We start from the raw sequence: 51,066 nt of genomic DNA on the forward strand, positions 1-51,066 counted from the left end.
GTTACGCACCACCCCGTCAGTAGCTGAACAGGAGGGACAGCTGATAGAAACAGAAGCCACTGGAGCACCTCAAAAACACCATCATACACTAAATCAGTAAGTTGGCAGCATCACCTGGCAGCTGAAAGTATGAATAATAACGCCCTGACAGGATATTTTATTGCACCCTGTCAAAAGTCATACATTCTTTCCCGGTTTTTGCTTGTAAGCGTCGTCTGAGTACCGTCTGGTCCCGAATCCAGGATCCTGTAACTTAAGCACCCACTTATTTTGCAGGTGGACACCTCATGCGCGCTAAAGAAAGACTTCCCCGGAAACACTATTCCCCTGAATTCAAAATGGAACTGGTCAGGCTGGCTCTTGAAGAAGAAGGCAGTATTGCCGCACTGGCCCGGAAACATGACGTCAATGATAACCTGCTCTTTAAATGGATAAGGCTCTGGCAGCGTGAAGGGCGGGTCTGTCGGCCCCGAAAAAACTCATCGTCGCTTCCTGCCCTGATACCCGTGCAGCTTCAGGCGGGCTCTTCTCTCCCAACCTTCGAACTACCATCCTGCTCTCCTCCCGCTACCTGCCACATAAAATGTCGGGGAGGAGAAATAACACTGACTCATCCCTCTGCTGAACTCATGAGCACTGTCCTGCGCGAACTGATGCGGGGGCCGGTATGATAAATCTTCCCGCAGGCACAAAAATCTGGCTGGTTGCCGGTATCACCGATATGCGCAACGGCTTCAATGGCCTCGCCGCAAAGGTGCAGACCGCGCTGAAAGATGACCCGATGTCCGGCCACGTCTTCATCTTCCGGGGACGCAGCGGCAGTCAGGTAAAACTGCTCTGGTCCACCGGCGATGGTCTGTGCCTGCTGACAAAGCGACTGGAACGTGGTCGCTTCGCCTGGCCCTCAGCCCGCGATGGCAAAGTGTTCCTGACGCCGGCGCAACTGGCGATGCTGATGGAAGGTATCGACTGGCGACAGCCAAAGCGGTTACTGACATCCCTGACCATGTTGTAGCGCTCTTTATCCTGGTTGTCGCAGAATAAGCCTGGTAAAATACAGGCTTATGAACGATACCTCTTCTGACGACATCCTTCTGCTGAAACAGCGCCTGGCCGAACAGGAAGCGTTGATCCACGCCCTGCAGGAAAAGCTGAGCAACCGGGAACGCGAAATAGACCATCTGCAGGCGCAACTGGATAAGCTGCGCCGGATGAACTTCGGCAGTCGTTCCGAAAAGGTATCCCGCCGTATCGCGCAAATGGAAGCTGACCTGAACCTGCTGCAGCAGGAAAGCGATACGCTGACCGGCCGGGTGGATGACCCGGCAGTGCAGCGCCCGCTGCGTCAGACCCGCACCCGCAAACCGTTCCCTGAGTCACTCCCACGGGATGAGAAGCGGCTGCTGCCGACTGAGCCGTGTTGCCCGGAGTGCGGTGGTTCGCTGAGTTACCTGGGTGAGGATGCCGCCGAACAGCTGGAGCTGATGCGCAGCGCCTTCCGGGTTATCCGGACAGTCCGTGAAAAGCATGCCTGCCGTCGGTGCGATCGCATCGTTCAGGCCCCGGCTCCTTCGCGCCCCATCGAACGGGGGATCGCCGGACCGGGGCTGCTGGCCCGAGTGCTGACCTCAAAGTATGCAGAGCACACACCGCTGTATCGCCAGTCGGAGATCTATGCCCGCCAGGGTGTAGTGTTGAGTCGTTCTGTACTGTCGGGCTGGGTGGATGCGTGTTGTCGTCTGCTGGCACCGCTGGATGAAGCCCTTCAGCACTATGTCCTGACCGACGGCAAACTCCATGCTGACGATACGCCTGTCCCGGTGCTGTTGCCGGGCAATAAGAAGACGAAGACCGGGCGCTTATGGACGTACGTTCGAGACGACCGCAACGCCGGATCAGCGCTGGCCCCCGCAGTGTGGTTCGCTTACAGCCCGGACAGAAAAGGTATCCACCCTCAGACCCATCTTGCAGGCTTCAGTGGCGTACTGCAGGCTGATGCCTACGCCGGGTTCAACGAGCTCTACCGCGACGGCCATATAAAGGAAGCCGCGTGCTGGGCCCATGCCCGCCGAAAAATCCACGATGTTCACGTCCGTACCCCGTCAGTCCTGACGGAGGAGGCGCTGAAACGGATCGGCGAGCTGTATGCCATCGAGTCGGAGATCAGAGGTAAAAGAGCAGAGGAACGGCAGGCAGTCCGGCACCAAAAAGTGCTGCCGCTGCTGGCGTCACTGGAGGGGTGGCTGCGGGAGAAACAGAAAACCCTCTCAAGGCACTCAGAACTGGCGAAGGCGTTCGGGTATGCGCTGAACCAGTGGCCGGCGCTGATCCGCTATGCAGAAGATGGCTGGGTGGAGGTGGATAATAACATTGCCGAAAACGCCCTACGACGGGTCAGTCTGGGGAGAAAAAACTGGCTGTTCTTCGGCTCGGATCATGGTGGTGAGCGCGGTGCGTCACTGTACAGTCTTATCGGGACGTGCAAATTAAACGGCGTGGATCCGGAACGCTATCTGCATTATGTACTTGATGTCATCGCCGACTGGCCTGTGAACCGGGTGGGTGCTCTGCTCCCGTGGCGGGTTACTCTGCCTGCCTGACCAGCTTCACTTCGTCAATACGGTTCTCACTGCACGCTTACGGCCTGTCTAAGGAGGCTGTGGAAACAATACAAGCATGACCATGCAATTCCCTCTTCTTCAACGGTGACAACCAGTGTTTATCAGTTCGCAATTTGCGAGGAAACAGGAAATATCGTTTCGTTCGCCTATCGCTCAGTCCATGATTTCGAATCAGAGCAATTACAATACGGAACAGGAGTAAAACCTGAGTGCCAAATCTTGGATGGGGATTTGTTGCAGACAATTCCTGTAATGATGAATGAACAAAGGGCTATACAGGCGACATACCCACACCCGGAACGGATCCATATTGGCGGTGAGATGATTGCGCATTATCTGACATCATCTATGTATCAATGCTTTAAGATTGGGGAATTTGAGGATTTCAGAACTCAGGGAGAGTATATATTGAGCAGGATTTAGGCAAAACGCGGTTCAGATAAAGTGCTTTTAACAGGCTTGCTGAACATTAAAAGGATATCTCTCAATTACGATGAATAGCTTGAATTCTAAAAATAGAAAAGTAGAGTTTAACTCTAAATACATAAAAACAAGAGTAAGGTAACAGCCAAATCGTGAACCACAGGCGCTTTTTGCTTTTTCAGAACCCGTCCAGACACATTCGCCCGTAGCCTCTTTGTAGAGCTCAGCAGTTTCATTATTGTTAGGCAGGTAACTGGGTAACGCAAAACGAGCCTCATCCCCGGACGATAGCAGGAATTCCCATACGTTCCCCTGATGCCAGTGACGGATCGGATAGAGCTCACCGCCCTCTTTTGTCTGTTTAACGTCTTCAGCGCTCCCGCCTTTTTTTTCGATGTTCATGGCACGGGTTGTGCTCTCTGCATCACGGGAACCCAGCAGCAGACAAACGCGCTGACGAACGGCTTTAGGCAGTCCTCGCATGTACTCGGCACGGGCCCGACGTGCAGGATCGACCTTCAAGTCGATCGAGCACTGTCTGGCGGAACTATTTGAAAATGTTGGCAATCCTCGCCCTGAAAGGATGCGGCCAGTCCACCCAGATGTCAGTCCAGGCTTACCAATTACAATGCTCAGCGGTAACTGGTGCTTTTCAACGAATGCCTCAAGTTCGGCGAGTTTTGTGTCTGCCAGCCAGCGGACGGCTGGATTCTCGATGCCCGTGTCGGTGTGGATCACATAGTGATGCTGGCTGATGTTTGTGCCATTGCGGGTAGCCCTTACCAGCGCCATCAGGAAGAGGTGCAGAACGCACTCAGAGTCCTTTCCTGATGAATACGCCAGGCTCATAGTCCAGCCGTCAGTAAGCGCTTTATAAATGGCGTTTGTGCCGGTGGTGATAAGATTGGCCATGCTCGTGCCAGTGCTGGCATCGACATAATTCAGGTCTTCGTCATTAGCCAGTGTTTGCCAAACCGTATCCCATTTATCCCCGGTAAGGATTGGGGCAAGGGTCGGTTCTGATGTGCCAAAGTCGATTACCTGTTGCATGGTTCACCTGTTTATTTATTCGTTTTGTATATTTATTTAAACACGGGCGTACCAGCTGACGAATAAGGCCAGCGGTATTATTTAATGATTTATTTAGTAATCGGGGATGGAAATAATTGATCAAGACAACTCATTGGTTTGCCAATGGCATTTGTGAGCTTTAGAATTTCTCCCGGCGTAACTGCCTTAAGCATTTCAGAGCGCCCTTCACGGATATATTCATCTACAGACATATTCCGCCATCCTGCTTTTGGTCGATTACTGCAACCTTGCCAGTTTGAATCAGCATTATCCCGACGAAGAACATATACATCGATAGAGCGAGTTAACCCTGCACCGAACGCAGCCTGAGCAGTAATTTTCACTTCAGATCCATCCTTGCGTTTAATGACCTGCGATATACGCGTGATTAACTCTTCAGGTGCGGATGCGTTGTTCTGAGTTTCATTTGTCATAAAACACCTCGTGAATATTGTCCGGTTTGTTTACTTATTAAATCACGAGGCATTCGGGTGACGAAGTGATGTTCAGAAAGATACTTTTCTTTGCTGGAGCAGGCTTAACCGTTGGTTGTCTGGATGCTACCATTCATAAGAAATGACGGTTAGCGTATCACTCACCTGTTCTTTGGTGATCTTTGGTTTTACCGGTTCGGGTAAAATTGTAATCGAAATTTGAATAGTTGCCGTTGCCTGTTGCTTTTTATCACCACTATTTCCCTCATCCTGTGCCAGTGCATTCCATGAAACAACGAATAATAAAGCTGAGAGTATCGTTTTCATTTTACACCTATATAAAAGATTGCTGTCCGTAGAACCATTATCTATCGGGCCAATCAGCTGGCGAAATTAAACAGTCGAAAACCTTTAATTAAATATCAGGATAAGGTCAGTAGCTTTTATGGTCAGTCGTCATCATGATACTCAGGGCCACCATAATTATCAAATCGAGACCATTGACCATTAAATGTGAGACGTACTGTCCCTATAGGCCCGTTGCGCTGTTTACCTATGATAATTTCGGCTATACCTTTCATATCGCTATTTTCGTGATAGACCTCATCACGGTAAATAAACATGATCAGGTCAGCATCCTGCTCAATGGAGCCTGACTCTCGCAAATCTGAGTTTACCGGACGTTTATCGGCACGTTGTTCAAGCGAGCGGTTTAGTTGCGATAAAGCGATTACCGGTACATTCAGCTCTTTTGCCAGTGCTTTCAGAGATCGGGAGATTTCAGCAATTTCCAGAGTTCTGTTGTCAGATAACGACGGTACACGCATCAACTGAAGGTAGTCGATCATAATGAGGCTAAGCCCACCGTGTTCGCGGGACAATCGACGCGCCCGGGAGCGAACGTCCATAGGTGTTAGGCCAGAGCTGTCATCAATGTAAATGTTCTTTTTTTCCAGCAGCAGTCCCATTGTGCCGGATAACCGGGCCCAGTCCTCGTCATCGAGCTGTCCGGTTCGGATGCTGGTCTGGTTGACGCGTGATAGCGATGCCAGTGAGCGCATCATGAGCTGTTCCGTAGGCATTTCCAGGCTGAAAATCATGACGGGCTTATCGTTTGTCAGCGATACATTCTCGCAGATGTTCATTGCAAACGTAGTTTTCCCCATTGAGGGTCTGGCAGCGATAATAATCAAATCCGAGGGCTGTAGACCGGCTGTCTTCTTGTTCACGTCCACGTAGCCGGTATCAACTCCAGTGACCCCGTCATGGGGACGCTGGAACAAGGCTTCAATCTTGGTAACGGTTCTGTCCAGAATGCTGCTGATATTTTCCGGCCCACCGCTTTTATTTCCCCTTTGCTCTGCAATCTGGAAAATCCGGCTTTCTGCAAGATCAAGCAATTCGTCACTTGTCCTACCTTCCGGGTTGTAACCGGCCTCGGTTATTTCGTTGGCAACTTTTATCATTTCCCTGATTACGGCACGTTCCCTGACGATCTGCGCGTAGGCAATTATATTTGCCGCACTGGGCGTATTTTTTGACAGTTCTGCCAGATAGGCGAAACCGCCGAGACTATCCAGCTTACCTTCTCCCTCGTTTTCGATGTGCTCAGCGAGGGTTATCAAATCAATCGGGAATTGATTCGCAACGAGCGATCTCATTGCAGAGAAAATTGAGCGATGCGGTCGAGAACTAAAATCCTGCTCACTAACGATTTCTGCCACATCATCCCATCTCTGGTTTTCAAGCATTAACCCGCCCAGCACGGACTGTTCCGCTTCTATCGATTGCGGAGGGGTTTTTAAGCTGTATTCAGCTGTTTGCTTTGTCTCACCTGTTTCGGTAAACGAGATGTCCACCATAGTCATAAGTGGCCTCAGAGGTTCTGGAATAGCTTTTGTTTTTGTAATTGTCGTGCGCATTCCGATACCAACTCCGGGTAACTGGATGCTATTGCCTTTAGAATTGCTTCAGAGAGCTCATTCGCTTCATCAGAGCGGCCCACCAGCCTCAGCTCGGCTACTGTACCGGGGTCGCAGTTTGTCAGGTTGGCGCGGGCGTAATTGACTTTCAGCCGCGCCAGAAATTCCACCCCGGGCTTGCGCTTCACCGCGTGGACAGAAAGTGTTTTTCGGCAAAATCGACCAGCTGTACGGCGTTCGTGATGCTCCAGAGCTTTTGCTTCCAGCTCCTGCCCGGCGATAACGGTCACATAGAGGCTACTAATCAACGCCGATACATTCATGCAGCAATCCCCCGCTTATTAGCCAGCGCAACGGTATCCAGAAGTACGAAGTCATCAAGCAGGTTCAGTCCTGCGGGCGTCTTCTGATCACGCCATAGCGCATCCAGTACATCGGTGTCTGGCATTCCCGTTGGGATTAGGCTTAGAAGTTCGGATAACGTATCTACCTGTAGCATGTGGCAGATAGAAGCCAGCATTATTCCCTCTGACGCTTTATCCATAAGACCACCGATCAGAATCTGAATTTCCGGGGTCATAACAAAATGCTCATAATTGGATTTATTGAATCGGCACTGAATGAGTTTATAACCCTTGAACTCAGTAATTAACTCCTGAAGGAATACATGCAGCATATCTGGTTTTGTTTTTCTAATAGCCGCTACCTGCATTGCAATTTTTAAAATGCCATCATCAACTCTTTCGTGCGGGCATCCTGCGGAGGAATAAATACTTTTTGCCTTTTCGAGCCAATTTTGCAGCTCGATATAATTAGTCTGAATATTCAACGCGACCCCCATTGCTATCCAAAAAAGTCTATAACCCTGATATTTTAATGCGCTCCTGTCTATCATCGAAAAATTTAAGACAGCAAAATGCGGCCATTTATATGTGCAAAAATATGAGCCGGTTTATCCGGCCCATCAGAATGAAAAGGAATTTTATGCAGGTCTGTTAAAGACCTGCTGGGAGGTTAGTACACCGGGTGCAGCTGAGTCTCTTCAGTTTCACCATTCTGCTGGTTAGCGCCATCGGTATCGGCATCAGTCGCATCGTCAGCACCGCCGTTGTTTTCAGCACTATCACCGTCGTTGTCACCATTAGCTTCAGCATCTTCTGCCTGTTTTGCTGATTCCAGTTCAGCCAGGGTAGCCATCAGAGTACGGGCCATTTCAGGAGTCAGGCGTAAGACGACTTCTTCCGGCACGGTTTCCGTAATTTCGATCTGATTTTCATGCTCACCTTCCGGCTGCGGCGGGATCTGGTCGCGCAGCTGGCTCAGGGTTGGCAACAGGCTGTCGAAGGTTTTACGGATAACTTTCGGTTTCAGGCCAGTCTTTTTCTTGGAACTCACGAATTTGGCAGTGACGCGGGTTTTCCCAGCTCCTTCTGCCTTTTTCAGGGATTCCATCAGGACTTCATACGGGTCGCGGTCAGTACCCTGACATTCGTTAATAACGTCAACGGCAACGTCACCAGATACCTTATCTTCTTTCACCAGCATCTTGATGCTGAAGTCAGCGTTTGCCAGCACGATACTGCGGCGAACGGTGACCAGAGAGACACCCAGACGCTGAGCAATCGACTCAATGGTGTGACCCCAGCCAATCAGGCGCTTGAAGCCTTCAGCGCGTTCCACCATCTTCAACTGAAGGGAGTTGGCGCTCTCGATCATGTTGTAGACTTCTTCGTCCTTGCCGCCTTCAAATTCCTCGACGGTGATTTTCTGGAAGCTCGCGCCCTCAGCAATCGCCATCATCAGGCCAGCAAAACGGTGGTGGCCATCAATGATTTTCAGGCGGGTTACGCCTTCCACTACTACTGGTTTAACGCGGATGACAGGCACTGACTGAGGACGTTCCAGATAAGCGTGTTTGAACATTACCGCACGGTCATAATTTACGTCGCGGAGGTTCAGTCCCTCTTCCACAAACAACCAGTACGGGCTCACCGCAAAGACGTTGTTACGCCCGATATCGGCTTCTTCGAACTGTTCCGTATTGCCGCTTTTACGCGCTTTGGTTACGAAATCGCTCAGTGCTCGGAGTGATGATGGCGCTTTGTCTAAGCTGCGCATCAGTACCGCAGCGCCTTCCAGATTTTCCAGGGTACGGCTTTGTTCGAAGATAGCTTTAACGTCGGTGTTCATGGTGTTTCTCCGCTTTAGTTATTGTGTCGCGAGGTTCGTTGCTTGCTGTAAATCCAGTTAAACACACACCAAACAGGTGACGAAGCGTATTTGGGGACAAAATGTCTCTTTTTTTTCGGGTACATAAAAAAGCCCTGTAATCCAGTGATTACAAGGCCTTAGCTCGTAATGATGACATCAAGATGGCGACGTTTTTCGATTTTGACCGCATTTTTCATCAAAATTGTCATCACTTCATTTAGTTTTGAACTCTCCCCTTCCTCATATGAACCCCAAGGTAGGAATGGAGTAGGACTATTGATATTGAATGCAACGCCCGTAGGGCATCGCCATGCAGTTGGCTTCTTTGAGTCAGGTTCCCATTTCACCAGGAGTATTGGCGCGTTACAGTCGATGTCATCGATGGCTGGTATAGCCTCATATAAAAACACTCCCGCATCATCCCCACTGAAGAAAGCTAGATGCTTATACGCGCTGGCAAAAGAGACTACGCCCGCGAAAAGGCCCACAACGATGAGGTTAAGGTTCGATGTTTTGTGACGGATACGTTTTTGCTTCAGGCGAACCATTGTCAGGGCTGACAAGAAGATAGCCACCAGCCCCCCGGCTCCTGCGAACCAAACGGAATTGATTTGCAGGAAGGAAATCAAATCACGATGCTCTCTCTGGTTTTCTTCAAGCATCAACGACACAAAAGTTGTTGTTACTGGCATTGATATCAGGAATATCGTGATCATCACTATTGCAAAAGTCTGTATGGAATAGCGGTCTCTATTTTCCTCTATAACAGAATTAAAGGATAACAGATAAACAAATGTAAATAATAAAATGGAAAGAAGGTACATTGGTTATGCCTTTTTTTGGGTTATCGCTGAATTCTTTTATTTAATTCTGTTCTGAAAAATGCATACAAGAACTGCCACCCATCACCATGAGCCGTTCTGAAATCTTTTTCAGGGAGTACCGGAAAACCAAATTTAAAATTATCTTTTCCAGTGTGGCGCTGGCAAAAGTGCGCAAGCTCATGTGCCACTACGCCTTTGATATGATCCAGTTGATTGATTGAATAAAATGCTCCGATGTCCTTACGCTGCTCTATATGTGCGTACTCATGGTAGCGATAGCGCGGTGTATCACTGTCAGGATAAATGGACGATGGTGAAATAGTGATTGAGCTCCTGCCGCCCCATGAATGTTTGGCACTCCAGTTGACCCGAACTTCAGGCGCAGGGCCGGTGAAACCATATGCCTGTCTATAGAGGTGCAGAAGATACCCTGAATACAGAAAAACAACTTTCTCCGCCGTCATAACGCGAGAAACGCCATAGCGAGCAACTGCCCTATCTCTGGCTGTCAGAACGGGGGTTTTTACCCGTGGGGAGAATAATTTTGTTGGGCTGAATAGCCAGACTTCTGAATCGTCATCAGGCATATCCAGTATCACCTGAATTTCTTCAGGCGACCCAACTCGTTGATGCCACCTTTCAAGATTATCGCCCACTTCATTCAGGCTGATTAAATCATCGGCATTCTCGTAGAATAACCAGATCAGCGTTCCTCGTGGGAGTGCTTTCTCAGCTGTAATATGTGAGAGGATAATTTGACGTGGTGTCATCTTATTCGCCACAGTTCCCGGATGCTTCTATCAGTTTTATTTTTGTTGCTTCTGCCGCCTGCATTTTTTGTTTCATCTTCTCAATGCTAGCGGTCACACGGCGGGCGCACCATTGATACGCTGCCTGACGTGATTCGAAAAACTCATAATCCGCGTGCAGGTAAACTGATGTGCCGTAGGAGACGGACATACGGTAACCCTTCGGCGTTTCATTGATGACTTCCCGTTCTTCTACACAGTTTTCAAACTCAGGGACATAATCCACGAATCGACGACGCAGAATGCAAAACAGCACCTTTATTTGGTTTTCATCAGTCATTTGTTATCCTCGTTATTCTTCTTATTTATCATCAACCTTTCTTAATTGTCGATGCTGAATACGGCGGAGCGGATTTCACGCTTGGCCTGCTGACGGGCGCGGTGTTTGCTTACACGAAGAGATCTATCGTATGCATTGTTTTTACGATAGCCACGCGAGCGGCACAGTGAACAAGTGCAGCCTTCTACTGAATAGAAAATCCCAAACGGTTTCATAAGTATCACCTTTAAGCTTGATAATAATGTTTATCATAGCTGGAGTTATTCAGGTGACGAATAGTTAAGGGGCGCGTTTTGCTTGGGTTTTTACACTATCGTTTATTGAGTCGATGAGGTCGGAAATAGAAAGGAGTTTTCTGCCAAAGAATAGTTTTCGTCTGGCTTCTATTTCGTAGCGGAAGGGTTCAATAATTTCATCTTCATGCATGATTACGAAACGATAGCCGTTATTAAGGAGTTTATGCAGCTTGTTTGTTTTTTTTCTTATGGGACTTAGCTTAAACATTGTTATCAACTTCTCATCATGATCACCTGAATTGTTATAACACAGTTATTTCCGACACGCTGCTGCTTTTGCTGAAGAACTCGGATTGCTTTGGGCTGGGCCAGCAGGTTGTATGCCGGGCGAACCCGGCATCGTTATCACAGGGCTTTTTCTTTTCCCTTTCGTTCTATCCCACGAAACATCGCGCATTTCCGCACAATATCCAGTGTCGGGATGCTACCACTCCCCTGCTCTTTCACGCTCATTCGCAACGTGAGCCGTAGCAACATCTTGATGTCACGTGGTGGAAGTTCTGGGTAAGTGTTTACAAGTGATCTGACCAGTTCATCAGGAATGTTCACGCCAAAGTTCTCACCCATAATCTTCCAGATCTTTTGGGCATCTGATTTCTCCGGCACATCATAGTGAATGATTGCAGCGCATCTTGGTATGATAGCCTCATCGATGTCACTACCCCGGTTGCTTGTCATGAACATCAACCCATCGAAATACTCCAGTGTACGGAGGAACTCCGCAACGATGGCATTTTGAGTCAGTGATGCTCCACGCTGCATGACAAACACATCGGCTTCGTCCAGAAGCAGGACACAGTTCCAGCGTTTAGCCCGGGTCAGAATCGTCCGCAGATTTTTCTCAATGTCATCGGCGTTGGTTCCCAGTGCGCCAGCATGAATTGAGTACAGGGGCCGTTCAATGACCTCTGCATACACTTCAGCAGTTAATGTCTTCCCAAGTCCGGGTGAGCCCACGCACATGATGATGTTACCCGCGCTTTTCCCTTCAACAATATCGCTGGTGAAAGCGCTGATATCCGTGGTCAGTATATCGAGTAAATCACGGTGGTCTTCCGGCAAAACCATCTTTTTTGGCAGTTCTTTATCATACTTGTATGGTTCTACGTTATTGGCATGTATCCAGATAAAGTCTTGCAGCGAGAGATCAAAATAACGCTGCACAGGAATTTCGGGTAAAAGGCCAAACTGGTCATCTTCAAAAAGAGGCGACTCCACTTCTGCACCGTAGGCATCGCACTCACTATCAGGCAAATCGTGTATCAGTTTATGCCCTGCTATTTCCAGATTCCGGTCGCTGTAGCTATACGATTCCATTCTGACAGCCCTGCCGGTTGCTTTAAACTGATTGCCAAATTGCCCGTCGACCACTTCCTTAAACCGCGTTAGTTGTTCCAGGTACTCTTGTTTCAGCTCATGCGTTTCATGGTAGATATCACGGTCGGCCAGTGTCTTAGCGACACTGCGCCGCGCCACCTCATTAGGCTCGAAATTCAGGGCGGTAAGCTGGGTTCCGTAAACCTTTTTGGAGTGCGAATATTCGCCGAACCCATACCAGCTGATTTGTAACAATAGTGATGGGGGACGGTCAGAGTTTTTTTCTGATTTTACTTCTTTTATTGCTGTAACAAGACCGGGGTACAGGTTGCCGTCATGACCGCGTCGGTATATCCAGCCATCAATTCGATTTGACTTCAGATACTGTAGTAACACACGACCGAATGCCGGAAAACTGCTCACAGGCTTATCGAAATCACCTTCCAGTGCAGTGATGATCGATTCAAGAGCTCGTCGATTTTTTGACTCTCCATCACCACGACATGCCTGTAAAAGTTCATTCAGATCATCCCGAGATAAACATAGCGGATCGACGGCAATCTCATCGTCAGAACTACGGTGGCTATAACGATTACGTAAAGCCTCAAATGTTGGGCTTGTGGTAGCTTTTAGTGTTTCTGTTTTTATCGTGAGTGCCATAGCCGTCCTCGTCAGTAATTTACTTTGATATGCCTTAAGTTCACATGGAAGGGGCAACTTCGAACGCATTAGGAACTCTGATCCGCGAGCCTATTTCCAGTTTAATGGTTGCCTTTACGTATTCACCCTCCTTCAGATAGGTGATGTCTTGGTTATGAAATGTTGACTTTTCATGTGTAGCCCACCATTCCATAGAGCTTGGGATTTTTAACGTTAGCCCAAGATGTTCAGTGAGATAGCATACTCCCATGTTTGAGTAGGTCTTAACGGGGTTCGGGTAGAATTGAAAGTTACCCTCTACGAGACAATCAGTACGAGGATCGATGAACGAAAGGAAAACGCTAAAAGTACCCTGACGTTTTAGCTCGGCGTAAGCCTCAAGAATCGTGAAACGCTTTAATGCGTCATTTGAAAACAGGGTTACAATTTTTTCCGAAAGCATAGCCACCTCATGAGCTGTTTTTTTCCTATTATCAACCGGTGTCTCCTCCTGACGAATAGGTTTGCGGCCAAAAAAAAACTGCACCAGGAGGTGCAGTTTCGATAATCAAGCAATGGCGAATTGTTATTTTTCGCTACTCAGTTTATCCGTAATAAATGCTTCAATTTCTGCCATGAGCTCGGTACTCATTCGGTTAAATTCAAAGCGAACTTTACGGCCTGATGCATTTTTGCTGATACGGGCGTATTTGTCCTTATTAGCAAAATTAGCCAGATCACGGGTTTCCCAACTTTTTGCAGGTGGCTTTTGATCGAGTAATTCAACCGCCTTTGTGATCTGCGCCATGACAATTTTCTGCGCTTCCGGGATGTCACTGATGTCCAGATTAGCAATTTCTTCTTTCACCCTATCAACTACATCTGCAAGAATGAAAAGGTTGCTCTCTACGTATTTCTGAAGTTTGGACAACCGGCTGTAGAAGGAGTTTGGTATACCTTCATAATCCGGGAACAGAGCTATCAACGAACCGTCAATACGCGCCGCCTGAATACGTTTAAAGACTGACACATGGCTTATGCCAAGAAAGAGGGCAAGCTCTTCATTTTTGGTGAATCCTTTTTCCTGCATTAGTTCCAGATACTGAAGCCCAACCTCTCGGTATGAGAATCGGCGTGATGTTTGTGCAGCGGTAATAATCGCCTTGATGTCCTCAGCTGATAGATCATCTGGTAGCACCCATAAAGGCAGATCTTTTTGAGCCGCAATACAGCAAAAACGTCTGCGGCTACCTTCAATAAGCAGGTACACGCCATCACGTTTAACGGCAACACCTTCAGTATCAACACCCCTTGACTCAATTTGTTGCAGGATATCTCGTACTGCGTTTGTGGTAAGCGCTTCCTGATTTCGCGGGTTCATTGGGTGAACGGCGGTCTCAGTAGCGACATTTTCAGCTGCTACAGTGACGTGCTCAGCTTCAAGTTTTCGCCCGTTATGAAGGGTAAAGAGTTTCTTAATGCGAGGGGGACTCTTAAGGTTAGCTAACCCGGAACGGTGGCCTACATCGGTTCGCTTTGGCGTATTTAGATAACGCGATTTATCGTTTCCGATATGCTGTTCATCACTCATGCGTTAACTCCTTCCTTCGCTGAAAAACTCTTTATCTCATTAATAAACTGTTGATATACGGACATTACGGATTCTTCGGCAATATCCAGCTGCTTTGGTGAACATAACTCTTCAGATTTCTTAATATCGAGAACCGACCTACCCCGTGACGCAGCTGCTTTGAATGCTTCAGAGTTTTTGATATTGGTTGCCATAAACAGGTCTTGAACGGTTCGAATTAACTTATCGAGGACTATTTTTTCGTATGGGCTTTTATCATCGACGTTAACGGCCAGTACTTTAAACCATTTAATATTTTCACCTTTATTGGGAGACTGACGGAATCGCTCACTGATCGTCAGCATAAAATCAGTTGTGGATGCATAGTCGTATTCTCGCGGAGAAACTGCGACAAGAATACCGTCAGCGGCCTCATCAGCGGCCCAGATAATTGGCGAGTCTTCTGGAGGGGTATCGAAGATAATAAGGTCATACTTAGCTTTCAGGACTGGCATTATCACTTCTTTGAATCGTAGCAACAACTGAGTGCGCTCTTCTTTACTGCACTGCCAGTATTTATCTTTGAATCTCGCATCGGTTGGGAACGCAGTAATTACATCAAGATTTGGCAGATGGGTTGAGAACGGCATATTCTCAATGATTTCAGCCTCAGAGTAACCCATGTCGAGGTATTTTTTATATTCAGAACCTTCTTCATACACGCCCAGGATTGCGTCGATTGCAGTCAGGAATACGTCGTCTTCAGATACGCTTTGAATCATACCGCTACCAATAGAGCCTTGCGGATCCCATTCAATTACTAAAACTCTGGCATTCAACTGGAGATCAAGTGCTGCTGCTACAGCCAGAGCCACTGAGGTCGTGCTTTTTCCTGTCCCACCTTTATGATTCTGAACAATGATTGTTCGGCTCTGGTAGTAATCTCTATAGCGCGGATAACCCAGGGCATCCATAATATTCTGGACATCCCAGCGGGTATAAAGGTGGTTTTTGTTCTGATAAATAGGTTGACCCACCAGCCTTTTTTCTTCGAGATCAGCGAGAATTTTATTGAAGGTAACTCGAGATTTTCCAAAGAAGTCGGAGAGATTTTTTTTATTCAGGCAGTGGTTATAGATAAGGCGATCTACCCCCTCCACACTGTCATCTGATACAGATACCCGGGAAGAAGCCAGTAACGATTCTTTCAATGAAATTTGTTCGGACTTCATGCGTTGCCCGACAAGGGCAATTTTATCTATTAGATTCATTCTCGTCATACCCTCAAACCTGAATTATGAATTTAAACGCATATGCGTATACTTTACGTATAATGCGTAAAATGACGCTCTATGCGTATAATTGTAACGGCAATAAGATTGAGACGCTAACATTCTATTTTGTTTTTTCTTCATTTTGCGATCTCGAAATGCAGTTCAATGACACATCATCTTTCTCTTCTGGCGATTAAGGGGGTTAAGTAATCCACGGGGCGGGCAGAACCCGGAGAGACTGACTGGCGATTAAGGGGGTTAAGTAACCCACGGGTCGGGCAGAACCCGGAGATGCTGGCTGGCGATTAAGGGGGTTAAGTGACCCACTGTACGGGCAGAAACCGGAGAGGCTGGCTGGCGATTAAGGGGGTTAAGTGACCCACTGTACGGGCAGAAACCGGAGAGGCTGGCTGGCGATTAAGGGGGTTAAGTGACCCACGGTACGGGCAGAACCCGGAGAGGCTGACTGGCGATTAAGGGTGTTAAGTAATCCACGGGTCGGGCAGAACCCGGAGATGCTGGCTGGCGATTAAGGGGGTTAAGTGACTTAGCGCTGGAGGATACGCCCTGCAACTATTGGTAAATGAATGACAAGGTTTCCCGTAAGACCCATCAAATAAAAAAGCCTCTGAAGTAGAGGCTCTTGGGTATTCGATATAGTTAGGCTAATTCGTCCGGGTCGTTGATGGCACTAACGAAGAACTCCGTGCGGTAATCATTCCCCCATCCCAACCAGACAGAAGGTGAACCCTCCTTTGCCAACGAACGGTCACCCGTCATGCTGTCCGCTTGGACAGGAACTGTCACGCATTCTTTAATAGTATCGGCCTCGGCAACCAGTCCAGTACTCTGGGTTTCAAATCCGGCAATTACGACAACAGCATCAGGGTCGTGTAGCTGAAGCTGGGCGATAAGCTCTTTAACTTTCATAGTGATCCTCTGCGCTAGAATTATCCAATTCTACCACGCTTGATGGTCAGGCGTATAAGTGCTTACTGTACAGCTCGAAAGCTTCATCATGTTCCAAATCGTCCAGGATAACGATATCAGGGCCATGTTCTTTTTTGATTTGTGCGATGTATGAAGCGTATTGAGCCTGGCTTTTGTAGCCCACTGTCCAAAGTCTACCTTCGCGTAAGACGCAGATTTTCTTGCGGTAAACCTTCTTGAAACTTGATTTAGTTTTCCGGTTACGCTCCTCGTCACTGACAAGCTGGTCGATTACTTCAATCAGGTTTGAGTCTATGAGAAATGGCTTGCCATTGTGTTCGCCAAGGCAGATTGGCAGAAGACCCTTCGCATATGATTCGGCCTGGCGGAACAGCTCTTTTTTTCCTGGTTCGAACAGTACGCGAGTTTCGCCACCATGCCCATCATTATCAGCTGTACCTATGCTCAGCCCGTCGAAGAGGACAGTAGCGTTAAAGCAGACTGTTTCCTGGCTCATGCCAGTATAGATTTTGAGGCCTTTCAATTTGATTCTTGTCTGAGTGTTCATTGTGTGTTCCCCGCTTTCTAATTGTGATTCTATTTTCAATCACCTTGAGCAGGTGACGAAGTGATACGGAGAAATAATTGTTGGGTCGCCTGATAGCCGGGCTGGTGGCAGCCGCAACCCTTAGTCAGTACTTCGGGATCGTAGTTCCGAAAAGCCACAACAGTCTCCACAGCGTTTTGGGGGTGTTAACCCCCATACGCTTTGAGACTTTGCCCTAGCGGGCCGCGAATTCGCCTAATCGCCCCGTGAGGGCTCTATTCGAATTTACATGTCGTGCCTGCTTCGCTTGAGAGCGAAGCTTTTGGACGGCGATTGCCCGCGTGGCGGGCAGACATTTTTACGTGCGCATTGCGCACGATTTTCTTCGGTTACATTACAGGGCTGGCTGGGGATTGGCTTATTGCAATATTCTACAACGAAGCTGGGAACGGCTGGCTGGAACGCGAAGATTTAAATCATACTCTATATCGACTGATATCAACGACGGTATCAGCGGGGTCTGTTGCCAGCTTACAGGTCACTTGACCTTCCTGATCCAGCATCAGTGTCGCGGTTAACGGTTCATTTTGAGCATCGATTACAGTGACATTCACGCGTAACCGTGTTGGAAGCATCATCAGAATTCGCGTAGGGCTCTCTGATAATGACACGTTTCTGGCTTGCAGAACCGCTAAAACACTCTTCATTAACTCTGCTTGGTCGATCATATAGTCACATGCCACTGGATGTATTGGGATGAAATCGTGCCTACCGCAGGGCTACACGAAAGATATAAATCAGTATGACATGCGGGCCGGACTCAAACCATCAATTACTGGAACCAGTCCGAAGATAGCGCTCTGGTTTTTATGCTGTTGAATTTACATAGTTGTTATTTAGTGAATTATTCGTACCTTATCATTCACTGATATCACTTAAATTCAAAGTGAACAGGAGAGGATTGGATTAAAAGTCCATAAAATGTGAATTAAAAGTGCGCTAGGAAATGCGATAAACTGATTGATTTGTTTTGATATGGTTTTTATGTGAATTATCGGTGAGTTACTTGTGTGCTACTTATCTCCATGCTGCTATGCCTTTCCAATAAATAGATTGGATAGGGCAGGGAGATGGAAGAGGGGAGAGGGCTTACTCCGCAGGTGATTTCACTTTAAATTCAAGCCATCTTGCCCCGAGCCTGTTTTTATCCAGATTGTAGAACAACGGTTTTATACAGACCCCTTCATACTCAGGGAACTCTATACCGCTGGCGAAGTGAATCTGTAGTGTATCAGGATCAATACCCATCATGTTTGTGTCAAACAGCCTGTGGAATGTTGGTGATAGCAAAATGCCGTTACTGGCGTTATAGCAGCCTGCTACGGATGTTGGTTCAATATGTGCTGCCTCCAGCACACCGTTGAGGTGTTTGCCCGATACCGCGCACAGGCTTCCGAAATTCTTATCCACCAACTCACGGAACTGAGACTGGACATGCACATCGCGAACGCTAACCTCTCGGCGGAAGCTCGGGGAGCGCATACGGATATCTGCATGGGGGAGGTGACCGCGTGGTAATGGCAATACAGCCGGTTGCTCATCCATTACTGGATTCTGCTCCTCGCAGTAGGTGTCCACGGACTCAATCAAACGGGATGTGTCATTACCAAATCGGCGAGTGAACCAGAGCCTGAAGTGAGCCAACCGTGATGCCGGAATTTTGTTACGTGCGTACTCCTGAGCATTCTCCTTTTCGATTTCAGTATTTAGTAAAGCCAGACGGGCCTGAGAAGCACGAATTTCTTCCTGGACTCTGAGATATCCTGCCAGTAGACAAACTTTGGATTCCTGATGTTCAGGCCGTCGCGGATAACCAGATCCTGTTTCAACCACGCCAAAGGCTTTGTACCGGAACATTCGGGGAAAAAGCGTTAATGCCACCCGGTTGTTACGACGAACGAGGGAACGAATCAGATTGGTTATCTTCCTCATGTTCTGAATAGTGCGGGGAGAAAAGAACGCGGCGTATTACCTCTGCTCTATCTATTCCCGACATTATCCCTCTGCGAATGACACCACGGAGGTGAGCATTATGTCTTGCCCCGCTTACTAGGCCGAACTCACGGGACAAACTGACATACTCTTTCAGGAGGTGATGCTTAGGGTCGGTAAACGCCTCTGGAGGAATCACCTGATATGCAACTGACGAAAGTATACGGAAAGTCAGTTCAGATGCTGTCCAGCCCTCACGCCGAAGCCGAATAATTGTTATAACGAGATCATCGATACCAGGCATATCCGGTTCGATATATAGGGACATCAGAGTGTCGTTCATTCCGGGAGGAAGGCTAGCAGAGTGTGACGGGTTGCTCATAGGGTAAGGTACTGATCGGACGTAGAAGAAGCGCTTATGTTACGGAATTCGCTCTGGTGGGTTTTAGCTCCAGTGGCGAACGCTGGAACTACGGGTAAAAAAATCCCCGGTTTACCGGGGAAGTTAACAACTACCTCCAGAAGGGTTGGAGGCAAAGCCGGTTGGGCGACCGGCCACAGGGAATGCTACGGCTTAATGCCGAGTACTACACCGCCATAGACCAGGTACATCACGATGGCGAACAGCATGAAGAAATGGGTTACCGGGTGCGCCAGCGCGGCTGCTGCCGCATTGCTTGCGCTGAGCTTCAGTGAGCCAAAAGAGTGATTACGAACAGCTTGTGCTTTCATGGGTCGCTCCTGATAACGGGTTACATGTTGTGGCTTCTGTATCCAGTATCTGGTGAGTGACTCAGGTGACGAAGAAAACCAGGGCATAAAAAGCCCTGTATTTTCAGAAAGATAATATCGGTTTCGTTTTGTGTTGTGCTTGCTATTCCGGGCATAAAAAAACCGCCTGGTGAACCAGACGGCTTTGGGATAAACAGGCTTTACACAGACAGGTCAGTGGATCATTTAAGTCACTTAACCCCCTTAATCGCCAGTGTATTGCCACCAGCAGTACGTGGTCTAACGCTTAAATATCGTAGCGACCTTCTTTGATTTGCTGGAGCTGTTCAGCCAGCACCTTCGCCAGTGGTTCGGCTTCTTCTTCATCATCAAGATTGTCGATGAGCGTCAGATTCGACTCACCCGCACGGCGGGCATAAACCCCATACGCTCGCTGGCCGGAGATATCGGTGACCGAAGTCTGAGAGTGATCGCAGATGATATTGCCGTGACGGTCTACCGGCCCGAAGCTGATGGCTTCATAATCCGCATCGTGGCCCAATGGTAAATCGCGCAAAACAAACAGGCGTAATGGGAGAACGTCGTACTCAGCACCACATTTTGCTGCCACATCCAGATCGTTAATTTCACGGAGAAAATCTTTCGCTACCACCGAGTCAGAATGCATCCGGTAAATGGTCGATGCGGCCCAGATTGCACCAGCATAAAATTGTGATTCTTCTTTTGTCATTTAGCACCTGCTCTTATTGTCATGGGTATGCCGGTCGAACGGTATCCCCGTGCAGACCGTCAGTAAACGGTTATTTCCTTTGCGCAGCAGTCGCATTGGTATTCGTTGATACCACCAGTTGCGACCCAGTTTATTGCGCCGCAGCGGCAACTCAACAGCTGGCGCATACCAGGAGCAAGTGCCCGCTCTGAAAACGACTCAACCGGGACTTCGCCCGGGTAGTAGTAACCTTTTATCAGCTTGCTGCGTGAATGCCCGTCAGTGTCGGTGTAATGCAGATACACCTTCCGGGTATAAATCATACCCGAGTCAGTGCCGAACTGCGTTTTCAGAAGCATACATATCCTCCAGACGCTGAATACATTGTTGTGCGGCCTTATCAAGTAGTTCAGCCGTGGGTTCATCATAGATGCCACGTACCAGCAGACCAAATATTTCCGGGTCTACAGACAAATCGTACATGCATACGCGAACGCCAAGCGCTGTACGTAGCGCATAGACATGGCGGTTAGGCTTTCCGCCGATACCGGTGACTGACGCGACATTTTCAAAATTACCAGGGTTAACCAGGTTAATCACGGGGCACGATATACACTCAGGGATCCGCTTCAGAGCCACAGCATCCAGATACAGGCTGTGGCCCACTTTCAGGTTTTTTGGCAACGCTTGCAACGGCATGGCTTCGAGGGCCAGATTTTCTTCAAGATGCAGGTTATCCGGCAAAGTGGTAATACGGGTGTTTGACAGCATCATACTGCCAGCTACTTTCAGCGTATCCGGCAGATAGGCGATATCAGTACACATGATGTCCAGAACGCGGCCCACCGTCAGATTTTCCGGCAGATACTTAAGACGTGAAGAATTCGCCATGAGCGTACCGGTAATGGTCAGGTTGTCAGGGAGAGATTCCAGCTCAGAGTAGCTGATAAACAGATTGCGGGCCACCAGCCCGGCAGGGATGCTATGAATGCCCGACAGAATGGTCAGGGTGTTCGTCACGGTCAGATTCGCGGGAATATAGTCGCAGGGAATTGCCGGATCTTCTGGCTCAAGCGTAAACCCGACACGAAGATCGCCTTCAACGATGATTCGTCCGTCCTGAAGGGTAAAGGCCACACCATTCGCTGCCAGTTTATCAATGAAGTCTGTCATATCGGTTTCCTTTTAATGGCCCGACGAGCCGGGCCGGAGGTTCAGAGTTTGCTGACAAAGTTCTGCTGCGTGAACAGGTACATATCGCCCTGCTCATTGAACATGCACAGATTTTCGAGGATGCGCTTTTCAATCCAGACGACCGGCTTTTCACGCATATCCTTCGCGAGCGAAAAGGTGTTTCGCAGCCGGGTAATGCGGTGCTGATCATTGATTGCCTGGTGAATTGCGGCCTTTGACGCTGCCGCCTGCTTTTTTACGTTGTTGCGGGCACACCATAATTCGCCACTAGCGGCTGATGCCCGCGCTGCTGGCTGACGTGAGGAGTCCAGTTGGTCATAACGTAAGAGATTCGGCATGATGCCCCCTGTCATAGTTTTGTCGTTATTGACCTATTATCTGGCAGGTGGGGCTGGTGACGAAGGGCGCTGAGGTTGTCTGATGGTTAAAAGATTGCCGTTAGTGTTCCATATGGTATAATTGAATTACCAAATGGGAGGGCTAGTTATGACGATGAAAGTTTTTTCTCCAGACGTTACCAAAACGAATCAGCACTGCTTATGGCAGGTTGCTGGGCTGGATAATGACGGTATCGCGCTGATGGATAAAATCAATCACGGTCTCGATGGCACAGTAGCTAAGCACATTTCTGAATGGGCTAACATCACGCCGTCTGAGCTGCGCAAAATGTCGGGTATACCTAATACGACGTTTAATCGTAGCATCAAAGACCGTTTCACTGCCGATCAGAGCGAACGTCTGGTGCGCATTATCCGCGTAATTGAACGCGCTGTAGAGCTGTTTGAAGGTGACAAAGAAGCGGCGCACAAATGGCTGAACGAAGCGAACCGTGGTCTGAGCTGGAAATCACCGGCAGAGCTTGTTTCTTCTGAGACAGGTGCGCTTGAAGTGATGCGCCTGATTACGCGTATTGAGCACGGGGTATACTCGTGATCCTTTACCGACTGACCAAGACCCGTTATCTGATGACTGCGTGGTCTGGTCTGGGTGCGAAAGAAGCGGGGGGCCGCTGGAACAGCGTAGGCACTGCAATGGTCTACCTGTCTGAAACGGCCAGCCTTACCATGCTTGAAACGCTGGTACACATTCACGCGCCGCAGTTACTGGACGACTTTACACTGCTGAGTCTTGATGTACCGGATGATCAGATCCAGACCTTCGACATGAGCCGTCTCCCTGATAACTGGGCGAGTGAGGATGCTCCTGCTGAGCTGGCGCTCTACGGTGATAACTGGGCTGAAAGCGGTTCTTCTATCGCGCTGCGTATTCCAAGTGCGTTGTCTCCGGTTGAATTTAACTACTTGCTGAATCCGGCACACCCTGAACTCTTTGACCTGATGGCTACGGTTAAGAAAATTCCGTTCCGGTTTGATTCCCGCCTGAAATAACACACAGGCAACTCCCCGGCATTGACGAACTGAGGTGTCTCTGATGATTCAGAAAGCGAAAGTCGCTAAAGCGTTTATCTCTGTAATTGCCTTGTTCGCCTTTGTCTACTGGGGACTTGATCCCGATTCAATTTGTCAGGCAGTTGGTGACGCATCTCAAACCTGCGGTTACTCCGGCAAGAATGGCGATGCGAGTCTGGTTGGTTCCGTGTTTGCTCTGATGCTGACGGTGTTGGCGGGTGCGATGCTTTGGGCGTGGGTCAGGAAAGGCTAATCAGAACTCTTGCAACTCCCTCCGTGATGCCGGGTGACGCTCCTCACTGAGCGCCACCAGTCAGTCATTACAAACGGGTTGATGATTCAATCGCGGGCGGAAGGCTACTATTCAGCGCGTCGAACCCGCCAAATGCCCGGCCCTCTTTTGTCAGCACCAGATGCATCGGCGTTTCGTTGATATTACGGGCGATGTAATCGTTGATGAATGCCCGCGCCTGATCGGCATTTTTAACCTCTGCTGTTTCCGGCATGGAGTTATGGGAACGATTAAAGACGACAGAGACATAATTCCCTTCAATTCTTACCGGGCGAGTCGATACGGTGAGTTTCATGGTCATTTTCCTGTAGTGAGTGTTGTGTGTATTGGTGTTCTGCCACTATCTACTGCAACGTTGCGGCCACAGGGCGAAGAATTGCTATCGCCTTTGATAACGCCTGCCGCTCACCACCATCAAGGATTCTGACTGCTTCTACGCAAGCCGCTTCTGCTGTATCAGCACGTTCTACCAACGTCCTGACGGTATTTTCATATGATCCGCAATCAGGCTCCTGATTGCTGTCTTCGCTCAGCGTGTTCCATGACTCAGTGAGGTTAACTGCAACAGCGACCAATTGGTCAGTGCTGATATCACCTTTTACGCAACGGCAGGCCACTTCAGCGCCCAGACGTTCAGCAATGTCGTAGTACCAGACTCCCGGTTCTTCAGATGCCTGATACGCAGGTTCGCAGGCTTTACAGATCTGCTCTGCGGCATCCAACATCCAGTGAGCACATTCAATTTCGCCACCAGCCAGCGTTTCACAGATCATTGTCTGTACGCTGTCACAGTTGAAGGTGAGGGGGATAGGATTAGCCACTGATAATGCGGTCAGACGGGAGACTTCATGCTGGAAGCCCTGAAACATGAACATGGCGCAGATAGCTGGATTTAACATGGTAGACCCCTGTAGTTATGTGTGTTGTTCGTTTTGTTTACATAACCAGTTAACCACGCTCCCCGCAGGTGACGAAGGCTTTCGGGGCAGAAAATTCACAAAAAAAACCGACCATTAAGGCCGGTTATGATCTGGAGTATATGGGGCTGAAAACCGCGTTATGCCTTCACTTTCGCCATAAACAGCTGCATGGTTTCTTCAGCAAGCGGAGTGCCAACCTGCTCAAGAACATACTCCGCGACATGCGGGGTGAGAATGAAGTCGATAAACTCCGGCAAGGACATGCTGTTCAGGCTCGGTAGCTGTCTGGACAGTGCATTCTGGTAATTTTCCACTTCACCCAGTTTGCGCTCGGGCCAGCCCACCAGCTCAGGGTGCTTTTCCTTAAGTGCGAGGCCGCGCTCCGGGAAACTGTTACTGATGGGGTGTCTGGCGAGGGTGGGGATCAGGAGATTCGCCAGAAAATCCACTTTCTCGTAATCAAGACAGACAGAATTCATATAGGTTTACCTCTTGCCACTGGCTATGATGTTCGCTTGCTATCTGGAAAACTCTACCAAAGCGGCTGGCGATATCTCATTGAAAACGCCAGCAGAATGCGGTCATTTCCAGCAGGAGTTACCCCATCTGATAACTGTCATAAGATGCCCCGCAGGCTTCCACCAGCGCATCCAGATCACCGGTAAACTCTCTGGCCCGCTTCATCAATGCACGGTGTAATTCCGCTGGTGGAATGTCATCGCTACTCTTCGCCGGGTATTCAACACTGAACGCGATGGTAAACGCATGGCTATACCACGGCCCGGCATTCTGGTTTTCAAAGCGGGCCATCAGCTGGCTTTCGGTTGTATCGGTAGCAAATGTATCGAGGTGGACGACATCGACCGGCACGTTGAGTGCCCCGGCAGTGGTTGATGCCAGCTGCCGGGCTTCGTCTCCTCGCTCTGGTGGTGCGCAGTAGAGACATTTCCCGTTCAGTACCACCAGCGTCTGACCGTAGGTCGTACTGACGATACTCACGGTGTTAGCCGGTTGCGGGTGTGTGGTTGCAGTGTGCTGCATGGTGTTCTCCATTAGGTCACTCACATGGCAACCAGCTTACCCGGCACAATTCAGCTGACGAAATCAGGACGGACTGGTGTATATCGTTCGCAAAATAAAGATATTTTTTATCATCAGCACCGGTAGTTACGGGGCAAATTGCAGGTATCCGGTACAATGGTGATATGAAGGGCATTACATGCAGAATCGTGTGGCCCGGCAGACGGATACCGAATATCAGCAGAAGGAACCAGGACAATGCAGGAACTCGACTTTGACCATATCCAGATAAACCTGAACCCGCGAGCGTGTGCTGTCACACCTATCCCGGAAGACCTGAAAAGGGAGCTGGCTTATCTGGGCGCTATCGCAGAGAGAAAGAAATTCGCGGCAAGCCTGATTGTTAATCTCTACAACCCGGACGTTTGCGGGGCGAATATGTACAAACTCACGGCCTATTGCCGTAACGAGTCATGCGATACCCTTCGCGATGGCATGATGACCCTGATACAGCTTTGTGCATACATGGAGTCACATGAGATCTATGGCGAGACGTTTGTCAAAAAGCTGATTAAACAATGGGAGTTTCGTAAGTAGTCTGCTGCTTCAAAATACCTTTCTGACAGGGCGCTATGTGCGCCCTTTTATTTTAAAAAAACGGGAAGGTCTTGCCCGGGTATTACCTGCTATTTTCAACTACCAAACCACAACGGCAGAAGAAAATTGACCAGTCGAAGCAATTCGACCAGGAGTTCGACATACAGGAAATGGAAGTCTTTCATAACAGTCTCTTCATATAATTGGCTCGACAAAATCGTTGCATCACGACGATCGCAGGTGTGAGGTTTGTTTTCTTCGTGGGGGTTGTCAGCTATCACGACATTGAGGCAGGCAAGCGCAGGTGTCACAGTTTCGGGTATATTTTATGCTGGTGGGGTGACCACCAGCTGCGGGTATAGTTACTTAATGGTTTTCAGGAGGGTGAACTTGGTTTTGCACCGGGTGCATTGCGCTTTCAGAGACCCGGAGCGCACCTGTTTCAGTTTCCCGGCGCACTGGGTACAGGCTACGTCCTTCACACGTTGTGCCATTCGCTCATCCACAGCGAGTGTTTTGGTCGGGTTATGCTTACGCTTGGGAGCCTTCAAAAGCCCCAGCGCCCGCAACGTGGCTTTGTACTCCCGGGTGATCCATTGACCGTCGCGCTCATAGTGCAGGCCATCCCCCATCATATCGCCAAGCTGTATCAGCCGCTGATGCAGCACTTTTTCTTCTTCAGGACTCATATACCGTGCTCTCTTTAAATTATTGAGACGGAACCGAGCCGATTGATACCTCATATGAGGCCACCAGCGTCTTTACTGGCGTTTCAACGAAGCTGACGCTCTGCTGAGTAGAGTCGAATGAGAATCGCGTCCAGCGCCCCACAGAGCGCGATCCTGAAGCTTTCGCTATGACCGTCCCGTTCGCGCATCTCCAGAAGGGCATCCAGCTCGTTATCGTCAATCGGCAGTGGCCCGGAACAGAAGGTTTTCACCATGTCAGAGGTGTCAGGGTTTATACCTGCAATGCGCAGGATATCGGGAACCTCAGACCGGTAGATCACCGGTCGGCCTGATGGCGGTGTCCACGTTATCGGCTCTATCTTCAGTTGCGGTAAGCCAGCACCGGCGAGGGCGTTATTCAGATCGTCTATAAGCACGACATCCGCTCCTGAAGGAGGATGTACGCCGAGGGCCGCAGGGATTTCGACAGAGATATTGTGCATGGCGTTTACCTCAGTGAAGGACGTGATTAACCAGCGACGGGGGGATATCGAGTGACCCGACACTCCAGCCATTGGCAGTTGTCGCAATAAGATCTGGCCGGAACCCACCCCAACCCGTCACACGGCCCGAATCGTTGACCACCACCACCAGCGGCGCACCGGTATTTTGTGTCAGGCGAACGAGATCTGCGTTGTCCACCAGCGGGATCTCATTCACGTCCACCCCAGCCAGAGAAAAGCGGGTAAGCGTCATGCGACATTTCGGACAATCAGGGGCAGTAAACACAGTAATTTTCATTGGGATAGCCTGGTGTATACGGGATATATTCATTATCCCAGCTTTCCGCTTCTGACGAAGCGTTGCGCGGGTAATCAGAGCGTAAGCAGGTAAGATATTGTTGGGGCCATCCTGCAACATCAGTTGCGCCAGTTGCCTGGCTATTCGTCGCTCTCTCCATTAGAGAAAATAAACCAAATAAGCAGAACGCCTCCGACCCACATTCCAACAAAGAGGCAAATACCGATCAGGTCATAGACGTATTGTGGGATTTCATTCATAACGCATCCTCATTAATAATTTGTATTCAGCCTTAAACCGGTCATTTCATTAACCGAATCCGGTCTATCAAAGCGCTACCCTGCGTTGCATTCAGCCCCTCGTGCCGGTGAGTCAGGAACAGGGCAGGGCAGTCAGTTGGAAAGAGTCGAGCGGTATCGTCCACGAAGGTGTAATGCTGTAGGCCGAACCGTTTAACGACCGCCATGCATTCGTGATAACGCACGTGGTTATTCACCAGCCCATCCAGATCGGGATTGAGTCCAGCAATCCGATCGCGTATACCCGCAGGGAAATGACTCAGCACCATCTCCCGGGGTACGCCGGTACGCCAGTTTGTGGAAAGGATAATTCCCGTCTGCGGGCATTGCGTCAGCACGTGATCCAGCACAGGCATAAACTCCAGTGACCCGTTTTCCGCCCGGTGGAGTACACCGTCGATGTCCAGGAAAATCCAGTGACGACGGGCATCTATTTCCAGCCAGAACTCGCCCGCAGAGCGCCGGGTCGACATACAATCTATATCGTCCTGACAGGTAAACCTGACTAACCACTTCTGTAATAATCGGAACATAGAGGCCTCTCGCGGTAGTTGACTATATGCAGAACCGGCAACCATCAAAATCATACGGATTCTGTTGCCATGAAATACGGCCACACCCGGGGCAATTCCAGCGAGTCAGCCCCTTTGACTGTCGGCGATTTTGGCGTTTCAGCCAGGCAGGCATCAGCAGACCGGCCCCCTGCGTCATTTTACGGCGGTCTATCCGCTCAACACTGAAGGTAGGGCGCTTTGCAGCGTCAGGGATGTGATGGGGTAACCAGACGACATCAGGTCTATCTGCCTGTGGTGAGTCAAAAACTCTGGCAAGGGAAAAATCCGTGGTAGTACCCGCATCAGCCAGCCAGAACAGATCGTTTCCGTCCCATTGGCCATTAACGAAGCCGACATATTTGGTGGCGCTTTCGGAGAGAATGGTTTTTCCCGGTACAAACTGATGATCAACATGAAACACGAGATGGCGGTCGACTGCATCGGCATCAACCGGCAGGTCAAACTCCCGTCCCGTATTCCATGCGCGTTGTGCTTCCTCGCGGGTGTAAACCCGGGCATTACGCTGATCGGTGCTGTAACCTCTGCCGTGATGGCTATGAAAAGCGGTATTGCTACCAACGGTGTCACGCAAGCTGACCAGATAAAAACGGTCTTTCATGAAACACTCCAGAGGATGATGGCAGGAAAATAGCCCGGCGCGGCGGATACCGACACCGGGGAGGAGGGGTTAGCTTTCGATTTTGCTGACGTTTACGGTGTCATCGTCGTTACGCTTTACACCCAGCATGGTATCGCCATCGACTTCGATAATGCCGTCAAAGTAGTCGGTCATTTCGTCATAGCTGACTTCATCAAGGTCATCCAGCCGGTAGGAAGAGCCATCCGGCAGAACAAACTGACCATCCAGCGTGGCAAGGTCATACGCCAGCGGGGTAACCGTGAAGTAATACTCATCGGTGAACCAGACCGCGCCAACCACCAGTGGGTGAGAAATGTGGAATTCGACGGTGTTATAGCCCTGCGCTGCGATTGCATCCAGCAAATCAATGAAGCCGGGCATCGTATCGCCATCCCAGCCATCAGCCGATAAGGAAGGCTTGAGGTTATCCCAGTCGCTCAGACTGAAAAACACTGTGCCCTCACCGTCATCGCTGATATGGGATGAAATGTACGTCGCGCTTGCTTTTGAAGCCATTGCAAACAGGAAGTCCTCATCGAGCACGTGTTTGAGGGAGGTTTTAAAAACCTTGTCAGTGCCTGCTGCCGGGATAATCGCTAACATGAAACACCTCAGTGGTTGTGTTGGTCTGTTTTTATTATCGAACGACTGAGTCTGCTGACGAAGGAAAAAAGGGGACAAAAAGAGGCTGTTTTCTCAATAAAATCAGAAAGATTGTGACGGCCCGAATTCAGATGAAACGGGCGCAGACGGGGGGTTATTTGCTGGCGGATTCGGCTTCGTAAATGACTTCGTCGGCCCAGTCTCGATCAAATCCCGGCATCACCGGTAATGCTGCAACGACATCGGTAGGGAGGGCATCAATATAATCGCGCATGGCTTTTGCCACTTCCAGCAGTTCATTTTGCTTCATCATTTTCTCGCTCATTATCTCTGTCAGAAACCATCCAGCAGGAAGTCCACCGCACTTTTGATAGTGTGCCGGAACGGAGATGCGTCCATGACCGCCTGACCGAGCTGCTTCACGCGGACTGAAGCCATTTCATGCGTCATCAGGATAACGTCATTCCCTTCCACCTGTATGACCGGAGTTAATCGCGCAACCGGGGCCGAGGCTCCTTTTTTAAGCCGATGAAGGGGGATCACCAGGCGGGTATTTAACTCGCCAATGATGTCGCTCTGTATATCCAGCAGGTAAGGGTATGCCTGGCTGTTGCCGGGATTGCGGTAAACGGTATATTGCATTATCAGAACGTCCTGTATTCGTCAGACAGTAACCCATGCTCTTCAGTGATGCGGTTCAACTCCTGAATACCAGCACGATTCTGTCGTTTCCATTCTTCCGCTGCACTGGCCTTCAGTTTGCTCTGAAGCGCTTCTGCCAGCGTGGCGGACAAGTTAATCCCAGCGTCTTTTGCCTGCTGTACGAGCATTGGCTCAAGGGTGACACTGACGGTTTTTTTCTGGCGAGCAGCTGTAGCCTGCATGTGTCCTCCAATAAAAAAGCACGTGTCGATTACACGTGCTTTAAGTATGCGCCCATTTTATCCCACCAGCAAATTTGTTTGCCTCCGAGAGAGTCTACTGCGTCAGTTCAGCAGGTCAGATGGCCTAGACCGCAGAGGCTACGTTTTTCCAATCATGATAAGCAACACACGCCTGTTTGGCAGGTTGGCTGCAACTTTAGCTGCTTTATCAATGCTTTGTGCTGTATACACTACCCCTCTTTCTTTCAGGTTCTCCGCGTTCTGACGCAGCGTTTCCTCTGAAAAGCTGGACGACTCATCAATGCCAACTGGGCCGGGCTTTGCACCGCGCAAACTGAATGGCACAGGGCCATGCCAATCATTCTTTACCAGTAACAGTCGGGCATCAATGATCCGTCCTGGTAGCGTTCTTTCGATGAGGTAACTTTTTCCGGTTCCAGTGCTGCCAATCAGGCAAACGGTGTAACCGAAACGCAATGCCCATCGAATGATTAGAGCCCAATACCGCGCCCGGAACGCGGAAATGACAGGCATTTCACCTGGTCTAAATACCGCTGCGAAAAGACATGAATAGCTATATTTCTCAGCGTTACAATCTTTCATAAAACTTTATCCAGTGATGTGTTTTTGGGGAATTTTCTGCCCGCCCAGCAGGTAGCTGGTGTATCTGAAGTACATAACATCTTGTAGTTGCCTCTGACTATCTCTCTGGATATAGACTTATCAAATTCATTTCTATCCATATCAAATAGCCAGTAGAACCCATCAGCATAGATAATTGTGGTTCGATTGGGATCCGAAGCTACGACGCGAGCATCCGTAATCAAATTCTCCTCATAGCGCAAAGGCGAAGCGGAGAAAAAGAATATTATTAATACGAACCAACTCCCTATGAAACACGGTAAAACATGTTTTTTGCAATCCTTTAAACCATCTTTGTTGCCTTTCATTTTGTAGTCATAAAGACCAAGCAAAAAAAGTAAGAAAGAAAAAGCAAACCCCAGAAAAACGTGAGTATAAAACTGATGGATGCCGTCACTCCATGTAATACTGATACTTCCAGCATTTGTTCTTTTTGTTGTTATTTCTAATACGGAAATGAAAATGGCTGTTAACTGACTAAAACAAAATATTTTTATGCTTAATTCAGACTTAAACGCTTTGTTATATACTAATACAATCACAAAAAGTATTACGATTACAAAAGCTGTAATCATAAACTCACTCATCATCATGAGCACACTGTTATTAATACTGTAATTTATGTTCATCATCACTCCTTAATTTCACAACTTTTCATCATTTTATTTGAGAATTGACAGGCTTATCGAGTAGGGGGTTTAGCGTCCTTGAATATGTTCGCTCGTGTGGCGCTCACTAGACACCAGATAACAGAAGAAAGCAGAGCAAGCATTGCGTAAACCATTCGGAAGTTTGAATCCCACTTCGCGGTTACTATTGATTCATCGACCGCCTCGCGAACGCAGGGAGATTCGATAAGTGTCGGGGGAGTCGTGGATTGTGGCTCTTCGGTACATACCATTAGTTTGCCGACCGGAGCACCATCAATGACAGCCCTGGCTGCACTAACCAGATGCGCTGAAGGTGAACCTGAATAGTTCATGCAGATGAACGTGATAAATAAAGCAATCGCCGGGCCGGAGACCAGAGTGAAGAATGCGAAGCTGCGGCAGGCCGTAGTATGGCGATGCAAATTAGCGAGAAATGTCATCATGATTTGTCACTCTGGGTTTTAGTCGTATCCGACTCGGTGTCACATCGCTGGAAAGCTACTTGAGGAGGAATTTGATCAACCCCGGTAAAGCAATATTTCAGGGATAGTTGCTTTTTTCCCTCATCCAGTCCAACAAAAAAGATATCGACCGGATCTTCATGAAGTAGCTCTTTTGAGAGCCGGTTGTAGGCCATCCAGCTCCCAACCATATCGACCATTGGCTTAAATTTATCAGTTGCGTTATCTGTAGGTTTAAATGGAATTACACGGAAAACATTCCATCGTGAGCAACGAACCAGCAATTGAGCATCACTCTGAAAGACGTCCAGATCAGTGTTATTTGTCAGGACTTTACACAGCGACTTGAGATCGTTACCCCTGACCTCCAGTTGGCTGAAGCTTCTATAATACTTTTCACATCCAGTTAAGTGCTGAGCGTAGCACTGCTTCAACAGTGTTGTGTCGTTACTGGCCTGCAATTGAGTATCTTTCGCCACATAGGCATCACTGATAAGAAAATCGGGATAGAGGTGTCCCTCCCATAGCAGTTTCTCGGCGATAGCGCCCCCCAGCACCACCACCAATAAGATAAAAAAAATTGGGAACGTCTTACCCAGAGGTATTTTCATAAATCTCACCAGTCGTTAATTTGAGGTAAATTTGCTTTCCAGATTCAGAATGCATTTTTCATGTGCATACATGACGGCGGAATCATGGCCGTAATAGAGTTCGCCATTTTCACGCTGCCACTCACGCGCTTTTCGGGTACGGAATGCTTCTGACATATGTTTTCCACACAACTCACATGGCCCGAAAAAGTCGCTGCTGCGGCCTGTTGATTTTGTGAGTCTGACGATATTGCCTGTAGGTCTACCCATACTGCCCCCTGTGCTGCTGGCATTGACCGGCTGTCTGCCGTGCTAAATGAGTGGTTATTTATCCGCGTCATCATCGGATTCTTTCGGCACGAGTTTTGTATAGCTAAATGTCATATCAGAGGGACGGATCCCATAGCGCCACGGCTTTCTGCGGTAGTTAACTGCCTCGCTTACCATCCAGCAGATAAGAGCGATACCCGCCACTATCAGGTAGCCTTTGAGCAACAGCGAGTCCCATTGTTTAATGGCATCATCGGCATTCACCACGTGTCGCTGGCATTCTGAGGAGCGGAACGCGGCAAACACTGCTTTCTCTTCAGGGCAAACCATGACCGAGGTGCTGGTGGCATTTCCAACCAGACTACGGGCCTGATCGAGGAAGACCTTGGATGGTGAACTGGTAAGAACTGTGCAGAACAGAATGAGCAGTAACGCAACTGCCGGAGCAGTGACAAACGAGAAAATGAATGCCTGCCCGGATTTCCATAAAACGTCGCTGATGTAAAATTTCATGTCGGTGTTTCCTCTTATCGGTATTCAGGCCCAGAGCAGCCCGGGGCTTAATTTATGCTGACTGGAGTCCGCCAGATTGTTTCTCTTCAGCGCGGGTATTCCAGCGCGTCACAGCGGCTTGTTCGGAGTCCTGAAACGCCACCGTGGCCTCACAGGAATTGCAGCAGGCGCGAAAATTATTCGAAATCTCCCGAACCCGGATAGATGAACAACCGCAGAAAGGGCAGGGCTTGACGTTATCGTGTCTCATCGTATTTCCTCGCTGGTGGGCTTTATCCACCGAAGCTATTGAGCCGAATTTCAGGTTCATCACCGAGCTCGTACATGTGTCCCATTTCGTTCATGATGGTGCTACTGCCATTGAACCAGGTAACCATGCATCGCCAGTGCTGACTGCCGTTTTCACCCCAGCGGCTCACGCCCGCAGCATCCATTTCGTCTTCAGTGATAAAGAAATCCGCGCCCGGCAGTTTCTCGGCATCAAGGCAGATCTCAGGCTCAACGACGAAGCAGATACCGTTGCTGTTCATGACGTACATACGCCGCTCAAGGGTTTCAGTACTGACAATGACCTGCTTATCAGAAGTAAGGTGTGATTTAGTGACTTCCATGCGAATCAGGTTCTTTGCATTAGCCTGTCCACTCGCAAAAACCATTGACGCATTGCGAACCATTAACTCAGCAGCTTCTTCACCGAAGCTACGAAGGCCCATCAGTGCAAGCAACTCACTACATTCGGCTTTACCGAGGTTGCCAGTAGTCAGATTAACCACGCCTTGTAGAGTGCTCAGTTCAACCGGTTGTGACCGGAGGATGTCGCGAAGCAGTGTATTACCCGCCGTGCCCGGGTCGCTCCAACTGGAGGATTCGGGACGCTGATTTTCAAGAAATAGGGCGCTTTGCAGTAAAGCCGCTGGTGGCTTTCCGGCAAAACTCAGTTTTACTCTGACCGAATCGAATGGGTGCATGACGGCGGTTTCTCCATAATATCGTGAAGCTAAAAACTGTTTTAATCCTATTATCCCACCGGTCGACAATTGACGAAGTAATCGGGTATGAAATGGACACCCCTTCGATAATTCACATATAGCGAAGCCTTTACGCCTTTGTCTTATCCGCAGGCTGGGGAATGCAATAACTTAAGATGGTGATAGTTTCCCCACGCTTTGCTTTAGGCGCGGCACTCTGGCATTCATCATAGGTTTTGTAGTCAGGTATTTTCTGAGAGGTGACACCACTTGGATTAAGACCACTTGAATAAAGCCCAATCACGAGAACTAAAGTAAACATGTTATTACTCCAGAATGTATTGATGGAAAGTAAGTGAGAATGCCATTATCCATTTCTCCTAAAATCCCGAAAAAACTTTTCAAGAAAGGTACTTTTCGGTTACTTCAGCGTAAGCATACTTAGATCGCAAAATGAGTGAATAAATAACTTTGCTCTGCAATTGTTTTTGCTGAACTTCAAATTAATCAGTCATCGATTTCATCAGGCAAGTGAAAAGCTGAGACGTAAAGCTTGCCATCATGAAAATCCAAACCATCTTGGCAGTGATAATCGGAAATTCGAGAGTGCCAATATAATAAATAATAATTATCAATCCCCCCAAGGCCAGACATCCAAGGAGACCTGCTGCTGCCTTTAGGAAATCACTGCCTTCAGGATTCTGGAATGTGAATCCAGTTATAATCAGCGAGGAAAAACAAGCGAACAAACAAGTTCTATACAAAGGCCAGTCCCCGGATATAACATTTTCTCGAATAAGCACTGCCCATATCAAAAATTCAATGCTGAAAATAATCAGCGGAACTGCGAGCACACGAAATGAAAGTTTTTCATATAAAGTGGTAATAATTGATGTCATAGCAAACCCCGCTTGCAATATTCAAATTAATTTTCGTGGTTTTTACCTGCTTTTAACAAACGCGTTATTTCATCAGTAAGGCAGAAACTTTTCCCAGATGATGGTTTCCCGATAACCACAACGTGACCAGTACTTGGAGTTCCCTCTACTTTAAAAAATGCAAGTTTTGCATCGATAATTTTATTTTTCATTGCATCGGTAACCTTGTATGACGTGGGGGTAAATTTTGTGCGTTAATGTTCAATGATAATATTAATCGCGAAATACTGTATCTATAGGGTCTGTTGATTAAGACTATCCCTCTTGAAGTAAAATACAATCATCATTCCTATCTGTATGGAATAGGAAGCCAATTCAGCATATGTTACATAATTGCTTGTGATGAAGGAAAAACCTCGCGCGATTACAAGTAGGAGTATTGATGCAATAAACACTAAAACCCAAACGGTAAGCATTCCCAGCACTGAAAGAAAGTACTCATATTCATTTGGGTCGTAAAATACAAATGCTGTTGAGAATATTGCAATAATACATAACGGAAGTGATGTAGCGAGTTCCGACCATTGAAGGTCAATTTTTCCAACCACCAGCAATGTAGAAATGACAGCGTACTGTATAGCCGATAGAACTGTTACCGGAATCGCAGCTCGAATGAACTTAAAAACAGAATGTTGTGTTTTAGCCTGGTTTTTCATGTGTTACCACCTGTCATTTGTTTCGAAACCAATCATAACCAGAGTGATAGATTTCAGAGTGAATAAACCACTACAAAACGCCCCCATTTATTGCTGGACATCATCCGCAGGAGTGGCATAAAACTCACGACCTGACGCGCCGAGTTTTTTCTGAAGCTTCTTTGTTGCTTCAGCCTGACTTCGGGCCTTGAAATAGAACGTCCTGATAAAATCCCCATTGTTGTAGTTAACGTCCTCTGGATTTGCCCATTTCTGCATAGCAACAAACCGGATAGAAGGCTTCGGGATGGTTTTCACCTCGACATACCCCCGGCCCTTGCAGCGAAAACACACACCGCCTTGAACGTGCCGGAACGCTCGGATCTCACCCTTACCACCCAGACAGCGTGGGCATTCAATTTTATGCATAGCAACCTCTCGACTGTTGATTAACGAATTTCGCGCCTGAAAGGGGGCAGGGATGCGAGGATGTCTTTCCCGTAGGCTTTTGTCTTCAGGCGTTTATCCAGGATAGTCACCGCGCCGGTATCGCTCTCTGTGCGGATAAGCCGACCAACGGACTGGGTCAGTTTGAGGCAGGCCTCCGGTATCGAGATTTCCCGGAAAGCATCACGCCCGTTTTTCTCCAGCCACTCCGTCAGGGTCTGGCCCACCGGGTCGGTCGGAACGCTAAAAGGCAGCTTGGCAATGATGACGTTGTTGCAGTACACGCCAGGCAGATCCACCCCTTCACTGAAAGAAGCCATACCAAAGATAATGCTCGGCTCACCACGGTCGATTCTGAGCTTATGGCGCAGCAGTATTTCCCGTTTTGGAAGTGCCCCCTGTATCAGCAGAAGCGGTGAAATGTGTTGAGGCATCGCCTTGCTGACTTCTTCCATCTGCCTGCGGGAGGCGAACAGCACGAGGCAACCCTGAAGCCGAAGCACCAGTTTGGGAAGGAGTTCGATGATCTCCGCCGTATGTTCTTCATGATTGGTCGGAACCGAGCGCATACGGGGGATGAACAACACGCCGTTGTTCTGGTAATCAAACGGGCTGCGGGCCAGCAGGGTAGGTGTATCGACTGGAAGACCGGCCTGCTCCAGGAATGCGTCAAACTTGCTAAGGGAGCGGATTGTTGCCGAGGTCACAATGGTGGCATAAGCCTTCGACCAGAGCTCGGATTTCAGGTGTTCGCCCGCATAGACCGGACTGCAATTAATCACCACTTCGGTGCTGCGTTTAGTACGACGGACGTTAATCCACCGGGCCATAGGCATACCAGAGACGGTTTTATTCCCGCAGTATGAGGCCAGAGCCTGATGCATACCCGCCAGGCGATTTGCCAGCTCGCCGACAGCCATCTTTTGAAGGGCCAGTTCTTCCTCGCTGATATCCCGCCCGGCCTCATCTACAATCGCCGTCATTTTCACAACGATATTCTGCATCTCGTTTACTGTCTTTAACCCAGGCTTAAACAGGGCCGCAATATCTTCAGGAACGAAACCTTCCGGGAAGCGATAGATGTCCGATTCCGTGCCATTTGGCATTTCGTGATCGTTTCGCCAGTTCAGGGAGCGTAAAAGTGTCCCCCGCAGCTCACCGAGCTCATCACCGGCATGGCCCGCAAGCTCCACCAGCTGCTGCACGTGCTTTTCCATAGTCCCGCCGTAGGACTCTGGCATGGTCATTACCATGTCGAAGATTTCGCTCATGAAATGCCTGCTGGCATCGAGAGAGGCGGAGGTCGCAAAGTGGTTAATTGCTTTCTGCGGAACGTGGTGACCTTCGTCGAACACATAAATGGACTCTTCCTGCGGGGGAAGGATAATACCGCCTCCCAGTGACAGGTCAGACAATACGATGTCATGGTTGGCGATAACCACATCCACCGACTCCAGCAGGGCGCGGGCGAGGAAGAACGGACAACGGTGATAATGTGGGCAACGCTTTTTAGGGCACTGACTGCCAATAGCATTGACCCGACCCCATACCGCCTCATTGATCTCATCAGGATAGGAATCACGCTCTCCTGTCCAGTGACCACCAGCAAAGGCCTTGCTGATATCCTCCACATCATCGCGGATGTAGCCATAGGCATTCATCTCGCTTTCCATATGAACGTCACAGCGCATCTGGCAGAAGTAACGGCTACGGCCCTTCGCCATCGCATAGGAGAAGCTCAGGCCCGCTCTCGCCTGTATTTCTGGCAGATCCTTGGAGATGATTTGTTCCTGAAGCGCAACGGTTGCCGTGGAGATGATCAGCGTCTTATGCTTTTCCATCGCCAGGGGGATCAGCGGCAGACAATACCCGAGTGTTTTCCCTGTCCCCGTACCGGCCTCAATAACCCCGACGCGATACTGCTCCTCAGCGGGGGTAGCGTTAACGACTGCGCTGCAAAACGCCATCATGTCTACCTGCCCGGCACGAGGGGACAGACCCTTTGCGTCCAGGAAGAAGTGATAGGCTCGCTCAGTCATTTCAGCGGCAGTCATCCGGGGTTTATTGTCTGGCATATCCGTACCTTGTCCTCTGCTGCTCAGGAGGCACAGCCCGGCAGCGGCTATCGAAGTCAGGTACATCCTCATGCTGGTGGATGTACCGGGTTCATCAGTCTTCCAGTGAATGGCCTTTAAAGCGTCTCACATAGCGTTTAATTTCAGTTTCGGCCTGTTCCAGTACAGCTCGGTTGCAGTGCTCAAGAACACAGTAAGGCCCATGTGCTGGCCCGCCATCGCTGGTTTCGCAGGCATCAAGCTTGAGCCGAACGGAGGCATCGAAGATAAATTGGGTGATTTTCGCAATGGAGATCTGGTCTTTGTCTTCCTGCTCTTTGGTGTCGATGACATCGCCGTTATACACGTCGAAATCGAGCCGCAGGCGGTAAACTGTGTCGATTGCCATAATCGGATCCCTTCAGAGGATGTCGTAGATGACTGGGACGCGGCCACGTTCTACCTGTTGATTCAGGGTGCGGAAACCACCGTGATCAACGATGTAGAATTCACCCGCCACGGCGGAGCGATGGAAGTCGGCGAGCTCTTCAGTGCCAAAGACGAAAACCGGGGTTCCAGAGGGGACGGTCATGCAGGCAGTTTTTCCGCCATAGCCGCGAACCGTAAAGGTGATTACCCCATCCGCGCTGGTGGGCAGGAAATCGGCGAAAATCGAATGAAAGGCTTTATTCGCCTTATCGCTGAATACGTCGGTCAGTGTCTGCATGATGCGCCCCGTGATCTCGTTTTATGTTGTACTGATACCAGTACAACACGGGCCCGGCAGGTGACGAAGGCGATACGTCGGGTATTATCAGAATGAATATGTCGGTCTGAAATGGTTTATCAGTGAGCCATCAGCTCCGGCCCCGGGACGCGAATCAACGGTCGTTATGCTGTAGCACCTCCACGAACTGTCCGCAGCTGTCGCAGCAGTACTCATTGGCGAACCTGCCATCGTCTTTCCAGTTGTTTGCCCCGCAGCGGCAGAGCAGTACACGTACCTGAGAAGGGCGGATGCGAGCTTGACCGAATTTGGTTGTCCACTGAGGCTCGCCATCAAAGCGAAAAGAGTCAATGCGAAACCTGCTTTCGCGTTCGTAGGTGTTGAGGTATTTGAAGTACAGCTCTTCAGAGAGAATGGCATCGGTCATCGTGTATTCCCTGTCTGGCCCCGTGGAGGGTGATTTGCGGCAGAGTGTTGCGTTGCGAAAACTGCCAGGTTGTCGGAGCCATTACACCACGGGTCATACAGGTCACGAAGGGGGTTACTTACCAGCCAGCGCTTTCTCTTCCCTGGTAGCCAGGCGCATTTGCCCGAAACCTTCACGGATCAGCAACGGCTTTTCTTTCTTCCAGCCCTTAACGACGGACTCACCGAAACGACGCGGGGCGTTACCATTCCAGGTGGCTATGACGTGGTTATCATGGACTTCGACAATCACGACCGGGTGGACGACAACTGTTTTAAGTGTGGTGTTGCCCATATTTACCCGGCTAACCGACCAGACACTCATCCCGACTTCCAGCTGGCTTATTTTCATCTTCATTTCCTTCTAAACGAACGTAGTGCGCCACGGCGTAATGTCGTGACGCACATTACCATGCCCGGGGCTTATCAGAACATAAGCCAGGTGGCGTTACCGGCAGTATTTCTGGACTGGTAGGCTTTTGCCTGCGCGTGAAGCAGCTTCCACAGCTGACGAAGTGTAGCAGCATGATTTTCACCACCAGCATTAACCCGCAGTTCGCCGATCTCGCGGGTAACAGTGAAACAATTCCGGCTCTCATCCCAGCCTGAATGTTCACGCGCTTCCACCACCAGATCATTAGACGTATCAGGGCCGGTCTTTGCTGCATTCAGCACGAACTCCGTTTTAACAGTAATACGGCTGGCGTTATCCGGCGCATCCAGAAAGACGGTGAACCCCTCAGTTCGGCGGTCAGTTATACGACGGCTCCCCCAGGAGGTGATCCCCCTCTGGACACGCATCATTGAAAGAGCGTGGGACTCGGTTGCCTGCACTGTGCGATACAGGTCGGTCAGGGAAGAAAGGCTGAAGCTTTCAGGGGCAGTCTGGATAGCGTCGGTCATGGTAGATCCTCGGTTATATGGTGTGTTTTCTGGCTTCAGTAGCTGTCGTTTGCCACGTAATAGGACGTGCCTGGATAGAAGTAGCGGTAATCCGGCTGCATGTCATTGGTGATGACGGATGCTTCTTCCCAGACCCCGCTGGTGGACATAAACTCATCTGTCGTTTCATTCTCCAGCCGCATATAGCGTTCAGGAGCGCATTCCGCCCAGGCGCGTTTCACCGTATCCCAGTTAGCGTACTGGCTGATTTCAATATTCAGGGGCGCATTCTTCTCAGGCTGGTTACGGCGGGAACTCAGCACGAAATTCAGCTTCAGGACGATACGACTGTCGTTGTCAGGAGTATCCATCCAGATCTGGTATTCAGCCGTAGGCCGGGATGACTGGTTTTTGCGGCCCCACGAGGTGACACCGGTTTTAACCTGGACTATCGAGACTTTATGCGCATCAGTCTTGCCAACGCTGGTCATCAATTCAGACAGACTTTTAAACATGGTGCATCCCCAGTGATTATTGGTATGTTCGTTTTGTTTACTTATTAAATCACTGGTTACCCGGGTGACGAAGTCAGAGCCGGGTAAAAAAAGGACAAAATTTGCGGATTAGTGGCTGGTGGTGGTATTGGCCTGCGGGACAGGGCCATCGAACAATTTGTCAAAAAATTCCACGCCACGCTGGTACACATCGCGCAGCTCCATATCTTCACGCTCGGTCAGGCCCATCTTATTGAGCACGGCAAGGCCGGTACGAAGGCGAGGAATCAATACGGTTTCCAGATAGATCCTGCGGCCCGCAATAATTTCCGGGGATGCTTCATTGATGTAAAAATCAACGGTTTTCGTGATGCTGAAGTGCTTTACTTCGCTCATCGTCTGGTACTCCTCAGAATGATGTCATGATACTCGGTTTGATTCAGGGGAGGGGAGCAACCCGGGCAAACAAGCCCGGGCGCAGGCAGCAGTTATTCGAGACCCAGTGCAACGTGATCGCCATCATCAGAAAGGCGAATGAATAGCATCTGCGTACCGCCGCTCAAGCCGAACTGGAGATCCCAGCCTGGGACAGAAGATGTCTCGCATTCACGCACATCGATGACCTGGTCACGGTAGAGCAAGAAGCGTGTATCAGACTTGTCATCTTCAGCGACGTGGGCCATCTGATCAGCAAATTTGTCTTCGAGGTCGAACCAGCTTTCCAGCCAGACCTTATCAGAGACCAGGCTGATACCGCAGGCGGATTCCGCCGTGCCGGTCACAGCCTCAGCGACTGGTTCTACAGAAGTCATATTAAATACCGCATCAACTACCAGTGCCTGCTCTGAGGTCGCCGGGTAGATACCTTGCAGATAAACGCTATTGCCGTTCACTTCGAAGCCGTCTTCAAGACTGATGTCGTCATGATCAACGTCATAAACATCCGCGAGGTTGCGAAGACAGATCAGGTTGGCTTCATCTTCGTTCTCCGCTTCAATGCGCATCAGTGGCAGTTCGCCACCACTGGAGTCGGATTCATAGTAGTGAACGTAGAATACATTTTTCTCTTTGCTGGTGGTCATGGCGTTGCCCCGTGTTGTTCGTTTTGTTTACTTATAGTCTCACGGGGTATTCAGGTGACGAAGGAAATCGGGCATAAAAAAGCGGGGATTTAACCCCGCCAGTTTTGATATTTATAATTATGCCAACATGTAGTTCCAGCGCAGTTATTACTTAGGCCTTGGGCCTTTTCGTGTATTACTTTTTTCTGGCTCTTCCACCGACTCTTCTGCTGGTTTTTCCACCGACTCTTGTGTTGGCGTTGTAGTGGCTGCGGCTGCTGCTGCGGCAGTAGCGGTTGAATCGTCATAATCAGTGGTAGCAGTAACATCACCCGATTCAGTCATATGGAGAGTGACAGTGACAGGTTTGCCATCAACAGCAAAATTGAGACTAACTGAACCTTTCATCTTCAGTAAGAGTGCGGCCCGGGTATATCCATCGGAAAGTTTTAAACCAACAGAAGCTAAAGCATCAGCAATTTTGTTATGAATATCGTTGCTCATTTTCATTCCTTAATGTGTGTGTATTAGCGGAATATCAAATCATAAGACTTCAACTGAAAAAGGGTCAGAAGTGAAAAGTTATTTTCTATACGTATGATGGCACAGGAAGGTGGGGTGACGAAGAAGAATAAGCAAAAAAAAAGCGGGGTATTATCCCCGCAAAACTACACACAGCAATTCAATAAAACAACTTCCAGGGGGGCGATGCACACATCACAACTTCGGTCTGTCAGACGGGAACCGGCCTTGGGCGCTTGTATCCCATTTGACGAAAATTTGGTTTTAAAACCGGTAAATCGTTACTCTTTCTTCCTGCTACCCCGGTCTATCACCGGGGTAGCGGAGTCCGCCATTCTCGGCAGCGCCAGCTGATCAGATTACATAGACTCAGATTTAAAGTTACGCGTTCGCATATAACCTCCTTAGTGTGGGCCGGTTCACTGGATTGTGAATTGTCAGTAACGCTAAATTTGTAGACTTCAGGTCTACAGCCTGGCTTATATAGGCAGGCGCGGCAGTTTTTTAAGAGTTTGAACGTAACGAGAGCATTTACATAAATCCTCCTTTCTGTAGCTGACCAGATTTAACGTCTTTGTCTATTCAGTGAACCATACCCTATTCATGTGACGAAGGTTTCTGAGTGTAAAAATACGTAATAAGCAACGCTATTATCGCTAATTCTAAAAATAGGGCGAATTAAAATACCGGCAAAACGCGGACGTTTATACCGGTATTATTTCTGAGCTGCTGGTGCAATATCGCGAGGTAAGCTGTAGTCAGCGCGGCAGGTACTTAACGGCTAGGCTTGCTGGTGGTTAAGGCCTCATCCTGCGCCAGCAACGTGATCACATCCCCGGCAATCTCCGGGCGGATACCAGGCGATTTATGCGCGGCATGGGCCGCGACAGCCAGCGGTCTCCAGTTGAGTGATGCTGCAATACGTCTGATCTCTTCAATAACCCGGAATGTATCGCTCTCCAGCGCCAGACCCGCACGGGCGGTATCGAAAGATACGCGCTGCGCCGAAGTGAGCGGCGAGTGCTTCTTCAGTTCTGCGGTGATGATACGCTGCGCTTCAGCACCGATTGACGCGCCACCTTCGACGACCCCGGTTAAACCGACGAGCTTACCTCCATCACTGCGGCTATTATCGTCTTTAACCCTGGGTGGCGGGGCCAGGGCGGTCAGATCCACGTCCTGCTGTAAGAGCTCCAGCAGGTCAGCCAGCATATCGGGTTTAATCACACCTTTTAAACCCGCTGCGCGTTTCGCTAGGCTGACAGGAGAACGGCCCAGGCGGGCGGACATCGCAATAAGGCAATTAGCCAGAACAAAGAGGTCATCAACCCCAATCAGTGGCGCACACTCTTGCCTGAACGTCTGATCATCCCGGAATGCAGGAGCTGGTGGGGCCGGTTTAGGCGTTTTGGCCTTTGCCTGCGGCTTGTCATAACCACGTAGGGCTTTTTCTGCACTGTCTGAAACCTTACGGATGCTTTGCGCCAGATCATCACCACCTGCCAGGCCTGCGGTCAACTGAAGCATATAATCGAGCCTGCCGAGCATGTCAGGGGAAGCAAGCCCGGTCGCTATCTTCTGGCTGATGTCGTTAAGGTTGCTGAGTATACCACCGGCGATTTTAGACGGAGGAGTAACAACCGCCTGGACATTATGGCTGGTATGAATTTCCCGCGACACCAGGGTGAGGACTTTGCGCCAGTCAGGTTGTACACCAGCATCAAGCGTCTCAAGGTGGCTTATTGCATTTCTCAGGCTATCCCATCTGGATAGCTGTAGAGGGTCACCGTTCTGCTTTCCTGATTTCAGCCACTGAACGAGGTAGACGAAGTCAGATGTAGCTGAGGCCACCAGCCCGGCAATAACGCGCTCTCTTGCTTGAGGCGTTGTAGGGTTAGATCTTCGCACCGGCAGACGGTCATTTTTATGTGCCGTTGGTCTTTTCATTTCGAATATCTCAACTTGGTTCCATCAACGATAACTCCGCGCCCGGGAGCCAGACAGCATGAAACAATGTATTTACCATGTTTGATAAAAGCGCAACCGGCAGCGCCGTCAAAAAAATGCTATATGACAGCGCTGGTTAGAGCAGAAAGATTCAGGGAGGTTTTACATCTACTCTCGATCATCTGTGAGGAAGAGATGCAGTTGAGTCACAAAGGCATCGAGATAAGGGGTATTTCTGGCATTGTCTGCAAAGTTCATTTTGGCATTGGTGTCGTCGTATACATGCATCCAGCCGCTGTTTCTGGCAATACGACGTACATCAGTATTTGCCGGGTAGAGTTTCCCAATAGCTTCACGCAGACCTTCAATTTCTGAGATCAACTGCCGGGCATTCGCAGCAGGCTCAGGAGCCGATGGGACGAGAACCCGGAATTCAGCGGTTTCCGGCTGCATCTTAATCACTTCAATGACTTTGTCCCGGGCAACGGAATTCCATTCAGTAGTCATGCCGTTGTACTGGTTTCGGATGCGGAACTGGTAAACCGGCTGCTGTTCGTTAACAAGCAACCAGGCATCGGCAAGTGCAAGATAGAACGAGACAGGCCGGTTTATCATCTGGTGTTCCTGAAGGGCTTTTTTATAGCTATGGACATCTTCAGGAAGGACATCAGTGATACTGGAGGTGAATTTTAGCGGATCCAGTGGACAGACCGGGCCGATAACCCTAAGCACAGCAACAGGATTATTACCATCATCAGTAAACCAGAAGTCATTTTCTGGGCCGATATTGAGCCTTACATCTGCGGTCTGATTCTCTGCGAGAACGGCCTGCACCCGACGACCGTTCTGCCACCAGCGTGGTGTACCTTGCATACATACCTCGTACAGGAAATTAGCCCGAAGCCCACCTGCTGGTGGGCGGTCGGAACACAAGTCTACTGAAGGTACTGCTCTGCCTGAGCAATACGAGAAAGAGTACCGGCATTCGGTTCAATCATCTGGATACGTCGGCTGTCCTCCAGTAAACCGGCAATAAGGTGCTTGTCGGTATATGGGGCATCGTCATCCCCGAGCATACGGCGGATAGCAGATAAATCGCCGGATGGAACCGGGTATACCGACTCAATAAAGAGCTGGTCACCGTGAGGATTCTCCCACTCATATGGGGTTTGGGCGGAAGCAGCAAAACCCGAATCATTCAGACGTGCGAAATCTTCAAGCGCCTGGAGGCGGGCCGCAGATTCATCGGTAGCGTAGATTAGGATCATTCGCGCCGTCTCAGGCGATGAGCAGAACAGCAAAATGAGAAATGGCAGCATGTTATAGACTCCTTCAGTTTGCGACTTGTTGAGCTGGCGGTGTGGCTACGCTAGTGAGTTGCTTAAGGCGAATGTTCAGCTCATGAATTACATCATCGCGTTTGCGCCAGCTGGTGGATGGTAGAGCCAGGAGCGCTTCAGCTTCGGACACGGAGAGACCGGCCAGGTGAGCTTTCGATGAAATCTCTGCGTTATATAATTGCTTCAGCACAATCAATGAGTGCTGGGAGGATGCAGCCATCATCATGAAATGGCGAAGCACCGCACAATAGATTTGAGTAGACATATTAAGCCGCCTCGTTCAATGCGTGAGGTAATGATTAATGGCATGTTCAACATAGCCAACAGATTTACCCACCAGGTGTGCAAGCTGCTGCACATGATGATGGTGAACTTCACGGCACGGGCCAAATGAAGTGGTGTAGCGATACCAGAGGCTGCGGCCTACAGAAAAAAGTTCTTTCTCTGTCTGCGGGCGAACTGGATAACAAACAGGACGTGCAGATGTAGTGCGACGAACGTTATTTCGTACTTGATGAATTGCAGTATTCATAAATCACCCCGCGTATGTTTTTCGTTTTGTTTACTAACTTCAGTTAAACACACGCTGGGTGGCTGACGAATAGAAAATCCATAAATAAATGAGCTAAAGATTTAAGCTCTTTATGAAAGAATTATTCTGGGGTTGGAAACCAGATAATGTCCGAAATAGGCTTATTGCCCGTCAGTAAAGCGAGGCTGGAATGCAGTTCTTTAACGACCTGCTTATTATCCTGCGTTTGCTCAAGTGCGGTTATAGCCTTTAGCAGGGTATTTGCCACAGATGCTTTAGCATATGCCTGCGGTGAGCCGATTAGCACCTGACGCATTAGCTCCGCATTGTTAGAAGCCAAATAGCCTTGCTCCTCGGAAATTCTTTCTGCATCGGGTGCTGAAATAACCAATGCGGCAAGTTCGTGATCGTTTGCATAGTTGATAACATCAGATAGCATTTCGAGAGCTGTGGTATCTGTCATGATAAAGCCGTCAGCTACCCACTGAGGAGCAACATCGAAGCGAACTACCCAGGAATAAGGTTTAACGTTTGACATACAGAGACCTCATTAAAGAGAGATATAAGCGTCGGGATTTTCTTCAACAGAAAGAAACTCAATATCTTCGAGATGCATTCCTGCATTACGAATGCCTACCTCGGATAACCACGACAGTATTGTTTCATGATCCGGTTCACCAGAAAAATCAACAAAGGCTGGAAGAGCCCAGTCGGGTGTATAGCCAGCGCTATACATTACAGTGGCAGTAAAGCGCCCAATGTGGGGAATTTTGAAAAGGATGGATGCCTGCTCAGGGGTATTAATTACCATGCCGTGATGATAGACGACATCCCAGTTTACCCCATGCTCCCCTGTATTTCCTCGATAGAGATGGTGGCGGTCAACGGCCCAAAGGACACCTTCGCTATCCAACCAGCAGAAATAATTATTATCTGGGGATAACGTGATCCCAAGGTTCATTAACTCCGCCACCAGCAAGCAAGGGTTAATATCAGTTACAGTTTTAATAATCGTCAGCCCCATCTCGGTTCCGGTAGTAACTGTCAGTACCTTGGAGGCACTGATCCAGAATTGATAACCTGCTTCTTTAGCCTTCGCGATTAAATTAAACATTGTTGCTTCCCATTGAATGGCAGTTAGGTCAATAACAACATGAGGCTGGTGGGTGACAAACAGGGAATCTGACGATATTTCAAGAAAGAATTTAGCGATGAGAAATGCAGGGGGAACAATATGGTCTGTACTTGCCAGCGCTTCGCTCGGCCAACCCCTCGACAGCCCGAAAACAAGTTTCGGTCTGCCTCACGGTTATCTACTGACAAAGGCGGGGATTATTCGGGGTACTGTATGAACTACACAATTTCAATCGGAACAAAAGAAAGCAGCAACCCCTAAACAAATGATTGAGAGTAACCAGAAAAAGGCGAGTACTACTACAGCGCTTAAAGATAGTGGAACGGTTTTTGATAGCATAACGCCCATACCTACACCAAATGAACATAGTGCGATAGATCCTAATTTCAATTTGCTCTTATACGAAATTAACATTGGCTTCTCCTCAAAATAGGTGTGGTGCTTGCCAGCGCTTCGCTCGGCCAACCCCGAGACAACCCGAAAGCAAGTTTCGGTCTGTCCCGGGGTTCCGGGTAACGGCCAGACTTACCGCAGATCTTCTTTAGCGTTAATCATATGACATATGAATAAGAATTAATCACGATACAACTGGATAAAACTCTCCACACGGGTTCCATCACAATAGCTCGGCCAGGCGTTCATCACAGGTAGTTCTTCTGTTGTGAATCTTCCCAGTGCGAGAGCTACAGAATACCAGACCGGGAAAATCGTATTGGCTGATGTCATATTCCCATTGTTGATTAACTCATAGAGTCCGCGTCCATTAGCCCATGCACTTTCTGGTGTATCACCGGCAAGGTAGTTATCCACCCAGATGGATGGTGACAGAGCCTGACCTTTCGCCAGTCTCGCTAACAACTCGTACCACTTCAGATATTCCGTGGTTCGCAGTGAGAGAATCGGGATTCCGCCACGTCTTAACAGTGCTGCCGCAGAACGTGAGTCTACCGGTGCGGCAATTCTATCCAGGTGGTTACGGGCTTGCTTTATCCGTGCTGATATTCCCGCAGGGCTCACTCGGGAGATGTATTTCTCCACCGTCTCAGTAGCTTCAGCGATATCCGGGGCCAACGAACCATCAACATGGAGGGGACATAAAACAAGGCCGGTATCATCGTGAGTCACCCAGGCAGAATTGTCAGTCGGGTTCCTGACGATAGACAACGACTCACTTTGACCCAAGATCGTTAACCTGAATGACTTAAGCCTTTCGGCTATCCAGCTGCCTCCATCACCAAAAACCTCAATGCGCTCGTGACTCATACCGCATCACCTCTACAAGTGCTTTACATTCAGACCTAATCATAACGGCTTCCCCGTTCGGAACAAAATCAGGGCATAGCCAAACCATACTCAGGAAATTTACAGATATGTCGATCTACAAAACGCGCTCAAAACGCTCAGGCGCGTTTTAATCAATCCGATCGTGAAAATACCAGGGGGATAAGCTCAGAATCGTTCTGAGGCGATTCTGGCGTGGTTTTATCCCAATAACGGATCCTTTTGCGAATACAGATCGGTTTACAAGGGAATTTGGCTGGTATGAGACGGAGATGATCCACTTTGATAATCTGAGCGATAATTTGTTAATGGTTTCGTTTTGTTTACGCGTGTATCGGGAGGGAAGTTATTCCGAACGAGGGTATCGACTTCATATTGTCCGTTTCGATAGCCGATCACAATTTCTAAGCGGTACTCGCCGCGACAAAAACCCCCGGAGGAAAACCATGTTGGTTATTCACTTTTGGTTTTCCCCGGCGATTAAAACCAGGGCAACCTCCGGTTGCCCATAAAAACCCCCGGAGGAAATTCATCTTTCCTCCGACATCGTGCGGTTTGATTATTACCATGCTCAACCTCCCGATGTAAAAATAGAGAAAACCGACGCTATCGCTTCCGCTTTGTTTACCTTCCATATTCGCGCCCGCGAAATAGTCCGCTGCATTCCCACCCGATCATACCCGGGCGAAAACACTCGCGATCATATTGCGATCCTCCTGATTCATTTCCGCCGCGATAAGTCCGCTATCGCCTGAAGGCTCACTAACAGATCGCCTGAAGGCTCACTAACAAAAATACCAGGTCATCGCCTGGTATTCATGTATATCCGTTATGTTTACTCCAGAGCGGTTTGTATTTCTAAAGCTGTTTTCTTAGGTGAGTTATTCGAAGTGAAAGTGCCTGCCGAATTGCACGGTTTTTTCGTAACTCATCACGCAACCAAATAAGCTGACCTTCATACAGTTCGATAAGCGCAAGTTCTCGCTGGCTTGCATCCTTAAATTTCGCTGGTGGATATGATTCGCCTTTGTTGAGAGGTAGGTATTTGGGAACGACACGATCAATGCCTCCACCAGCTTTGCGCAAAGGTGTCAATCTGGCCCAGCGGATCCTGATAGTTGTTCCTTGCCTGGTTACGTTAAAGCTGTACCGTGCCTTCTCGTCATCAGCAATAGCTTTGTCCCAGTATTCCTCCCGAAGACTATTGGCCTCGTTAAACAGAAGTTCTGCGGCTGAATCAACCGCATCACGAGCCTTTTCCAGATCATTGATGTACCCGACGAGTTGCATAAAACCACCTCGATGTTTTTTGATTAGGACTTAACCCCAAAAAAGAGAATCTCTATTATTACGCCAGAACTCTATGTTTCTGGAGAAAGAGAAAACTCCTTTTCAGGTTCGATTTTTAGTTTTCAGTTCCAAAACAGGAAAGATTGATTCTCCAGTTAAGTATCTTTCTGGGTGTTCTCATTTTTTGCATGTTTCTGGAGAATACAATGGCAATCTGGTGATTGAGCTATTAATATCTATCTGTACGGGTACTTTTATCAAGCCATTTTATTTTAATCAAGCAGTTTGCCAATCTCTATATGATATGGCAGAAAACTACGTTTCTGGGCATTTCTGATTTTTAATAGGTTTCTGGGGAATATAATGGAAACTTACTTCCCCTAATGTAGAGGCGATTAACGGGATGACGCCCACCGCTGCACAAACCTCTTAGTAAACGATTATGTAGAGTCGCTATATGATATGGCAGAAACTTATGTTTCTGGCTTTTCCACTTTTTGTTACCTTTCTGGAGAATACAATGGCAAACGCAGCTGAAACTTCCATCACCTCCCTCCGTCTTCAGGATCAATCCTAAATCACAGTAACTTCATAGTGATTTATGTCACATTTTGTAGGTATATATACTAAATAGCTGCGCCTAATACCGCTACACTTTTGCCTGGCCATGTTTTCCTCCGGGGAATGGGCTGGCGGTTTCCATAAAATGGCGGACCTTTTTCAGTAACTGCCACATTGAG

The 51,066-nt window shown here is 48.9% G+C and carries 76 protein-coding genes; 7 read left to right on the forward strand and 69 right to left on the reverse strand.

Annotated elements, in window-relative coordinates:
* On the reverse strand, positions 1-60 hold a 60-nt coding region (locus FHD02_RS24765), incomplete at its 3' end, for an IS1 family transposase (RefSeq protein ID WP_001623223.1).
* A gap of 278 nt (positions 61-338) precedes the next feature.
* Here FHD02_RS24765 and FHD02_RS24910 point away from each other — a divergent pair.
* From FHD02_RS24910 to FHD02_RS20900, 3 genes are read left to right on the forward strand one after another with little or no spacing between them, the layout of a single operon-like run.
* The gene (locus FHD02_RS24910) at positions 339-671 is read left to right on the forward strand and encodes a transposase (protein ID WP_050586387.1); all 333 of its coding nucleotides are present in this window, start codon (positions 339-341) and stop codon (positions 669-671) included.
* Positions 668-1,015 carry an IS66 family insertion sequence element accessory protein TnpB gene (gene tnpB / locus FHD02_RS20895; RefSeq protein ID WP_000609174.1) on the forward strand — a complete coding sequence of 116 codons (348 nt, stop codon included), beginning with the start codon at positions 668-670 and terminating at the stop codon, positions 1,013-1,015. Before FHD02_RS24910 ends, tnpB begins: the two co-directional genes overlap by 4 nt.
* Before the next feature lie 49 nt (positions 1,016-1,064).
* On the forward strand, positions 1,065-2,600 hold the full coding sequence (locus FHD02_RS20900) for an IS66 family transposase (protein ID WP_001000409.1): 1,536 nt from the start codon (positions 1,065-1,067) through the stop codon (positions 2,598-2,600).
* A 471-nt stretch (positions 2,601-3,071) separates the two neighbouring features.
* Here FHD02_RS20900 and FHD02_RS20905 read toward each other — a convergent pair whose 3' ends face one another.
* From FHD02_RS20905 to FHD02_RS21015, 23 genes are all read right to left on the reverse strand, one after another.
* A complete protein-coding gene (locus FHD02_RS20905) occupies positions 3,072-4,094 on the reverse strand; it encodes a phosphoadenosine phosphosulfate reductase family protein (RefSeq protein ID WP_233269683.1) in 1,023 nt (340 codons plus the stop codon).
* Between the two features lie 89 nt (positions 4,095-4,183).
* Complete coding sequence (locus tag FHD02_RS20910) at positions 4,184-4,549, reverse strand: hypothetical protein (protein WP_008786579.1); 366 nt, start codon at positions 4,547-4,549, stop codon at positions 4,184-4,186.
* A gap of 126 nt (positions 4,550-4,675) precedes the next feature.
* A complete protein-coding gene (locus tag FHD02_RS20915) occupies positions 4,676-4,876 on the reverse strand; it encodes a hypothetical protein (RefSeq protein WP_007372322.1) in 201 nt (66 codons plus the stop codon).
* A 122-nt stretch (positions 4,877-4,998) separates the two neighbouring features.
* Entirely contained in the window at positions 4,999-6,411 is a 1,413-nt protein-coding gene (dnaB, locus tag FHD02_RS20920; RefSeq protein ID WP_255597468.1) for a replicative DNA helicase, read from the reverse strand.
* Positions 6,412-6,425: 14 nt separating this feature from the next.
* Positions 6,426-6,794 (reverse strand): hypothetical protein, encoded by a 369-nt coding sequence (locus FHD02_RS20925; protein ID WP_007372320.1) that lies wholly within the window; start codon positions 6,792-6,794, stop codon positions 6,426-6,428.
* Positions 6,791-7,300, reverse strand: coding sequence for a hypothetical protein (locus FHD02_RS20930; protein WP_223307977.1), 510 nt, complete (start codon positions 7,298-7,300; stop codon positions 6,791-6,793). The genes FHD02_RS20925 and FHD02_RS20930 overlap by 4 nt, the downstream gene beginning before the upstream one ends.
* Before the next feature lie 185 nt (positions 7,301-7,485).
* Complete coding sequence (locus FHD02_RS20935; RefSeq protein ID WP_007372318.1) at positions 7,486-8,661, reverse strand: ParB/RepB/Spo0J family partition protein; 1,176 nt, start codon at positions 8,659-8,661, stop codon at positions 7,486-7,488.
* A gap of 158 nt (positions 8,662-8,819) precedes the next feature.
* Positions 8,820-9,506, reverse strand: coding sequence for a hypothetical protein (locus FHD02_RS20940; protein WP_016241554.1), 687 nt, complete (start codon positions 9,504-9,506; stop codon positions 8,820-8,822).
* Between the two features lie 20 nt (positions 9,507-9,526).
* Complete coding sequence (locus FHD02_RS20945) at positions 9,527-10,276, reverse strand: hypothetical protein (RefSeq protein ID WP_007372317.1); 750 nt, start codon at positions 10,274-10,276, stop codon at positions 9,527-9,529.
* A 1-nt stretch (position 10,277) separates the two neighbouring features.
* A complete protein-coding gene (locus FHD02_RS20950; RefSeq protein ID WP_007372316.1) occupies positions 10,278-10,595 on the reverse strand; it encodes a hypothetical protein in 318 nt (105 codons plus the stop codon).
* A 641-nt stretch (positions 10,596-11,236) separates the two neighbouring features.
* A complete protein-coding gene (locus FHD02_RS20955; RefSeq protein ID WP_008786582.1) occupies positions 11,237-12,868 on the reverse strand; it encodes an ATP-binding protein in 1,632 nt (543 codons plus the stop codon).
* A 40-nt stretch (positions 12,869-12,908) separates the two neighbouring features.
* On the reverse strand, positions 12,909-13,394 hold the full coding sequence (locus FHD02_RS20960; RefSeq protein ID WP_172745723.1) for a hypothetical protein: 486 nt from the start codon (positions 13,392-13,394) through the stop codon (positions 12,909-12,911).
* A gap of 39 nt (positions 13,395-13,433) precedes the next feature.
* A complete protein-coding gene (locus FHD02_RS20965; RefSeq protein ID WP_007372313.1) occupies positions 13,434-14,438 on the reverse strand; it encodes a ParB family protein in 1,005 nt (334 codons plus the stop codon).
* A complete protein-coding gene (locus FHD02_RS20970; protein WP_007372312.1) occupies positions 14,435-15,688 on the reverse strand; it encodes a ParA family protein in 1,254 nt (417 codons plus the stop codon). The genes FHD02_RS20965 and FHD02_RS20970 overlap by 4 nt, the downstream gene beginning before the upstream one ends.
* 663 nt (positions 15,689-16,351) lie before the next feature.
* Positions 16,352-16,621, reverse strand: a complete 270-nt coding sequence (locus tag FHD02_RS20975; RefSeq protein ID WP_008786584.1) for a hypothetical protein — start codon at positions 16,619-16,621, stop codon at positions 16,352-16,354.
* Between the two features lie 46 nt (positions 16,622-16,667).
* Positions 16,668-17,189 (reverse strand): hypothetical protein, encoded by a 522-nt coding sequence (locus tag FHD02_RS20980; RefSeq protein WP_007372310.1) that lies wholly within the window; start codon positions 17,187-17,189, stop codon positions 16,668-16,670.
* A 455-nt stretch (positions 17,190-17,644) separates the two neighbouring features.
* Positions 17,645-17,896: a hypothetical protein gene (locus FHD02_RS20985; RefSeq protein WP_024196080.1), complete on the reverse strand. Its 252-nt coding sequence runs from the start codon at positions 17,894-17,896 to the stop codon at positions 17,645-17,647.
* Positions 17,897-18,317: 421 nt separating this feature from the next.
* Complete coding sequence (locus FHD02_RS20990) at positions 18,318-19,160, reverse strand: HNH endonuclease signature motif containing protein (protein ID WP_007372307.1); 843 nt, start codon at positions 19,158-19,160, stop codon at positions 18,318-18,320.
* 567 nt (positions 19,161-19,727) lie between these two features.
* A complete protein-coding gene (locus FHD02_RS20995) occupies positions 19,728-19,892 on the reverse strand; it encodes a hypothetical protein (protein ID WP_007372306.1) in 165 nt (54 codons plus the stop codon).
* Positions 19,893-20,178: 286 nt separating this feature from the next.
* Complete coding sequence (locus tag FHD02_RS21000) at positions 20,179-20,622, reverse strand: hypothetical protein (RefSeq protein ID WP_007372305.1); 444 nt, start codon at positions 20,620-20,622, stop codon at positions 20,179-20,181.
* Positions 20,623-20,681: 59 nt separating this feature from the next.
* Positions 20,682-20,960, reverse strand: coding sequence for a hypothetical protein (locus FHD02_RS21005; RefSeq protein WP_007372304.1), 279 nt, complete (start codon positions 20,958-20,960; stop codon positions 20,682-20,684).
* The gene (locus FHD02_RS21010; protein WP_007372303.1) at positions 20,932-21,774 is read right to left on the reverse strand and encodes a hypothetical protein; all 843 of its coding nucleotides are present in this window, start codon (positions 21,772-21,774) and stop codon (positions 20,932-20,934) included. Before FHD02_RS21010 ends, FHD02_RS21005 begins: the two co-directional genes overlap by 29 nt.
* 41 nt (positions 21,775-21,815) lie before the next feature.
* A complete protein-coding gene (locus FHD02_RS21015; RefSeq protein ID WP_007372302.1) occupies positions 21,816-22,133 on the reverse strand; it encodes a hypothetical protein in 318 nt (105 codons plus the stop codon).
* Positions 22,134-22,287: 154 nt separating this feature from the next.
* On the opposite strand from FHD02_RS21015, the gene FHD02_RS21020 reads away from it, so the two are divergent.
* The 3 genes from FHD02_RS21020 to FHD02_RS21030 are packed head-to-tail and all read left to right on the forward strand — an operon-like array spanning position 22,288 to position 23,457.
* Positions 22,288-22,728 (forward strand): antitoxin Xre/MbcA/ParS toxin-binding domain-containing protein, encoded by a 441-nt coding sequence (locus FHD02_RS21020; protein ID WP_007372301.1) that lies wholly within the window; start codon positions 22,288-22,290, stop codon positions 22,726-22,728.
* On the forward strand, positions 22,725-23,183 hold the full coding sequence (locus FHD02_RS21025) for an RES family NAD+ phosphorylase (protein WP_007372300.1): 459 nt from the start codon (positions 22,725-22,727) through the stop codon (positions 23,181-23,183). The genes FHD02_RS21020 and FHD02_RS21025 overlap by 4 nt, the downstream gene beginning before the upstream one ends.
* 43 nt (positions 23,184-23,226) lie before the next feature.
* Positions 23,227-23,457, forward strand: a complete 231-nt coding sequence (locus tag FHD02_RS21030) for a hypothetical protein (RefSeq protein WP_007372299.1) — start codon at positions 23,227-23,229, stop codon at positions 23,455-23,457.
* A gap of 67 nt (positions 23,458-23,524) precedes the next feature.
* Here the strand turns inward: FHD02_RS21030 and FHD02_RS21035 are convergent, their stop codons facing one another.
* The 4 genes from FHD02_RS21035 to FHD02_RS21050 form a co-directional block, all read right to left on the reverse strand.
* The gene (locus tag FHD02_RS21035) at positions 23,525-23,791 is read right to left on the reverse strand and encodes a hypothetical protein (protein ID WP_007372298.1); all 267 of its coding nucleotides are present in this window, start codon (positions 23,789-23,791) and stop codon (positions 23,525-23,527) included.
* 49 nt (positions 23,792-23,840) lie between these two features.
* Positions 23,841-24,395, reverse strand: coding sequence for a hypothetical protein (locus FHD02_RS21040; protein WP_007372297.1), 555 nt, complete (start codon positions 24,393-24,395; stop codon positions 23,841-23,843).
* A 158-nt stretch (positions 24,396-24,553) separates the two neighbouring features.
* Positions 24,554-24,895, reverse strand: a complete 342-nt coding sequence (locus FHD02_RS21045) for a hypothetical protein (RefSeq protein WP_007372296.1) — start codon at positions 24,893-24,895, stop codon at positions 24,554-24,556.
* A gap of 118 nt (positions 24,896-25,013) precedes the next feature.
* Complete coding sequence (locus tag FHD02_RS21050; protein ID WP_007372295.1) at positions 25,014-25,457, reverse strand: hypothetical protein; 444 nt, start codon at positions 25,455-25,457, stop codon at positions 25,014-25,016.
* A gap of 237 nt (positions 25,458-25,694) precedes the next feature.
* On the opposite strand from FHD02_RS21050, the gene FHD02_RS21055 reads away from it, so the two are divergent.
* Entirely contained in the window at positions 25,695-26,033 is a 339-nt protein-coding gene (locus FHD02_RS21055; protein WP_007372294.1) for a hypothetical protein, read from the forward strand.
* Positions 26,034-26,395: 362 nt separating this feature from the next.
* Here FHD02_RS21055 and FHD02_RS21060 read toward each other — a convergent pair whose 3' ends face one another.
* From FHD02_RS21060 to FHD02_RS24520, 41 genes are all read right to left on the reverse strand, one after another.
* Complete coding sequence (locus FHD02_RS21060) at positions 26,396-26,722, reverse strand: hypothetical protein (protein ID WP_007372293.1); 327 nt, start codon at positions 26,720-26,722, stop codon at positions 26,396-26,398.
* Between the two features lie 83 nt (positions 26,723-26,805).
* The gene (locus FHD02_RS21065; RefSeq protein ID WP_007372292.1) at positions 26,806-27,204 is read right to left on the reverse strand and encodes a hypothetical protein; all 399 of its coding nucleotides are present in this window, start codon (positions 27,202-27,204) and stop codon (positions 26,806-26,808) included.
* A gap of 10 nt (positions 27,205-27,214) precedes the next feature.
* Positions 27,215-27,502, reverse strand: coding sequence for a hypothetical protein (locus FHD02_RS21070; RefSeq protein ID WP_016241556.1), 288 nt, complete (start codon positions 27,500-27,502; stop codon positions 27,215-27,217).
* A gap of 301 nt (positions 27,503-27,803) precedes the next feature.
* Positions 27,804-28,274: an HAD domain-containing protein gene (locus FHD02_RS21075; RefSeq protein WP_007372290.1), complete on the reverse strand. Its 471-nt coding sequence runs from the start codon at positions 28,272-28,274 to the stop codon at positions 27,804-27,806.
* 82 nt (positions 28,275-28,356) lie between these two features.
* A complete protein-coding gene (locus tag FHD02_RS21080) occupies positions 28,357-28,974 on the reverse strand; it encodes a hypothetical protein (RefSeq protein ID WP_007372289.1) in 618 nt (205 codons plus the stop codon).
* A 69-nt stretch (positions 28,975-29,043) separates the two neighbouring features.
* On the reverse strand, positions 29,044-29,598 hold the full coding sequence (locus tag FHD02_RS21085) for a hypothetical protein (protein ID WP_007372288.1): 555 nt from the start codon (positions 29,596-29,598) through the stop codon (positions 29,044-29,046).
* Between the two features lie 154 nt (positions 29,599-29,752).
* Positions 29,753-29,911 (reverse strand): hypothetical protein, encoded by a 159-nt coding sequence (locus FHD02_RS21090; protein WP_016241558.1) that lies wholly within the window; start codon positions 29,909-29,911, stop codon positions 29,753-29,755.
* A gap of 20 nt (positions 29,912-29,931) precedes the next feature.
* Positions 29,932-30,240 carry a CcdB family protein gene (locus FHD02_RS21095; RefSeq protein ID WP_007372286.1) on the reverse strand — a complete coding sequence of 103 codons (309 nt, stop codon included), beginning with the start codon at positions 30,238-30,240 and terminating at the stop codon, positions 29,932-29,934.
* 2 nt (positions 30,241-30,242) lie between these two features.
* The gene (locus FHD02_RS21100; protein ID WP_007372285.1) at positions 30,243-30,482 is read right to left on the reverse strand and encodes a type II toxin-antitoxin system CcdA family antitoxin; all 240 of its coding nucleotides are present in this window, start codon (positions 30,480-30,482) and stop codon (positions 30,243-30,245) included.
* Positions 30,483-30,620: 138 nt separating this feature from the next.
* Entirely contained in the window at positions 30,621-31,085 is a 465-nt protein-coding gene (locus FHD02_RS21105; RefSeq protein ID WP_008786596.1) for a hypothetical protein, read from the reverse strand.
* Complete coding sequence (locus tag FHD02_RS21110) at positions 31,082-31,756, reverse strand: hypothetical protein (RefSeq protein ID WP_008786597.1); 675 nt, start codon at positions 31,754-31,756, stop codon at positions 31,082-31,084. Before FHD02_RS21110 ends, FHD02_RS21105 begins: the two co-directional genes overlap by 4 nt.
* A 457-nt stretch (positions 31,757-32,213) precedes the next feature.
* Positions 32,214-32,846: a hypothetical protein gene (locus tag FHD02_RS21115; RefSeq protein ID WP_007372282.1), complete on the reverse strand. Its 633-nt coding sequence runs from the start codon at positions 32,844-32,846 to the stop codon at positions 32,214-32,216.
* A 15-nt stretch (positions 32,847-32,861) separates the two neighbouring features.
* Complete coding sequence (locus FHD02_RS21120) at positions 32,862-33,002, reverse strand: hypothetical protein (protein WP_007372281.1); 141 nt, start codon at positions 33,000-33,002, stop codon at positions 32,862-32,864.
* Between the two features lie 147 nt (positions 33,003-33,149).
* Positions 33,150-33,608: a hypothetical protein gene (locus tag FHD02_RS21125; protein ID WP_008786599.1), complete on the reverse strand. Its 459-nt coding sequence runs from the start codon at positions 33,606-33,608 to the stop codon at positions 33,150-33,152.
* A 52-nt stretch (positions 33,609-33,660) separates the two neighbouring features.
* The gene (locus tag FHD02_RS21130; RefSeq protein WP_306083951.1) at positions 33,661-33,918 is read right to left on the reverse strand and encodes a Lar family restriction alleviation protein; all 258 of its coding nucleotides are present in this window, start codon (positions 33,916-33,918) and stop codon (positions 33,661-33,663) included.
* A complete protein-coding gene (locus FHD02_RS21135; protein WP_007372278.1) occupies positions 33,881-34,576 on the reverse strand; it encodes a hypothetical protein in 696 nt (231 codons plus the stop codon). Before FHD02_RS21135 ends, FHD02_RS21130 begins: the two co-directional genes overlap by 38 nt.
* 130 nt (positions 34,577-34,706) lie before the next feature.
* Positions 34,707-34,898, reverse strand: a complete 192-nt coding sequence (locus tag FHD02_RS21140) for a hypothetical protein (protein ID WP_016241560.1) — start codon at positions 34,896-34,898, stop codon at positions 34,707-34,709.
* A gap of 181 nt (positions 34,899-35,079) precedes the next feature.
* Positions 35,080-35,475, reverse strand: a complete 396-nt coding sequence (locus FHD02_RS21145) for a hypothetical protein (RefSeq protein WP_024196081.1) — start codon at positions 35,473-35,475, stop codon at positions 35,080-35,082.
* Between the two features lie 26 nt (positions 35,476-35,501).
* A complete protein-coding gene (locus FHD02_RS21150) occupies positions 35,502-35,666 on the reverse strand; it encodes a hypothetical protein (protein ID WP_007372277.1) in 165 nt (54 codons plus the stop codon).
* An 81-nt stretch (positions 35,667-35,747) separates the two neighbouring features.
* A complete protein-coding gene (locus tag FHD02_RS21155) occupies positions 35,748-36,170 on the reverse strand; it encodes a hypothetical protein (protein ID WP_024196082.1) in 423 nt (140 codons plus the stop codon).
* Between the two features lie 87 nt (positions 36,171-36,257).
* Positions 36,258-36,578, reverse strand: coding sequence for a hypothetical protein (locus tag FHD02_RS21160; RefSeq protein ID WP_016241561.1), 321 nt, complete (start codon positions 36,576-36,578; stop codon positions 36,258-36,260).
* Positions 36,579-36,598: 20 nt separating this feature from the next.
* Positions 36,599-38,671, reverse strand: a complete 2,073-nt coding sequence (gene dinG, locus FHD02_RS21165; protein WP_016241562.1) for an ATP-dependent DNA helicase DinG — start codon at positions 38,669-38,671, stop codon at positions 36,599-36,601.
* Positions 38,672-38,765: 94 nt separating this feature from the next.
* On the reverse strand, positions 38,766-39,059 hold the full coding sequence (locus tag FHD02_RS21170) for a hypothetical protein (protein ID WP_007372274.1): 294 nt from the start codon (positions 39,057-39,059) through the stop codon (positions 38,766-38,768).
* Positions 39,060-39,071: 12 nt separating this feature from the next.
* On the reverse strand, positions 39,072-39,377 hold the full coding sequence (locus tag FHD02_RS21175; RefSeq protein ID WP_016241563.1) for a hypothetical protein: 306 nt from the start codon (positions 39,375-39,377) through the stop codon (positions 39,072-39,074).
* Between the two features lie 154 nt (positions 39,378-39,531).
* Entirely contained in the window at positions 39,532-39,804 is a 273-nt protein-coding gene (locus tag FHD02_RS21180) for a hypothetical protein (RefSeq protein ID WP_007372272.1), read from the reverse strand.
* A gap of 114 nt (positions 39,805-39,918) precedes the next feature.
* Positions 39,919-40,194, reverse strand: a complete 276-nt coding sequence (locus FHD02_RS21185) for a hypothetical protein (RefSeq protein WP_007372271.1) — start codon at positions 40,192-40,194, stop codon at positions 39,919-39,921.
* Between the two features lie 74 nt (positions 40,195-40,268).
* Positions 40,269-40,745 (reverse strand): hypothetical protein, encoded by a 477-nt coding sequence (locus FHD02_RS21190; RefSeq protein ID WP_007372270.1) that lies wholly within the window; start codon positions 40,743-40,745, stop codon positions 40,269-40,271.
* Positions 40,746-40,780: 35 nt separating this feature from the next.
* Positions 40,781-41,239, reverse strand: a complete 459-nt coding sequence (locus tag FHD02_RS21195; protein WP_007372269.1) for a hypothetical protein — start codon at positions 41,237-41,239, stop codon at positions 40,781-40,783.
* 108 nt (positions 41,240-41,347) lie between these two features.
* Complete coding sequence (locus FHD02_RS21200) at positions 41,348-41,614, reverse strand: hypothetical protein (protein ID WP_007372268.1); 267 nt, start codon at positions 41,612-41,614, stop codon at positions 41,348-41,350.
* Between the two features lie 92 nt (positions 41,615-41,706).
* A complete protein-coding gene (locus FHD02_RS21205; protein WP_007372267.1) occupies positions 41,707-42,300 on the reverse strand; it encodes a hypothetical protein in 594 nt (197 codons plus the stop codon).
* A 147-nt stretch (positions 42,301-42,447) separates the two neighbouring features.
* The gene (locus FHD02_RS21210) at positions 42,448-42,783 is read right to left on the reverse strand and encodes a hypothetical protein (RefSeq protein ID WP_007372266.1); all 336 of its coding nucleotides are present in this window, start codon (positions 42,781-42,783) and stop codon (positions 42,448-42,450) included.
* 792 nt (positions 42,784-43,575) lie between these two features.
* Complete coding sequence (locus FHD02_RS21215) at positions 43,576-44,748, reverse strand: hypothetical protein (protein WP_007372264.1); 1,173 nt, start codon at positions 44,746-44,748, stop codon at positions 43,576-43,578.
* Between the two features lie 168 nt (positions 44,749-44,916).
* A complete protein-coding gene (locus FHD02_RS21220; protein ID WP_007372263.1) occupies positions 44,917-45,621 on the reverse strand; it encodes a hypothetical protein in 705 nt (234 codons plus the stop codon).
* Between the two features lie 62 nt (positions 45,622-45,683).
* On the reverse strand, positions 45,684-46,067 hold the full coding sequence (locus FHD02_RS21225; RefSeq protein WP_007372262.1) for a hypothetical protein: 384 nt from the start codon (positions 46,065-46,067) through the stop codon (positions 45,684-45,686).
* Positions 46,068-46,080: 13 nt separating this feature from the next.
* Positions 46,081-46,353 carry a hypothetical protein gene (locus FHD02_RS21230; RefSeq protein ID WP_016241565.1) on the reverse strand — a complete coding sequence of 91 codons (273 nt, stop codon included), beginning with the start codon at positions 46,351-46,353 and terminating at the stop codon, positions 46,081-46,083.
* Positions 46,354-46,368: 15 nt separating this feature from the next.
* Positions 46,369-46,620, reverse strand: a complete 252-nt coding sequence (locus FHD02_RS21235) for a hypothetical protein (RefSeq protein ID WP_007372261.1) — start codon at positions 46,618-46,620, stop codon at positions 46,369-46,371.
* A gap of 121 nt (positions 46,621-46,741) precedes the next feature.
* Positions 46,742-47,158, reverse strand: coding sequence for a hypothetical protein (locus FHD02_RS21240; RefSeq protein WP_016241566.1), 417 nt, complete (start codon positions 47,156-47,158; stop codon positions 46,742-46,744).
* Positions 47,159-47,170: 12 nt separating this feature from the next.
* Positions 47,171-47,734 (reverse strand): hypothetical protein, encoded by a 564-nt coding sequence (locus FHD02_RS21245; RefSeq protein WP_007372259.1) that lies wholly within the window; start codon positions 47,732-47,734, stop codon positions 47,171-47,173.
* A 594-nt stretch (positions 47,735-48,328) separates the two neighbouring features.
* Positions 48,329-49,018: a hypothetical protein gene (locus FHD02_RS21250; RefSeq protein WP_009652897.1), complete on the reverse strand. Its 690-nt coding sequence runs from the start codon at positions 49,016-49,018 to the stop codon at positions 48,329-48,331.
* An 876-nt stretch (positions 49,019-49,894) separates the two neighbouring features.
* The gene (gene mobI, locus FHD02_RS21255) at positions 49,895-50,326 is read right to left on the reverse strand and encodes a conjugative transfer protein MobI(A/C) (protein ID WP_016241569.1); all 432 of its coding nucleotides are present in this window, start codon (positions 50,324-50,326) and stop codon (positions 49,895-49,897) included.
* A 649-nt stretch (positions 50,327-50,975) separates the two neighbouring features.
* A partial coding sequence (locus FHD02_RS24520; protein ID WP_039391442.1) for a hypothetical protein occupies positions 50,976-51,066 on the reverse strand: 91 nt, incomplete at its 5' end.

Source organism: Citrobacter sp. EC_71, assembly GCF_019584005.1.
Lineage (GTDB): Bacteria > Pseudomonadota > Gammaproteobacteria > Enterobacterales > Enterobacteriaceae > Citrobacter > Citrobacter werkmanii.

Excerpts from the sequence above, each read along its gene's own strand:
- FHD02_RS24910 (WP_050586387.1), top strand. The coding sequence starts at position 339 with ATGGAACTGGTCAGGCTGGCTCTTGAAGAAGAAGGCAGTATTGCCGCA.
- tnpB (WP_000609174.1), top strand. The coding sequence starts at position 668 with ATGATAAATCTTCCCGCAGGCACAAAAATCTGGCTGGTTGCCGGTATC.
- FHD02_RS20900 (WP_001000409.1), top strand. The coding sequence starts at position 1,065 with ATGAACGATACCTCTTCTGACGACATCCTTCTGCTGAAACAGCGCCTG.
- FHD02_RS20905 (WP_233269683.1), bottom strand. The coding sequence starts at position 4,094 with ATGCAACAGGTAATCGACTTTGGCACATCAGAACCGACCCTTGCCCCA.
- FHD02_RS20910 (WP_008786579.1), bottom strand. The coding sequence starts at position 4,549 with ATGACAAATGAAACTCAGAACAACGCATCCGCACCTGAAGAGTTAATC.
- FHD02_RS20915 (WP_007372322.1), bottom strand. The coding sequence starts at position 4,876 with ATGAAAACGATACTCTCAGCTTTATTATTCGTTGTTTCATGGAATGCA.
- dnaB (WP_255597468.1), bottom strand. The coding sequence starts at position 6,411 with ATGGTGGACATCTCGTTTACCGAAACAGGTGAGACAAAGCAAACAGCT.
- FHD02_RS20925 (WP_007372320.1), bottom strand. The coding sequence starts at position 6,794 with ATGAATGTATCGGCGTTGATTAGTAGCCTCTATGTGACCGTTATCGCC.
- FHD02_RS20935 (WP_007372318.1), bottom strand. The coding sequence starts at position 8,661 with ATGAACACCGACGTTAAAGCTATCTTCGAACAAAGCCGTACCCTGGAA.
- FHD02_RS20940 (WP_016241554.1), bottom strand. The coding sequence starts at position 9,506 with ATGTACCTTCTTTCCATTTTATTATTTACATTTGTTTATCTGTTATCC.
- FHD02_RS20945 (WP_007372317.1), bottom strand. The coding sequence starts at position 10,276 with ATGACACCACGTCAAATTATCCTCTCACATATTACAGCTGAGAAAGCA.
- FHD02_RS20950 (WP_007372316.1), bottom strand. The coding sequence starts at position 10,595 with ATGACTGATGAAAACCAAATAAAGGTGCTGTTTTGCATTCTGCGTCGT.
- FHD02_RS20955 (WP_008786582.1), bottom strand. The coding sequence starts at position 12,868 with ATGGCACTCACGATAAAAACAGAAACACTAAAAGCTACCACAAGCCCA.
- FHD02_RS20965 (WP_007372313.1), bottom strand. The coding sequence starts at position 14,438 with ATGAGTGATGAACAGCATATCGGAAACGATAAATCGCGTTATCTAAAT.
- FHD02_RS20970 (WP_007372312.1), bottom strand. The coding sequence starts at position 15,688 with ATGAATCTAATAGATAAAATTGCCCTTGTCGGGCAACGCATGAAGTCC.
- FHD02_RS20975 (WP_008786584.1), bottom strand. The coding sequence starts at position 16,621 with ATGAAAGTTAAAGAGCTTATCGCCCAGCTTCAGCTACACGACCCTGAT.
- FHD02_RS20980 (WP_007372310.1), bottom strand. The coding sequence starts at position 17,189 with ATGAACACTCAGACAAGAATCAAATTGAAAGGCCTCAAAATCTATACT.
- FHD02_RS20985 (WP_024196080.1), bottom strand. The coding sequence starts at position 17,896 with ATGATCGACCAAGCAGAGTTAATGAAGAGTGTTTTAGCGGTTCTGCAA.
- FHD02_RS20990 (WP_007372307.1), bottom strand. The coding sequence starts at position 19,160 with ATGAGGAAGATAACCAATCTGATTCGTTCCCTCGTTCGTCGTAACAAC.
- FHD02_RS20995 (WP_007372306.1), bottom strand. The coding sequence starts at position 19,892 with ATGAAAGCACAAGCTGTTCGTAATCACTCTTTTGGCTCACTGAAGCTC.
- FHD02_RS21000 (WP_007372305.1), bottom strand. The coding sequence starts at position 20,622 with ATGACAAAAGAAGAATCACAATTTTATGCTGGTGCAATCTGGGCCGCA.
- FHD02_RS21005 (WP_007372304.1), bottom strand. The coding sequence starts at position 20,960 with ATGCTTCTGAAAACGCAGTTCGGCACTGACTCGGGTATGATTTATACC.
- FHD02_RS21010 (WP_007372303.1), bottom strand. The coding sequence starts at position 21,774 with ATGACAGACTTCATTGATAAACTGGCAGCGAATGGTGTGGCCTTTACC.
- FHD02_RS21015 (WP_007372302.1), bottom strand. The coding sequence starts at position 22,133 with ATGCCGAATCTCTTACGTTATGACCAACTGGACTCCTCACGTCAGCCA.
- FHD02_RS21020 (WP_007372301.1), top strand. The coding sequence starts at position 22,288 with ATGAAAGTTTTTTCTCCAGACGTTACCAAAACGAATCAGCACTGCTTA.
- FHD02_RS21030 (WP_007372299.1), top strand. The coding sequence starts at position 23,227 with ATGATTCAGAAAGCGAAAGTCGCTAAAGCGTTTATCTCTGTAATTGCC.
- FHD02_RS21035 (WP_007372298.1), bottom strand. The coding sequence starts at position 23,791 with ATGAAACTCACCGTATCGACTCGCCCGGTAAGAATTGAAGGGAATTAT.
- FHD02_RS21040 (WP_007372297.1), bottom strand. The coding sequence starts at position 24,395 with ATGTTAAATCCAGCTATCTGCGCCATGTTCATGTTTCAGGGCTTCCAG.
- FHD02_RS21045 (WP_007372296.1), bottom strand. The coding sequence starts at position 24,895 with ATGAATTCTGTCTGTCTTGATTACGAGAAAGTGGATTTTCTGGCGAAT.
- FHD02_RS21050 (WP_007372295.1), bottom strand. The coding sequence starts at position 25,457 with ATGCAGCACACTGCAACCACACACCCGCAACCGGCTAACACCGTGAGT.
- FHD02_RS21055 (WP_007372294.1), top strand. The coding sequence starts at position 25,695 with ATGCAGGAACTCGACTTTGACCATATCCAGATAAACCTGAACCCGCGA.
- FHD02_RS21060 (WP_007372293.1), bottom strand. The coding sequence starts at position 26,722 with ATGAGTCCTGAAGAAGAAAAAGTGCTGCATCAGCGGCTGATACAGCTT.
- FHD02_RS21065 (WP_007372292.1), bottom strand. The coding sequence starts at position 27,204 with ATGCACAATATCTCTGTCGAAATCCCTGCGGCCCTCGGCGTACATCCT.
- FHD02_RS21070 (WP_016241556.1), bottom strand. The coding sequence starts at position 27,502 with ATGAAAATTACTGTGTTTACTGCCCCTGATTGTCCGAAATGTCGCATG.
- FHD02_RS21075 (WP_007372290.1), bottom strand. The coding sequence starts at position 28,274 with ATGTCGACCCGGCGCTCTGCGGGCGAGTTCTGGCTGGAAATAGATGCC.
- FHD02_RS21080 (WP_007372289.1), bottom strand. The coding sequence starts at position 28,974 with ATGAAAGACCGTTTTTATCTGGTCAGCTTGCGTGACACCGTTGGTAGC.
- FHD02_RS21085 (WP_007372288.1), bottom strand. The coding sequence starts at position 29,598 with ATGTTAGCGATTATCCCGGCAGCAGGCACTGACAAGGTTTTTAAAACC.
- FHD02_RS21090 (WP_016241558.1), bottom strand. The coding sequence starts at position 29,911 with ATGATGAAGCAAAATGAACTGCTGGAAGTGGCAAAAGCCATGCGCGAT.
- FHD02_RS21095 (WP_007372286.1), bottom strand. The coding sequence starts at position 30,240 with ATGCAATATACCGTTTACCGCAATCCCGGCAACAGCCAGGCATACCCT.
- FHD02_RS21100 (WP_007372285.1), bottom strand. The coding sequence starts at position 30,482 with ATGCAGGCTACAGCTGCTCGCCAGAAAAAAACCGTCAGTGTCACCCTT.
- FHD02_RS21105 (WP_008786596.1), bottom strand. The coding sequence starts at position 31,085 with ATGAAAGATTGTAACGCTGAGAAATATAGCTATTCATGTCTTTTCGCA.
- FHD02_RS21110 (WP_008786597.1), bottom strand. The coding sequence starts at position 31,756 with ATGATGAACATAAATTACAGTATTAATAACAGTGTGCTCATGATGATG.
- FHD02_RS21115 (WP_007372282.1), bottom strand. The coding sequence starts at position 32,846 with ATGAAAATACCTCTGGGTAAGACGTTCCCAATTTTTTTTATCTTATTG.
- FHD02_RS21120 (WP_007372281.1), bottom strand. The coding sequence starts at position 33,002 with ATGTCAGAAGCATTCCGTACCCGAAAAGCGCGTGAGTGGCAGCGTGAA.
- FHD02_RS21125 (WP_008786599.1), bottom strand. The coding sequence starts at position 33,608 with ATGAAATTTTACATCAGCGACGTTTTATGGAAATCCGGGCAGGCATTC.
- FHD02_RS21130 (WP_306083951.1), bottom strand. The coding sequence starts at position 33,918 with ATGAACCTGAAATTCGGCTCAATAGCTTCGGTGGATAAAGCCCACCAG.
- FHD02_RS21135 (WP_007372278.1), bottom strand. The coding sequence starts at position 34,576 with ATGCACCCATTCGATTCGGTCAGAGTAAAACTGAGTTTTGCCGGAAAG.
- FHD02_RS21140 (WP_016241560.1), bottom strand. The coding sequence starts at position 34,898 with ATGTTTACTTTAGTTCTCGTGATTGGGCTTTATTCAAGTGGTCTTAAT.
- FHD02_RS21145 (WP_024196081.1), bottom strand. The coding sequence starts at position 35,475 with ATGACATCAATTATTACCACTTTATATGAAAAACTTTCATTTCGTGTG.
- FHD02_RS21150 (WP_007372277.1), bottom strand. The coding sequence starts at position 35,666 with ATGAAAAATAAAATTATCGATGCAAAACTTGCATTTTTTAAAGTAGAG.
- FHD02_RS21155 (WP_024196082.1), bottom strand. The coding sequence starts at position 36,170 with ATGAAAAACCAGGCTAAAACACAACATTCTGTTTTTAAGTTCATTCGA.
- FHD02_RS21160 (WP_016241561.1), bottom strand. The coding sequence starts at position 36,578 with ATGCATAAAATTGAATGCCCACGCTGTCTGGGTGGTAAGGGTGAGATC.
- dinG (WP_016241562.1), bottom strand. The coding sequence starts at position 38,671 with ATGCCAGACAATAAACCCCGGATGACTGCCGCTGAAATGACTGAGCGA.
- FHD02_RS21170 (WP_007372274.1), bottom strand. The coding sequence starts at position 39,059 with ATGGCAATCGACACAGTTTACCGCCTGCGGCTCGATTTCGACGTGTAT.
- FHD02_RS21175 (WP_016241563.1), bottom strand. The coding sequence starts at position 39,377 with ATGCAGACACTGACCGACGTATTCAGCGATAAGGCGAATAAAGCCTTT.
- FHD02_RS21180 (WP_007372272.1), bottom strand. The coding sequence starts at position 39,804 with ATGACCGATGCCATTCTCTCTGAAGAGCTGTACTTCAAATACCTCAAC.
- FHD02_RS21185 (WP_007372271.1), bottom strand. The coding sequence starts at position 40,194 with ATGAAAATAAGCCAGCTGGAAGTCGGGATGAGTGTCTGGTCGGTTAGC.
- FHD02_RS21190 (WP_007372270.1), bottom strand. The coding sequence starts at position 40,745 with ATGACCGACGCTATCCAGACTGCCCCTGAAAGCTTCAGCCTTTCTTCC.
- FHD02_RS21195 (WP_007372269.1), bottom strand. The coding sequence starts at position 41,239 with ATGTTTAAAAGTCTGTCTGAATTGATGACCAGCGTTGGCAAGACTGAT.
- FHD02_RS21200 (WP_007372268.1), bottom strand. The coding sequence starts at position 41,614 with ATGAGCGAAGTAAAGCACTTCAGCATCACGAAAACCGTTGATTTTTAC.
- FHD02_RS21205 (WP_007372267.1), bottom strand. The coding sequence starts at position 42,300 with ATGACCACCAGCAAAGAGAAAAATGTATTCTACGTTCACTACTATGAA.
- FHD02_RS21210 (WP_007372266.1), bottom strand. The coding sequence starts at position 42,783 with ATGAGCAACGATATTCATAACAAAATTGCTGATGCTTTAGCTTCTGTT.
- FHD02_RS21215 (WP_007372264.1), bottom strand. The coding sequence starts at position 44,748 with ATGAAAAGACCAACGGCACATAAAAATGACCGTCTGCCGGTGCGAAGA.
- FHD02_RS21220 (WP_007372263.1), bottom strand. The coding sequence starts at position 45,621 with ATGCAAGGTACACCACGCTGGTGGCAGAACGGTCGTCGGGTGCAGGCC.
- FHD02_RS21225 (WP_007372262.1), bottom strand. The coding sequence starts at position 46,067 with ATGCTGCCATTTCTCATTTTGCTGTTCTGCTCATCGCCTGAGACGGCG.
- FHD02_RS21230 (WP_016241565.1), bottom strand. The coding sequence starts at position 46,353 with ATGTCTACTCAAATCTATTGTGCGGTGCTTCGCCATTTCATGATGATG.
- FHD02_RS21235 (WP_007372261.1), bottom strand. The coding sequence starts at position 46,620 with ATGAATACTGCAATTCATCAAGTACGAAATAACGTTCGTCGCACTACA.
- FHD02_RS21240 (WP_016241566.1), bottom strand. The coding sequence starts at position 47,158 with ATGTCAAACGTTAAACCTTATTCCTGGGTAGTTCGCTTCGATGTTGCT.
- FHD02_RS21245 (WP_007372259.1), bottom strand. The coding sequence starts at position 47,734 with ATGTTTAATTTAATCGCGAAGGCTAAAGAAGCAGGTTATCAATTCTGG.
- FHD02_RS21250 (WP_009652897.1), bottom strand. The coding sequence starts at position 49,018 with ATGAGTCACGAGCGCATTGAGGTTTTTGGTGATGGAGGCAGCTGGATA.
- mobI (WP_016241569.1), bottom strand. The coding sequence starts at position 50,326 with ATGCAACTCGTCGGGTACATCAATGATCTGGAAAAGGCTCGTGATGCG.